Source organism: Bradyrhizobium sp. CCBAU 11386, from assembly GCF_028128955.1.
Lineage (GTDB): Bacteria > Pseudomonadota > Alphaproteobacteria > Rhizobiales > Xanthobacteraceae > Bradyrhizobium.
This window is the reverse complement of record NZ_LBKA01000014.1, coordinates 40,170-97,840: the sequence shown is the minus strand read 5'-3', so window position 1 is coordinate 97,840 and position 57,671 is coordinate 40,170. Positions and strand designations below refer to the sequence as shown.

General features: G+C 58.3%; 48 protein-coding genes and 14 pseudogenes. 48 read left to right on the top strand and 14 right to left on the bottom strand.

Annotated elements, in window-relative coordinates; all coding sequences use genetic code 11:
* Positions 1 to 58: 58 nt before the first annotated feature.
* From XI09_RS04180 to XI09_RS04120, 14 genes and pseudogenes are all read left to right on the top strand, one after another.
* Positions 59 to 403, top strand: a pseudogene (locus XI09_RS04180) (IS5 family transposase); the annotation flags it as partial.
* Between the two features lie 341 nt (positions 404 to 744).
* Positions 745 to 924 carry a hypothetical protein gene (locus XI09_RS04175; RefSeq protein ID WP_271565756.1) on the top strand — a complete coding sequence of 60 codons (180 nt, stop codon included), beginning with the start codon at positions 745 to 747 and terminating at the stop codon, positions 922 to 924.
* A gap of 310 nt (positions 925 to 1,234) precedes the next feature.
* Positions 1,235 to 1,648: pseudogene (locus XI09_RS45685) on the top strand (hypothetical protein).
* The gene (locus XI09_RS04170) at positions 1,645 to 2,187 is read left to right on the top strand and encodes a hypothetical protein (RefSeq protein WP_333939028.1); all 543 of its coding nucleotides are present in this window, start codon (positions 1,645 to 1,647) and stop codon (positions 2,185 to 2,187) included. Before XI09_RS45685 ends, XI09_RS04170 begins: the two are co-directional and overlap by 4 nt.
* A gap of 16 nt (positions 2,188 to 2,203) precedes the next feature.
* Positions 2,204 to 2,638: pseudogene (locus XI09_RS04165) on the top strand (SOS response-associated peptidase); the annotation flags it as partial.
* A gap of 544 nt (positions 2,639 to 3,182) precedes the next feature.
* The gene (locus tag XI09_RS04160; RefSeq protein WP_271565754.1) at positions 3,183 to 3,488 is read left to right on the top strand and encodes a hypothetical protein; all 306 of its coding nucleotides are present in this window, start codon (positions 3,183 to 3,185) and stop codon (positions 3,486 to 3,488) included.
* Positions 3,489 to 3,554: 66 nt separating this feature from the next.
* Positions 3,555 to 3,674, top strand: a pseudogene (locus XI09_RS04155) (DUF1419 domain-containing protein); the annotation flags it as partial.
* A 416-nt stretch (positions 3,675 to 4,090) separates the two neighbouring features.
* Positions 4,091 to 5,578 (top strand): pentapeptide repeat-containing protein, encoded by a 1,488-nt coding sequence (locus XI09_RS04150; RefSeq protein ID WP_271565753.1) that lies wholly within the window; start codon positions 4,091 to 4,093, stop codon positions 5,576 to 5,578.
* A 29-nt stretch (positions 5,579 to 5,607) separates the two neighbouring features.
* On the top strand, positions 5,608 to 6,711 hold the full coding sequence (locus XI09_RS04145) for a class I SAM-dependent methyltransferase (RefSeq protein WP_271565752.1): 1,104 nt from the start codon (positions 5,608 to 5,610) through the stop codon (positions 6,709 to 6,711).
* A gap of 100 nt (positions 6,712 to 6,811) precedes the next feature.
* Entirely contained in the window at positions 6,812 to 7,660 is an 849-nt protein-coding gene (locus XI09_RS04140) for a pantoate--beta-alanine ligase (protein WP_271565751.1), read from the top strand.
* 94 nt (positions 7,661 to 7,754) lie between these two features.
* Positions 7,755 to 8,021 (top strand): annotated as a pseudogene (locus tag XI09_RS04135) (YggS family pyridoxal phosphate-dependent enzyme); the annotation flags it as partial.
* Positions 8,022 to 8,458: 437 nt separating this feature from the next.
* On the top strand, positions 8,459 to 8,776 hold the full coding sequence (locus tag XI09_RS04130; protein ID WP_271565750.1) for a hypothetical protein: 318 nt from the start codon (positions 8,459 to 8,461) through the stop codon (positions 8,774 to 8,776).
* Positions 8,777 to 8,851: 75 nt separating this feature from the next.
* Entirely contained in the window at positions 8,852 to 9,187 is a 336-nt protein-coding gene (locus XI09_RS04125; RefSeq protein ID WP_271565749.1) for a gamma-butyrobetaine hydroxylase-like domain-containing protein, read from the top strand.
* Positions 9,163 to 9,329, top strand: a pseudogene (locus XI09_RS04120) (FAD-binding protein); the annotation flags it as partial. The gene XI09_RS04125 and the pseudogene XI09_RS04120, both read left to right, overlap by 25 nt.
* On the opposite strand, the pseudogene XI09_RS04115 reads toward XI09_RS04120, so the two are convergent.
* From XI09_RS04115 to XI09_RS04100, 4 genes and pseudogenes are all read right to left on the bottom strand, one after another.
* Positions 9,327 to 9,789 (bottom strand): annotated as a pseudogene (locus XI09_RS04115) (IS481 family transposase); the annotation flags it as partial. The pseudogenes XI09_RS04120 and XI09_RS04115 sit on opposite strands and share 3 nt — an antisense overlap.
* Positions 9,790 to 10,162: 373 nt before the next feature.
* A pseudogene (locus XI09_RS04110) lies at positions 10,163 to 10,471 on the bottom strand (HigA family addiction module antitoxin).
* A pseudogene (locus XI09_RS04105) lies at positions 10,465 to 10,638 on the bottom strand (type II toxin-antitoxin system RelE/ParE family toxin); the annotation flags it as partial. The pseudogenes XI09_RS04110 and XI09_RS04105, both read right to left, overlap by 7 nt.
* Positions 10,639 to 11,285: 647 nt before the next feature.
* Entirely contained in the window at positions 11,286 to 12,200 is a 915-nt protein-coding gene (locus XI09_RS04100; RefSeq protein ID WP_097669462.1) for a LysR substrate-binding domain-containing protein, read from the bottom strand.
* A 197-nt stretch (positions 12,201 to 12,397) separates the two neighbouring features.
* On the opposite strand from XI09_RS04100, the gene XI09_RS04095 reads away from it, so the two are divergent.
* The 8 genes from XI09_RS04095 to XI09_RS04060 all read left to right on the top strand — a co-directional run bounded on the left by XI09_RS04095 (position 12,398) and on the right by XI09_RS04060 (position 20,093).
* On the top strand, positions 12,398 to 13,162 hold the full coding sequence (locus tag XI09_RS04095; RefSeq protein WP_271565747.1) for an ABC transporter ATP-binding protein: 765 nt from the start codon (positions 12,398 to 12,400) through the stop codon (positions 13,160 to 13,162).
* An 86-nt stretch (positions 13,163 to 13,248) separates the two neighbouring features.
* On the top strand, positions 13,249 to 13,896 hold the full coding sequence (locus XI09_RS04090; protein WP_271565746.1) for a branched-chain amino acid ABC transporter ATP-binding protein: 648 nt from the start codon (positions 13,249 to 13,251) through the stop codon (positions 13,894 to 13,896).
* Positions 13,897 to 13,900: 4 nt separating this feature from the next.
* A complete protein-coding gene (locus XI09_RS04085) occupies positions 13,901 to 14,764 on the top strand; it encodes a branched-chain amino acid ABC transporter permease (protein WP_271565745.1) in 864 nt (287 codons plus the stop codon).
* Positions 14,761 to 15,801 carry a branched-chain amino acid ABC transporter permease gene (locus XI09_RS04080; protein WP_097669465.1) on the top strand — a complete coding sequence of 347 codons (1,041 nt, stop codon included), beginning with the start codon at positions 14,761 to 14,763 and terminating at the stop codon, positions 15,799 to 15,801. The genes XI09_RS04085 and XI09_RS04080 overlap by 4 nt, the downstream gene beginning before the upstream one ends.
* Before the next feature lie 86 nt (positions 15,802 to 15,887).
* Positions 15,888 to 17,033, top strand: a complete 1,146-nt coding sequence (locus tag XI09_RS04075; protein WP_442869525.1) for an ABC transporter substrate-binding protein — start codon at positions 15,888 to 15,890, stop codon at positions 17,031 to 17,033.
* A gap of 61 nt (positions 17,034 to 17,094) precedes the next feature.
* The gene (locus XI09_RS04070; protein WP_333939027.1) at positions 17,095 to 18,423 is read left to right on the top strand and encodes an LLM class flavin-dependent oxidoreductase; all 1,329 of its coding nucleotides are present in this window, start codon (positions 17,095 to 17,097) and stop codon (positions 18,421 to 18,423) included.
* A gap of 36 nt (positions 18,424 to 18,459) precedes the next feature.
* Complete coding sequence (locus tag XI09_RS04065) at positions 18,460 to 18,960, top strand: flavin reductase family protein (protein WP_097669468.1); 501 nt, start codon at positions 18,460 to 18,462, stop codon at positions 18,958 to 18,960.
* On the top strand, positions 18,957 to 20,093 hold the full coding sequence (locus XI09_RS04060) for a mandelate racemase/muconate lactonizing enzyme family protein (protein WP_097669469.1): 1,137 nt from the start codon (positions 18,957 to 18,959) through the stop codon (positions 20,091 to 20,093). The genes XI09_RS04065 and XI09_RS04060 overlap by 4 nt, the downstream gene beginning before the upstream one ends.
* A 344-nt stretch (positions 20,094 to 20,437) precedes the next feature.
* On the opposite strand, the gene greA is transcribed toward XI09_RS04060, so the two are convergent.
* Positions 20,438 to 20,920 carry a transcription elongation factor GreA gene (gene greA, locus XI09_RS04055; protein ID WP_271565744.1) on the bottom strand — a complete coding sequence of 161 codons (483 nt, stop codon included), beginning with the start codon at positions 20,918 to 20,920 and terminating at the stop codon, positions 20,438 to 20,440.
* A 462-nt stretch (positions 20,921 to 21,382) separates the two neighbouring features.
* Positions 21,383 to 22,093: a GntR family transcriptional regulator gene (locus tag XI09_RS04050; RefSeq protein WP_179880039.1), complete on the bottom strand. Its 711-nt coding sequence runs from the start codon at positions 22,091 to 22,093 to the stop codon at positions 21,383 to 21,385.
* Between the two features lie 287 nt (positions 22,094 to 22,380).
* Here XI09_RS04050 and XI09_RS04045 point away from each other — a divergent pair, with 287 nt between their 5' ends.
* From XI09_RS04045 to XI09_RS04000, 10 genes and pseudogenes are all read left to right on the top strand, one after another.
* Positions 22,381 to 22,929: a TRAP transporter small permease gene (locus XI09_RS04045; RefSeq protein WP_097669471.1), complete on the top strand. Its 549-nt coding sequence runs from the start codon at positions 22,381 to 22,383 to the stop codon at positions 22,927 to 22,929.
* Positions 22,926 to 24,212, top strand: coding sequence for a TRAP transporter large permease (locus tag XI09_RS04040; protein ID WP_271553604.1), 1,287 nt, complete (start codon positions 22,926 to 22,928; stop codon positions 24,210 to 24,212). The genes XI09_RS04045 and XI09_RS04040 overlap by 4 nt, the downstream gene beginning before the upstream one ends.
* 26 nt (positions 24,213 to 24,238) lie before the next feature.
* On the top strand, positions 24,239 to 25,387 hold the full coding sequence (locus tag XI09_RS04035; protein ID WP_179880040.1) for a mandelate racemase/muconate lactonizing enzyme family protein: 1,149 nt from the start codon (positions 24,239 to 24,241) through the stop codon (positions 25,385 to 25,387).
* 42 nt (positions 25,388 to 25,429) lie between these two features.
* Positions 25,430 to 26,407, top strand: coding sequence for a TRAP transporter substrate-binding protein (locus XI09_RS04030; RefSeq protein WP_271565743.1), 978 nt, complete (start codon positions 25,430 to 25,432; stop codon positions 26,405 to 26,407).
* Between the two features lie 556 nt (positions 26,408 to 26,963).
* Complete coding sequence (locus XI09_RS04025; RefSeq protein ID WP_271565742.1) at positions 26,964 to 28,316, top strand: NtaA/DmoA family FMN-dependent monooxygenase; 1,353 nt, start codon at positions 26,964 to 26,966, stop codon at positions 28,314 to 28,316.
* Between the two features lie 208 nt (positions 28,317 to 28,524).
* Positions 28,525 to 28,836, top strand: coding sequence for an ABC transporter substrate-binding protein (locus XI09_RS45680; protein ID WP_333939029.1), 312 nt, complete (start codon positions 28,525 to 28,527; stop codon positions 28,834 to 28,836).
* Between the two features lie 8 nt (positions 28,837 to 28,844).
* A pseudogene (locus XI09_RS04015) lies at positions 28,845 to 29,306 on the top strand (ABC transporter substrate-binding protein); the annotation flags it as partial.
* Positions 29,302 to 30,414 carry an LLM class flavin-dependent oxidoreductase gene (locus tag XI09_RS04010; protein ID WP_271565741.1) on the top strand — a complete coding sequence of 371 codons (1,113 nt, stop codon included), beginning with the start codon at positions 29,302 to 29,304 and terminating at the stop codon, positions 30,412 to 30,414. The pseudogene XI09_RS04015 and the gene XI09_RS04010, both read left to right, overlap by 5 nt.
* A 1-nt stretch (position 30,415) precedes the next feature.
* Positions 30,416 to 30,613, top strand: coding sequence for a hypothetical protein (locus XI09_RS04005; RefSeq protein ID WP_271565740.1), 198 nt, complete (start codon positions 30,416 to 30,418; stop codon positions 30,611 to 30,613).
* Between the two features lie 804 nt (positions 30,614 to 31,417).
* The gene (locus XI09_RS04000; RefSeq protein ID WP_271565739.1) at positions 31,418 to 31,714 is read left to right on the top strand and encodes a hypothetical protein; all 297 of its coding nucleotides are present in this window, start codon (positions 31,418 to 31,420) and stop codon (positions 31,712 to 31,714) included.
* 163 nt (positions 31,715 to 31,877) lie between these two features.
* On the opposite strand, the gene XI09_RS03995 is transcribed toward XI09_RS04000, so the two are convergent.
* Positions 31,878 to 33,836, bottom strand: a complete 1,959-nt coding sequence (locus XI09_RS03995; protein WP_271565738.1) for a putative bifunctional diguanylate cyclase/phosphodiesterase — start codon at positions 33,834 to 33,836, stop codon at positions 31,878 to 31,880.
* Between the two features lie 1,103 nt (positions 33,837 to 34,939).
* Between XI09_RS03995 and XI09_RS03990 the strand changes: the two genes are divergently transcribed.
* On the top strand, positions 34,940 to 35,245 hold the full coding sequence (locus XI09_RS03990; protein WP_097669479.1) for a hypothetical protein: 306 nt from the start codon (positions 34,940 to 34,942) through the stop codon (positions 35,243 to 35,245).
* 315 nt (positions 35,246 to 35,560) lie between these two features.
* Here XI09_RS03990 and XI09_RS03985 read toward each other — a convergent pair whose 3' ends face one another.
* Together XI09_RS03985 and XI09_RS03980 are read right to left on the bottom strand one after the other, a co-directional pair.
* Positions 35,561 to 35,731 carry a hypothetical protein gene (locus XI09_RS03985; RefSeq protein WP_179880042.1) on the bottom strand — a complete coding sequence of 57 codons (171 nt, stop codon included), beginning with the start codon at positions 35,729 to 35,731 and terminating at the stop codon, positions 35,561 to 35,563.
* 39 nt (positions 35,732 to 35,770) lie between these two features.
* Positions 35,771 to 36,049 (bottom strand): transposase, encoded by a 279-nt coding sequence (locus tag XI09_RS03980; RefSeq protein WP_097669480.1) that lies wholly within the window; start codon positions 36,047 to 36,049, stop codon positions 35,771 to 35,773.
* 206 nt (positions 36,050 to 36,255) lie between these two features.
* Here XI09_RS03980 and XI09_RS03975 point away from each other — a divergent pair.
* From XI09_RS03975 to XI09_RS03935, 8 genes and pseudogenes are all read left to right on the top strand, one after another.
* Positions 36,256 to 36,822 (top strand): annotated as a pseudogene (locus tag XI09_RS03975) (IS110 family transposase); the annotation flags it as partial.
* Between the two features lie 282 nt (positions 36,823 to 37,104).
* Complete coding sequence (locus XI09_RS03970; protein WP_271565736.1) at positions 37,105 to 37,632, top strand: hypothetical protein; 528 nt, start codon at positions 37,105 to 37,107, stop codon at positions 37,630 to 37,632.
* Between the two features lie 462 nt (positions 37,633 to 38,094).
* A complete protein-coding gene (locus tag XI09_RS03965; RefSeq protein ID WP_097669482.1) occupies positions 38,095 to 38,682 on the top strand; it encodes a hypothetical protein in 588 nt (195 codons plus the stop codon).
* 838 nt (positions 38,683 to 39,520) lie between these two features.
* Positions 39,521 to 39,829 (top strand): hypothetical protein, encoded by a 309-nt coding sequence (locus tag XI09_RS03960; RefSeq protein ID WP_246740496.1) that lies wholly within the window; start codon positions 39,521 to 39,523, stop codon positions 39,827 to 39,829.
* Positions 39,830 to 40,854: 1,025 nt separating this feature from the next.
* Complete coding sequence (locus XI09_RS45965; RefSeq protein ID WP_430649841.1) at positions 40,855 to 41,085, top strand: zincin-like metallopeptidase domain-containing protein; 231 nt, start codon at positions 40,855 to 40,857, stop codon at positions 41,083 to 41,085.
* Positions 41,086 to 41,781: 696 nt separating this feature from the next.
* Positions 41,782 to 42,233: pseudogene (locus XI09_RS03945) on the top strand (HipA N-terminal domain-containing protein).
* Positions 42,234 to 42,315: 82 nt separating this feature from the next.
* Positions 42,316 to 42,453, top strand: a complete 138-nt coding sequence (locus XI09_RS45960) for a hypothetical protein (protein WP_271565734.1) — start codon at positions 42,316 to 42,318, stop codon at positions 42,451 to 42,453.
* 188 nt (positions 42,454 to 42,641) lie between these two features.
* On the top strand, positions 42,642 to 43,229 hold the full coding sequence (locus XI09_RS03935) for a HipA domain-containing protein (RefSeq protein ID WP_271565733.1): 588 nt from the start codon (positions 42,642 to 42,644) through the stop codon (positions 43,227 to 43,229).
* Here XI09_RS03935 and XI09_RS03930 read toward each other — a convergent pair.
* A pseudogene (locus XI09_RS03930) lies at positions 43,207 to 43,786 on the bottom strand (helix-turn-helix domain-containing protein); the annotation flags it as partial. The gene XI09_RS03935 and the pseudogene XI09_RS03930 sit on opposite strands and share 23 nt — an antisense overlap.
* Positions 43,787 to 44,113: 327 nt before the next feature.
* Here XI09_RS03930 and XI09_RS03925 point away from each other — a divergent pair.
* The 7 genes from XI09_RS03925 to XI09_RS03895 all read left to right on the top strand — a co-directional run bounded on the left by XI09_RS03925 (position 44,114) and on the right by XI09_RS03895 (position 55,380).
* Positions 44,114 to 45,628, top strand: coding sequence for a lysine N(6)-hydroxylase/L-ornithine N(5)-oxygenase family protein (locus XI09_RS03925; protein ID WP_271565732.1), 1,515 nt, complete (start codon positions 44,114 to 44,116; stop codon positions 45,626 to 45,628).
* Positions 45,625 to 46,905, top strand: coding sequence for an MFS transporter (locus XI09_RS03920; protein WP_271565731.1), 1,281 nt, complete (start codon positions 45,625 to 45,627; stop codon positions 46,903 to 46,905). Before XI09_RS03925 ends, XI09_RS03920 begins: the two co-directional genes overlap by 4 nt.
* Entirely contained in the window at positions 46,895 to 47,674 is a 780-nt protein-coding gene (locus XI09_RS03915) for a phytanoyl-CoA dioxygenase family protein (RefSeq protein WP_271553616.1), read from the top strand. Before XI09_RS03920 ends, XI09_RS03915 begins: the two co-directional genes overlap by 11 nt.
* A 25-nt stretch (positions 47,675 to 47,699) precedes the next feature.
* Positions 47,700 to 48,029 carry a cupin domain-containing protein gene (locus tag XI09_RS03910; RefSeq protein ID WP_097669493.1) on the top strand — a complete coding sequence of 110 codons (330 nt, stop codon included), beginning with the start codon at positions 47,700 to 47,702 and terminating at the stop codon, positions 48,027 to 48,029.
* A 1-nt stretch (position 48,030) separates the two neighbouring features.
* A complete protein-coding gene (locus tag XI09_RS03905; protein ID WP_097669488.1) occupies positions 48,031 to 49,608 on the top strand; it encodes a class I tRNA ligase family protein in 1,578 nt (525 codons plus the stop codon).
* Positions 49,609 to 49,627: 19 nt separating this feature from the next.
* Positions 49,628 to 50,761, top strand: a complete 1,134-nt coding sequence (locus tag XI09_RS03900; RefSeq protein WP_271565730.1) for an aminotransferase-like domain-containing protein — start codon at positions 49,628 to 49,630, stop codon at positions 50,759 to 50,761.
* 1,736 nt (positions 50,762 to 52,497) lie between these two features.
* Positions 52,498 to 55,380, top strand: a complete 2,883-nt coding sequence (locus XI09_RS03895) for a Ulp1 family isopeptidase (RefSeq protein ID WP_271565729.1) — start codon at positions 52,498 to 52,500, stop codon at positions 55,378 to 55,380.
* A gap of 183 nt (positions 55,381 to 55,563) precedes the next feature.
* Here the strand turns inward: XI09_RS03895 and XI09_RS03890 are convergent.
* The 4 genes and pseudogenes from XI09_RS03890 to XI09_RS45950 all read right to left on the bottom strand — a co-directional run.
* Positions 55,564 to 55,978: pseudogene (locus tag XI09_RS03890) on the bottom strand (transposase domain-containing protein); the annotation flags it as partial.
* Between the two features lie 492 nt (positions 55,979 to 56,470).
* Positions 56,471 to 56,890: an SET domain-containing protein gene (locus XI09_RS03885; RefSeq protein ID WP_271565728.1), complete on the bottom strand. Its 420-nt coding sequence runs from the start codon at positions 56,888 to 56,890 to the stop codon at positions 56,471 to 56,473.
* A gap of 190 nt (positions 56,891 to 57,080) precedes the next feature.
* A complete protein-coding gene (locus tag XI09_RS45955) occupies positions 57,081 to 57,263 on the bottom strand; it encodes a hypothetical protein (protein WP_442869521.1) in 183 nt (60 codons plus the stop codon).
* A gap of 48 nt (positions 57,264 to 57,311) precedes the next feature.
* Positions 57,312 to 57,653: a helix-turn-helix domain-containing protein gene (locus XI09_RS45950; protein WP_442869524.1), complete on the bottom strand. Its 342-nt coding sequence runs from the start codon at positions 57,651 to 57,653 to the stop codon at positions 57,312 to 57,314.
* Between the last annotated feature and the right edge of the window lie 18 nt (positions 57,654 to 57,671).

Genomic DNA, 57,671 nt, shown 5'->3' with positions numbered 1-57,671 from the left:
AAACGAAGCAGCCCCTTCCAACCAAGCACGTGGTCCCAAAATCAGGGTCCATTTCAGTCCGGTGCGGTTCACCCTTACCGCAGGTCAGAAGGGCGATGCACCGCAAGCCGCCGCCTTGATCGAGGGATTGCCTGCCGAGGTCGTCATGGCCGATACCGCCTACGACGCCGATCACTTGCGCCAAGCTATCGCCGCCAAGGGGGCGCTCGCCGTCATCCCCAACAACCCGTCACGCGCGCTCAAACACCCACTCGACAAGCACCTCTATGCCCAGCGCCATCTTGTTGAATGCTGCTTCTCAAAGCTCAAGCAGTTCCGACGTGTCGCAACCCGCTTCGAAAAAACGGCCCGGAATTACCGGGCCGTCGTCACTCTCGCAGCCATTGTCCTATGGATGCGCTAGTGTCCACACCACCTAAAGCGAATTCAGCATACGAAACCCGAAAAACGGAAATTGCAAATATCCAGACATCCCACGGTCGCGCGTACCCCGCGTTTGGCCCGGCCCCGGGGGACCCGGCTTGATTTGTCGCCGTCGAGCATCGAGCACGAGAGGCGCCATCACGTCAGTGCGCCATTCACGAACATCGAGCGCGCCAGCTTAACGGCGGTAGCGCGGCTGATCCGACTAACGCTCGTTCATCAACATGGACTGTTCACTTAGGTACGGACCTTTACTCAGTGCATGGCGTCTATGCGCGCGCGAAAGACGACCCATGTTAGAAAACAGTGCACACCGTCAGCATGACCGATCCGTCCAATCCCCACGCCCAGACTGCCGTGCAGCTCTTGGTCTGGGCCCTGGAAGAAATCGAAAAAGCCGGCAACATGGAAGCCGCACAACACGCGCGAAGCGCATTGGACGCGATCCGAAAGAGCATCCAGCTGGACAATTTGGTCCCGCGCAGCATCACTGAACCCTGACGCAGGCCCGCTGCATACCCCAGGTCTTCAAACGTCTCGATCACCTCTTCGGCTCTTTGGCCGGACCGGACGTTCACGGCGTGCGCCGCTGCTGAAGGTCCAGAGCCGGTAGGCTTCGTCCTCGTAGGGATCATCACCTGTCGGCGGCGGAATAAGCTTCACCCGCCGCCCTCAGGACGAGGGCAATGTCGGACACCGCCTATCAAGGTGCCACCCAGGGACGTTGCGTCGCCTCCGTTGTGCCGGGCGCGTTATCCACCGCAAGCTGTAGCGGCTTGCCTTGGCCGTCTTGGCCGGGCGATCCTATGCCATGGGGAGCAAATCACGAGAGACCATCTACGGCGCATCCGTCCGCGCGGTGGCAGAACGGGCGGCAGAGGCGCGCAAGCAGGCAGACCGCCTAACATGCGAGGCGTGGAATAAGCGGATGCTCTGCTTTCGGGGACCGGCGCAGCCATCGCCCACCCTGGGCGATGCCCTCAATGCGGGTTACCTCTATCTCGAAGTCCGATGTCTCGGTTGCGACACCAATCAGACCGTCGCCTGGACATCGTGCGGCGACCGAAGTGAACGCCGGTTCACGAGCCTGGAGCGCTACATGCGGTGCAAGGACTGCTCGGAGGTTCGTGGCCCTCCGTACAAGCGCAGCCATCTGGTGGCGCTGCGATCAACAAAGATTTCAGCGAGCGATCCACCATCGACTTGGTGGCCGGGAGAACGATGAACGTGCCATCGTCCGTACCGTTTATTTTGGGAGTTTTGCTCACTACCGCAGTTGCGTCAGTCATCGCGCTTTTCGTCTCGCGCGATGCAGCACAAACTTGGGATATTTTAAAGCTCGCCTTGCAGGGTATCGGAGCTTTGATATTCGCGCGCTACGGTGTCGTCTGGGCATTTGAAACATTTAAGTCTCAGAAGCGATGGGAGAGAGACGCGGCCACTTTCTCCAACGTACTTGCGGCTCTTCGCGAAATGGAACGAGCAAATGAAATATTGTGGGATGATGCCATCCACGCGAAAGACTACACCGATGAATACGTAAACGACGCGAAGGAGCGGTGGCGTGTTGCGAAAAAGAAATTCGAGGAGGCTGCGACAGGTTCTGTTTTTCTTCCCGATGCGATTTCCACCATCGTACTGCAACTCGAAGCGGACCTTGCGAACGCGCCAATGCCTGACACGTATCAAGAACACATCGATAACCGTGGATACCTCGTGTCTCAAGCATTGAAAAATTTAGAACGCAAGAAACGTTTGCTTTAGGCGCGGCCGAAATTCCATGTGCAACCTTTATTCAATCACCACCAACCAAGCCGCCATCGCTGCGCTATTCCGCGTCGTCAACCGCTATGTCGGCAACCTCGGGCCGATGCCGGGCGTGTTTCCTGATTATCCGGCGCCGGTGATCCGCAACACCGATACGGGCACCGAGATGACCCTGATGCGGTGGGGCATGCCGCCGGGCGGGCCGCCGGTCACCAACATCCGCAACACGTCGTCGCCGCACTGGCGCGGCTGGCTCAAGCCGCAGAACCGCTGCCTTGTCCCGGCCAACAGCTTCGCCGAGTACGCGCCGGAGCCAAACCCCAAGACCAAGAAAAAGGATGTGGTCTGGTTCGCGCTGAACGATGACCGGCCGCTATTCGCCTTTGCGGGCATCTGGACGACCTTCAACGGTGATCGGGGCACGAAGTCCAAACCGGTGCCAGGGCCGTGGCCTTGTCGTCGGACAGGAACGGGCCGTTCAGCACCTCGATGCAAATCCGGCCGTCCCTGGATCGGCTCAAAGGCACGGGCGTAGTCCATCAAGCGCCGGGCGGCCTTTTCGGGATCGGCGTAACTGCGGTCTTCGGTCAGCTTTTTCTTGCTGCGGTTCGATCTTCCTTGTCTGGCCCTCTCATGACGATCATCAGCACGTCATCCGGCAACGGTCGCTGGGCTACGTTCACTCGTCCCTCTTACGTTTGCGCGCCAGGCATAGCGACTAGGCCTTCCAGCCCTTGGTGTGGCACCGCCTGGCCGATTCTGTCATGCCAATTCGGCGCGATCTCGCTCCGGCCGCACCGCAGACCTTGCAGACAAAGCGCCAGCCGACCCGGGACCATGGCCGGTGTTGGGGCAGGGTGTCGAGCGGGAAGTCGACCGTTCGCCTGCAGCCATGGCACTGGATGTTGCAGGTGACATGCCCCTCGGCGAGCCATTCGGCCGGGCTGCGGGGCGGGTAGTGGCCGGACCAGCGAGTGTAGCGACGTCGGGGCATGCCCGATCAAAGCGGCCCGAATCCCAAAGGCTCTGAGGCTTGCTATGGAAGAGCACAGATAAATCTGCCTTTCGTTCACGCTTTAACGCTCCAGCGACCCAATGAAATCAATGCGTTGGCCTTCTGTTGCGATATCGTCAAGTCAGAGTTCGCCGAAGCCGCTTACCGCATCGGACAGGCCGACGCATCGACCGGCCTCGTCTACGTCAAGGGTGAATTACTCGATCCGTCACGGATCACGCACGAAGATATGTCCGGGGCCGATCGGAGAGGCGGCCGCGGGGGAGGGGTCAGGAAGGGCTGAAGACGATGGCGAAATCGGAAGGATGAGCCGCGCTTCCAGCCCGACGAGGCTGAAAGGAGCCCGCTCATGACCCTCTCACCGATCCGCAAGGTCTATCAGGGCATCGCCGACCGTCGGCAGATGTTCCGCATGTTCGATCGCCACGCGCAGCGGCCGAACCGCTCCGAGAACGACGACAGCGTTCTGCGCCTATTGTTCACTTTCTGACAGCGACACAAATCCTGTCATTTGCAAAAAAAATTGTCTCAGTGGCCCCATTTCGATCTTTTCCAGACTGTTCAGGACGTTCAACAGGAGCGAGGCAGTTGGCACGGCCATTGCTATTAAGAACTCGGTCGGGGACTCAGATGCGCTCCGTGGCCTCACTGAGACAAATTGCATGTTGTGTAGAGGGTAGCCTCGTCAAGTCGGCCAAAGCGATCAGATCACGGATAACCGCTGCTTGAAGTGGAGTGGCCAAAGACTGCTTCTGCTTCGCTCTTCCGCACCATTTGACCGGCTCGTTGTCGTGCTAACGAACAAGTTCAAGACCTCATCAGAAGCCGTCGATCAATAAGAGCTAAGAAATCCGCTCTTAATCAGGACGCATAGAAAGGTCGACAATGTCGCAAGCTATCGAAGGCAATCGCGACGTCAGCGTGCGGGAAGAAGCTGCGGCTGCGCTCTTTCCAAGAGCTAACTCCTCTTCAGACGGTGACTTTCTCCGCTACTGCTGCCGAGCCAGCGATCGGTCGTCCGCATTAGCGGCGATTAAGACGAGAACCGAGGAGGCGATCAAGAAGACAGGGGTCGGCTTACAGCTATCCTCCGAAAACTTGAATGGTCTCGATCTATCAGGAGTCTCGTTGCGACGATGTATTCTGAATCGCGCGCAACTCCACGGTGCGAAGTTGGATGGAGCCGATCTGTCCGAGTCCAATCTTATCTGCCCAGGCCTAGAGAAGACGAGCTTCCGTAGCGTCAATCTCGACTTTGCGTATATGCATGCAATTGCCGCGCAAGTGTGCAATTTCGACGGTGCAAGCTTGTGCAATGTTATCGATGCAACTGGAAGCCTCTTTCACGGCTGCAGCATGAGAAGAGCGCGTTTCGACAACGCATTATTGAGTGGCGTTCTCTTCTACCAGTGCGATGCGGATCATGCTGTCTTCGATGGCGCCGAACTGCAAGGAACAAGCATCAATGAATGCTTCCTCCCTCATGCTTCTTTTCGATTTGCTAAGTTGAACCAGGTGACGTTGACGAAAGCGCATCTGGCTGGATGCTCTTTCTTCCAGTCAAGGGGAGAGTGCCTATCGATTATGCGCCCCACGTCAGTCAATGACCTCGTTCTAGAGAGCGCCCATCTTCCTTATCTGAGGTTCTCCAAAGTAGCCGGACATATTCTTGCAAAAGGACTAAGCGCTCCGTTTGCTGAGTTCAGCCTTTCAAATCTGTCAAAGGCGGAGCTCGAACAGGCAGACTTAACGGAGGCCCGACTTCTATCCGTCAACTTAGACAGCGCTAACCTCGTAGGCGCGGTGTTGAACGGCGCGTCTATTCGCTCTTGTCAGCTTGATAAAGCCGACCTGTCTCGTGTGTCAGCGGAAGCGATTTCCATCGCCGAGAGTACATTGCGATCCGCAAAGTTCAACGGATTTCGTGCCCGCTGCGCATTTATACGCGACTGCGACATGGCAAATTCAGACTTTTCACAGGCTTATCTCTACCGATCGATGATTACCGGTGATCCCCCGCAATCAATGGCGTTGAATCATGTTAATCTCGAGGGGGCCAATCTCGTCCAGTCGTATATAGCGGCAGGAATGAGCGACAGCAACCTGGAGGCGACGCGTGCCGCATACGTGCGGATGAATCAATCGTCTCTCATTAATGCGAACTTGAGTGGGATGTCACCGTTCCAGGCAAGCTTCGTAAAGACGGACTTTTCGGGCGCAAAAGTCACGACATTTGAACCCCCCTTTTTTGCAGACCGATGTCCCGGGCTCGATGGTGCATTGAAGAGAGCTGGAAAGCAGCAGAATGGACCCTCAGAGTATTTGGCTGAGTTCTCATCGTTGATGAGACGTGGCCGAAAGGGATCGACTTGATCCGACTAAGACCAACCGAGAGAAAAACGATGTCGCAGTTGATTGAACTGAAAGAAGAACAGCAAGATGCGTCATGGGCTGCGACTGAACGGTCAGGCACGTTGTCGCTAATTTCCGCCTTCAACCTGTGTTATGCTGTCGATGCTGCCCGTCGCGTCGGTCTTACGTCATATCTCGTTGAGCACCAGTCGATCGAGATAACTATTGACCCAGGCTGCCAGTTAGGTGATCCGCATCTGCTTTCGCACCTCCTCCAATATTTCGCGATACATGGTCTACTGGTCGCGTCCAATGAAGGCTATAAGCTCACAAGCAGAGGAAAGGAACTGTTCTCGAACGTTAGTCTCGCGCAGATTGGCTTCTACGTAGAAGCGTACGGCCCAGTGGTATCTCGGCTAGATGCTCTCATCACACGAAAGGCAACGTATGGGCTCGACGTGCTGCGAGATGGCGGCGCCCTAGGAGAGCATTGTGCCACACTGTTCGGTGAGTACCATACCGACACCGTCCTCCGAGCCTTGACCGAAATCGATGCCACAACGATTCTAGATGTTGGCTGCGGCGCTGGCCAATTCCTGATAGACGCGTGCCTTCGCTCTCCTCGGCTGAAGGGCATTGGCTTGGATATCTCTGCGCCTGCGATTAAGCGCGCGCAGGAGGCGGCAGCGGACTTGAAAGTGGCCGATCGAATTCAGTTCCTTGTAGGCGACGCATTTGACATCGATAGTTGGCCTGCTGAATGCACCTCAGCAGATGTCCTGACGGCAGTTGGCGTGTTACACGAACATTTCCGCGATGGTCGGGATGCCGTTATCTCAATTCTGAACGAATACAATAAGCTGTTTGCAAAAGGACTTAAGGCCTTCATCCTGGGGGAACCGGAGCTCCGCTACGATCTAGTGAAGAATGATGCCGATCTTTATCTTGTGCATATCTTTACAGCCCAGGGGTTTCCGCACGATCGCGAAAGCTGGCTTCACGTAATCGGACAATCTGAACTGTCCTGCTCGAAAGTATTTTGCCGACCTAACGCGGGTCCTCGTTTCAACTTCTTTCAGCTTATACCGAGTGACTCCGCTACAATCGGTCGGAGGTTGAAGGACAATCGAGCTCCACATCAAGAACGATTCTAGCAGATCGTGGGCAACAATGCACAGTTGTCATTGTCAAGCGACCTGTGCGTTAACAGAGCGAGCAAGCAATATGCATCTATCTTCTCTGCCAGATGGCAAGATGTTCATCACGGACTTGGTGAGACGAGGAAAAAGCATTGGCGCAGTGCCAACCATGGGCGCATTGCATGCGGGGCACGCAGAACTAATTAGGAGGGCCGCAATCGAGAACGACGTGGCGATTGTAACTGTCTACCCGAACAAGATCCAGTTTAAGCCGGGCGTCAACTATGATTTCAACTTAGAGGAAGATATTGCGTTTGCACTACGTGCTGGTGCGTCTGCCGTGATTTCGTCAAATGACACCGAGATGTTTCCGTCAGGATATCGAACATTTGTATCTCAAGGCGATTATCAAATTCGTTTGGACGGCCCTCACGGGTTCTTAAAAGAAGCGGTCACTGGATGCATCCGTTGGATCTGTTATACGCGACCAACTCGCAGCTATTTTGGTTTGAAGGATATCGGGCAGGCGCTACTCGTCAGGCGAGCCGTCGCAGACCTGCTTCTTGATTGCGAAGTACGACTCGTGCCGACGGTGAGATCCAAAAATGGAGTGCCAATTTCATCGAGGTTGCGACGCTTCAACCATTCTGAGCTTGATGAGCTGTCGTGCCTCTACACGGCGCTAAACCATCTGAGGAAAGAGATCGCCCGAGGAGCGTCTTGCGTCAAAGATCTGATAGAATCGGCAAGGTCACTGATCACCCTCCGGCAGTTTGAACTGGAGTTTCTTCGAATTGTTGGCGCTGACAGCTTTGAAGATCAAGACAAGATTGAGCTCCCCTTCATAATTATCGGAGCGGTGCGGGCTCATGGCCTCAGGGTCTTTGACAACATCTTTGTTCCAGATCGCGCAACACTCTTGGATGGTCCTCCAGACGTCTGGGTCGATCTGCCCGAACGATGAGAGTTTGACGACTATGCACAATCTAGGGACAGACCAGATCGACCCCGCGAATTCATGAAAAAAGCTCTTGGTACATGCCCATGGGTAATCATAGCTAGCTCCGGATGGCGCCGATGACTTTATAGCGCGCTGCAGAAGCGAGTACGGACTGCCGATCTCCGGCTTGATGTGCATGCCACCCCTCAATGAGGAGCCGCAGATGCATTTCCGCGTCACTGCCGAAGTGGCTGCGCGGAATCATCTGAAGCTACTCTCCATGGGAATGAGTACAGATTTCGAAATTGCAATCCAGTATGGGGCGACGCATGTGCGCGTAGGTTCTGGCATCTTTGGTCGAAGAGCAGGTCACGTTTCGAGTTAAGACGGGGCAACACACGTCAGTTCGTAGAGCGAGCCGCTCCAAGCATCCTGAGTGCAGGCCTCCAATTACAAGGGTATGGATGTCCGGCCGACGCAATCGGGATGGCGCTACCGATCACCCAGTACTTTTCGGACTTCAGTGTGACCCCGCTGATGCCAATACACAACTCTGACCGCGCGCTCACTCGCGCATGGATGGATGTCGTCCCAATCGCGAGGGAACTTCAAGAGCGTAAGTACACCGATCGTCTCAAAGGCAGACCTAGCGTTCGTCATCGGTGCTCGCAGAGCCGCGATTCTCCGATCGGTTGCCGTGCGGTCGAAGGCCTTCAGTATCTGGCGTCGCGCTGGCGCGGGCCTTCGCGACCACACAACTTGGCCTTGCGAGCGTCATGGCAGAACAGTCGTCCCATTCTGCCCACCCCCGGGACCTGGAATTTGGCACAATCGACGCCGTCGGGAGGGCTCCACTCCACCCGTTACGCCGCTTACGCGCGCGCTGCCGCTCATCATCGCCGGCTTGTGGCGGCGGAACTCGCCGGCGCGGCGTTCGGGGTCGACTATCTCATCCAGATGGCGCAACAGGTGTTTCGGGTCGATCAGATGTTCGTCGGCTTGATCGTGCTCGGCGCGATGGGGTTCACGGCCGACCTCCTGTTCGAACGCAGCGTACGTCGGCTGCTGCCCTGGTACGGCGCCGAGAGTTCCGAGCGGAAGGGCGAATCAGTCGAGCAGGGCCGGTCGATCGCGCACTGACGCAAGGCGAAAGCAATTCATTGCGGGCGGCAGCCGCCCAGGCCGGCGTAAGAGCTCGAGCAACGAGAATGGGAGGTGAACGTGCAACCAATCCAGGTCGAACTGGGCGACAATTCAACGGCGCTGGCCTTGACCTCGCCGGACTGCGGAACCCTGGTGCTCGGCGCGGAGACGCTGCGCCGCGCGAGCCGTGCGGCCAGCGAAATCCGCCGGCAGGTCGACGGCATCGAGCTGATGATTGCGCCGGGCTTTCATGTCGCGGGCTTCGAGCCGATCGGGAATTACGCATTGAGGCTGTTGTTCTCCGACGGGCACGATACCGCGGCATCTATCCCTGGTCCTATCTGCGTGAACTCGCAGAACAGCAGCCAGCCTGAGGTCGCGAGATGGACGGAATCAATCGCGACCTGATGGAAGTTGCTTGCGACGTCCTGGTGATCGGCGGGGGACGGCGGGGCCGATGGCGGCGTACAAGGCCAAGCGGAAGAATCCCGCCGCGCGCGTCGTCTTGCTGGCAAAGGCTAACGTCAAGCGCTCGGGCGCAATTGCGATGGTAGCGTTCGAGGGTCGCTTCCGTGATCGTGCGGTTCAATGCGCACGACCTGTCCATTGGTCCAGGGATGCTTGATCGTGGTCAGCCGATGTTCGATCCCGTTCTCTTGGCATCGCATATCGAACATATGCGTCACGTACCTTGCCGTCGGGCCGTCCGCATAGCGCGGCGGGAAGGTGAACTGGATCCCATTATCAGTGAGCACCGTGTGGAGCGTGTAAGGGACAGCCGCCACCAGAGCTTCGAGGAAGGCCGAGGCTGAGGTCCTTCCGGCCCTCTTGACCAGTTGCACGAAGGCAAACTTGCTGGTGCGATTGATTGCGACGTAGAGGTAGAGCTTGCCTTCAGCGGTGTGGAGCTCAGCGATGTCGATGATGTGGAAATAGCCGATCGGATAGACCTTGAACGTCTTTTTCGAAGGTTTGTCGCCTTCGACCTCCGGCAATCGGTTGATGCCGTGGTGACGACGCGGAAAAAGTCTGGTTTCAGGTGCCAGAAGTTTGGCTGGAACGCGAACCCGTCGAAGCGGATGCCGTCGCTCTGAAATGATCGCGAAAGGTTTTGATCGTGCGTGAGTCTTTCACGCTGGACATTCTTCAAGAAAGTCGGGGCAATAGCGGTGTGCCGCCCGAACCAAACGTCTGAGACAGGTTGACTGCTCGACAAGCCGCCCAGCTACATTCATACCACCTTCAATCTCGCCTGCGCTTATCCTTCGAACGTGGAGGCCACACGTTCGAATCGTATTGGGTACGCCATACTACGCCAGCTCGCGCGATGGGGGCCTTTGGTGCCTTTTCTCGCGCCATTGAACTGACTGCAGTGCGGCTACGTCACGCAGCCGAACCAATAGGGCTGACGCGCCCGATACGTTCGCGGTTACGAGCAGAGTATATTGCGTCCCAGATATCGCTTCGACGTTGAACTTAAGCCGGAAAACTGGACTGTTGCCAAACATGCGGGCAAGGATAAGCGGTCGGGGCCGTGACTGCCCCTGCGGTCGTTGTCCAATTCGTTGATCTGCTTGCGCGCTGCACGCCCATGGCCTTTGCCAACGCCGTCTGCGTAAGGCCCATCGGCTCCATGAATTCCTGAACCAGAAGTTCTCCGACGGTTGCCGACTTGCGCTTCGTCATCAACATGGAAAACCGCAGCGATAGTTGTGATTATCGAGATTGACTTCCGATGCGTCACCGCGGCTGCCATCCCATCGAGAGATGAGCCGCCATTGGCTGTTGATGCGGATCGAGTGAAATCTCTGCAGCTTGCCGCGCAGCTTCTCGAAGTGGTTGCTGGACTGCAGGAGGAGGTGTGGAGCATCATTCTGAGCGAGCACCTCCTATCAGAGGTGCGTTTCACAGCGTAAGGCAAAAAAGAGACGATCTATAACCATTCGCTCTGTAGCTCTCCCCTCTACTCGCCTGATCCGGCTCGCGAGATCAGTTTTCAGCATTTCAAACACTCTATCTGTAATTGCCGGGTTCATATTCGTCTGTGCATTGCTTCTTCTCCTGACAAGGAGACCGGATGCCTTTGCCTTGAACTTCGGTGCCTCAATTCAGGTCGATCTCATCTCTCCCGCAGCGTGTAAAACAAATCGTCCCAATAGCCTCAGGAGCGGCGGGACATTTCTTTCGTCCATAGGCAGAAGCGTGGAAAACGCGCGTCGTGAGCTGATCCCGTTACGGGCGCGATCGCATTCATTCTTTGCACTTGAGGATGTAGCTGCTGCATCGGAACCAACTCTCTGGACCTGAGCGGTCGTATGACCTGCGAACCGTTCAGTGCCCGCAAGGCAACTTGATCATGAAGCTATCGTCGGCGTATCGGCTCAGAGACTACAATTCCAGAGGATATTTGCGACCCATCAGGGCTCGGTCGAGCGAAGAGACTGCCAAGCGGCATCGCGAGCTCGCGGAGGGCGCTGCGGCGAAAAGCAGCTCATGCGCTCGCAACCTAAGCTTCGGCCGGCGCGATCCTCACGACGTCTTGCGACGTCGGAGCCAAGCCCCCGACATATCGCTCGATGTGCGTGGCCAGATGGTCCGCAGCCGGAAACGCGCCGACCTGGCGCCGCCAGAGAACGAGATCGACCGATGGAAGGGGCGGCATGCCGTCGCGCTCGCTCAATCGACGCAGCCCAGTTACCTTGACCGATTCCGCGAACACGGTGACCGCCGCGTCTGCGAGCGCCATGGCTTCCATGCCCGCGATGCTTTCAGACACGCATGCAATGCGCCAGGCGCGGCCGGCATTGTTGAGCGCATCGAGTGCGTAGTCCCTGTAGAGGTTTCCTTCGGGCAGGAGCGCCAGCGGCACGGTTTTCTCCCTAAAGGCGGTTCCCGAACTCGACCCGAGCCAGACCAGCGGTTCAGTTCGCAAGAGCGTGATGGACGCGACGCTGGGATGCACGTTAGGCATGCGCGTTGCGAGCGCGATGTCGATTCGTCCGGCCGAAATCTCCTCGGCCAATTGCGCACTGAGCGCGCAGCGGACCGTAACCTCGATTCCAGGATAGGCGCCCTTGAAGCTTGCGAGGGTCTGCGGAAGCAGGGAGGCTGCATACAGGTCCGGACATCCGAGCGTAACGCGGCCCGCGATTTCTTCGCTCGCCAGCCGCGAACGTGCGTCGTCATGCATCTTCAACATCTGCCGCGCGTACGGCAGCAACATCTCGCCATGACGCGTCAGGCGCAGATGGCGCAGACCGCTCTCGAACAAGGGATGGCCGACGGCATCGCTCAACCGGTTGAGTTGGAGACTGATCGCCGGTTGGGTCCTGTTGAGTCGCCGCGCGACGCGCGTCACGCTCTGCTCTTCGAGCAGCATGACGAACGTCCGCAGCAGGTTGATCTCGAGCACCCCGGTCATGGACGAAGGATAAATAAAACTTTGCTTCTCGCAAAGCACAATAAATTTGCTTGGCGGGAAGGACCAAAATAGCGTTTCCCAGAAGAGCGAAATTTATAGCCTCACCCGGCAAAAGCAAATGTGCTTAAGTTTTGAGCAGCGCATCGAACCTACTAACCTGGCCGCCAAAGGCCGGTTTTGTGGAAGCTGTTAGGCCGATGCAGGACCTGCTCAGCATCAGCCACGTCAGCAAGCACTTCGGCGGCGTCGCGGCGCTCAATGACTGCTCGCTCTCGTTTGCGGCAGGACGAGTGACGGGCATCATCGGGCCGAACGGTGCGGGCAAGACGACGCTGCTGAATATCGTCAGCGGACTAGTGAGGTCCGATCGCGGCTCGATCGATTTCGACGGACGCGACATCTCGTCACTCGCCATGCACCAGATCGCCGCGATCGGACTGGTCAGAACTTTCCAGATCGCCCGAGAGCTCGACGGCCTGACCGTGCTTGAGAATCTATTGCTGTCAGCCCCGCATCAAAAAGGCGAAGGCGCCACCGCGGCGCTGTTCATGCCAGGTGCCGTCAAGCGGCAGGAGCGGGACGTCGCGGCCAAGGCGCGCAGGATCCTTGAGCGCCTCAGCCTGTGGCATCTTGCCGATCAATCGGCCTCGGCCTTATCAGGGGGCCAAAAGAAGCTCCTGGAGCTCGCGCGGGTGCTTCTGCTCGACCCGAAGCTCATCCTGCTTGACGAGCCGGCCGCAGGCGTCGCGCCGCCTCTGCTCAAGGTAATCATCGGCGTCATCCGCGACCTGAACGAGGATGGCATCTCATTCGGCATCGTTGAGCACGACATGCACCTCATAGGCGAGCTCTGCCACGACGTTCACGTGCTGGCCGAAGGCGCAACACTGTTGTCCGGATCGTTTGCTGAGGTCACGTTGGACAAGCGCGTGATTGACGCCTATTTGGGGTTGCCGCTGTGAATGGACAGCTTCCCATCGCTGCTCTGTCGGTCCGTTCGCTTCACTCGGGCTATGAGGGTGGCGGCGACATCGTCCGAGGCATCAGCTTGGATCTTTACTCGCAGACCATCGTTGCCGTGATCGGTCCGAACGGCTCCGGCAAGTCGTCGTTCGTGAAGACGCTCGCCGGCCTGCTCCGCTCGCGCGATGGTTCGATCGAGGTGAGGGGACGCGCAGTGACCGACCTCTCGCCGGCCAAGCGCGTGAAGGCCGGCCTTGCCTATGTGCCGCAGGAGGGAAATGTATTCCGAAACCTGACGATCCGCGAAAACCTGAAGCTCGCCACGGAATTCCTGCGCGGCCGCAACGGTGTGGGGCCGGCACAGGAAGAGCAAGTTCTGTCATTGTTTCCGGAGATCGCACAAAGGCCGAAGCTTTTGGCGGGAAACCTGTCCGGCGGTCAACGGCAGATGCTCGCATTTGCTTGCGCGCTTCTGTCCAATCCCGAAGTTCTGCTGCTCGATGAGCCGACGGCCGGCCTTTCGCCCAAATTCGTTGCCGAGACGATGCAGGCGGTCGCGCGTGTGCGCGAAGCTGGCGTGACCATTCTGCTTGTCGAGCAGAACGTTGCGGCGGCACTGCGCATCGCGGACGAGGTCATGGTGCTTGTCGCCGGTCGCAACAGCTACAAGGCGTCGTCCTCCGTCGTATCCGGCGCTGATCTTGCCGATCTTTTCTTCGGAAAGAGCAGGTAGACTCATGATCGGCCAGTTGGTCGTCAACGGTTTGGCCACGGGCCTGTTGCTGGCATTGCCTTCGCTTGCCCTTACGCTCGTGTTCGGCATCCTGAAGTGTCCAAATTTTGCGGTTGGCGCGACATTGACGCTGGGCGCCTATGCTGCATGGGTTGGCAACACTCTTTTCCATCTGCCTCTGGTTGCCGCGGGCGCTGCCGCTGCTCTGATCGTAGCCGGTGTCTCGGTGCTGTGCGACGTGCTCGTCTTCAAGCATCTGCGCGACCGCGGCGCGATCGCTCTCCTGGTCGCTTCGATGGGGATTTCGCTCGTGCTCGAAAACATCTGCAGGTTCACCTTCGGAAATACACCCCATAACTTTGCCGTCGAGATTGCCCGGCCCATCCGATGGCACGGCCTGCGCATCAATCACGAGCAGCTCGTCACCGCAGCAACCGTGCTCGTCTGCGTCGCGCTTACACAACTTCTGCTCTATGCCTCCCCGCTTGGCCGCGCCATGCGCGCTACGGCCGACAACCCTACGCTTGCGGCGGTCCGCGGCATTGAGCGCGAAACGATCATCCGCATCACCTGGGCCTTGTCTGGCGCGCTGCTTGCCGTTTCGGGCGTTCTTGCAGGCCTTGATCGCACAGTAGATCCGCTGCTTGGCTGGAATTACCAGATTCCGGTGTTTGCCGCGGCGATCCTGGGTGGGCTCGGAAGTCCGCTAGGCGCCGTGGTCGGGGCGCTGTTGATTGGGCTTGCCGAAGAACTTTCCACACTTGTGCTGCCTGTCAACGACCGGCAGGTGGTGAGCTTCGCCATCATTCTCGTGCTGCTGTTGATCCGCACGCAAGGCCTGTTCGGCAGGCGGGCAGCTGCGAAATGATCGCTTATCTCTCCACACTCGTCGTACTCGTTTCCATCGGCGTGCTCGTAGGGCTAGCGCTCAACTTTCAGTGGGGTGTGTCGGGCCTCGTCAATTTCGGGGTGGTCGGTTTCGTTGCGCTCGGCGCCTACGCCACAGCCTTGCTCGCCCCGCACATCGGATGGCTGGGGGCGATGATCTGCGGCGGGCTTCTGAGCGCCACAGCGAGCACGGTCCTGGCCTTCTTGTCGGTCCGCTTGGCCGACGATTATCTTGCCGTCGTCACCCTCGGATTTGGCGAGGTCGTCGGAATTCTCTTGCTCAACGAGGATTGGCTGACCGGCGGAGCGCTCGGGATCGCGAATATTCCCCGGCCACTCTCCTCGCTGGTGCCGGCCGCCCAATATGATGGCGTCCTGCTGTGTTTTGCGCTCGCGCTGGTCGCCCTGATCTTCATAGGTCTCGAAATCCTCGTCCGCTCGCCGTTCGGCCGTGCGCTGCGGGCCGTCCGCGACGATCCGGTCGTTGCCAGCGCGCTTGGCAAACCGGTATTGCTATTGCGGATCAAGGCTTTTGCGATCGGCGGCGCGATCATGGGTATGGCAGGCGCGCTGCACGCGTTTTACCTGACCTACATCGACCCCAGCCAGTTCACCTCGATCATCACCGCCTATGCTTTTATGGCGGTGATCCTCGGCGGACGCGGCTCGAATATCGGGCTCGTGGTGGGAGCGGGGACCATCATGACGCTGCTTGAGGCGACACGTTTTTTGAAGGATCTCTTCGCGGTCATTGATGGCGCTCAGCTCGCGGCACTGCGTCTCGGTCTGGTCGGCCTCGGAATCATTCTGCTCTTGATCTTGAGGCCGCAAGGGCTGTTCGCTGAACCGCGCCGGCGCGTCAGGGATCTATTTCCGGACCGCGATGCGTCTGCTGATGAATCTCACCTCGCCATTTCTGCACGATCGCTGCAACCGCTCAAGCCGCCGCCCATCAGCGCTCGCGCGATCCCAAGACGCAAAACGCATGAATCCGAAATTTCGAGTGGGGAGCAATGATGATGACAATTTCGGCAACGCCGTTCACCCGCCGTCAGGTGACGGGCTTACTGGGTCTTTCACTAGCGGGTCTGGGCATCCGGCCTTTGTTCGCAGAGGGAGCCGCAGAGATCCCGATCGGAATGGTCCTGCCGTTCACGGGCGCGACTGGGCCCTATGGACCGGACATGAAGAAGGCGGCCGATCTCATCGTCAAGACGATCAATGATGCCGGCGGAGTTCTCGGCGGCCGCAAGTTTCACCTCTATATCGAGGACTCCGAGAGCAGCGCTACGGCGAGCGTCACCGCCACCCACAAGCTGCTCGATGTCAACAAGGTTGAGCTCGTAGGTGGGCTCTGGGGAAGTCCGGAAGCGCTGGCGGCAAAACCGCTGATTCTCGCCGCCAACAAGGTCGAGATGGTGTCGTCAGCGGCGGATGCCATCACCGACGGCGACAACAAGGGCCTCGTCTACCGCTTCCAGGCCAAGAGCTCGCAATGGGGACCGGCCGGCGCGAAAGTGATGACAGGCCTCAACCTCAAGAAGGTCACCATCATGGCGCAGCAGAATCCGTTCGTCGTCGCGATGATCGATTCCTTCAAGGGCGAAATGGCGCGGCGTGGCGGCACCGTCACCGACGTCATCATGTACAACCCCAACCAGGCCTCATATCGCGCCGAAGTCGAGAAGGCCTTCGGCTCCGAGCCCGATGGCGTGTTTTGCGCCTCGTTACTTACGGATTTCGTCGCGATCGCAAAGGAAGTCTATCGCGGAGGATATCAGGCAAAGATCGTTGGTCTCGGCACGGGTGCAGACGCTGATGGCGCTTTTCTCAGAAGCGTTCCTCCGGAAGTGGCAGAAGGCATCCACCATCTCCAGCCAGGACCGCCGCTAGATTCCGTGGCCTACAAGAAGTTCGTGAAGGAGATGGGCGCCCCCGACGGAACCGTGTTCCTGTTCGCGGGCAATACGCATGACCAGGTCTGCGTCACAGCCCTCGCGATGGAGCATGCCAAATCGTCGCGCGCCGAGGTCTGGGCCAAATCGATTCCTGAAGTCTGCAACCCGCCAGGCGAGGAAGTCGATGACATCGTCCGCGCGCTGGAGATGGTGCGTGCAGGCAAGAAGATCAACTTTGTCGGCGCTGGTGCAACCGTAGACTTCAATGAACGTGGCGATCAGCTCAATCGATCCTTTGTCCATCAAGTTATTCGCAACGGCAGGAACCAGATCGTTGACATCGTAAGCTGAACCAGTCGGCCAGCCTTAAACCAAATCGGAGCGAAGATCGCGCTTCGACGGAGGAACTCGTATGTCAAAAATGCGCACCATGCACCTTTGCGGCATCCTGATCGCAGGCCCGGTCGTTCACAGCCACGCGGTCTGGAGAAATCCGAAGCATCCGACCAATTTCCTCAATCTCGCCCACTATGTCGAGATTGCGAAGCTGCTGGAACGAGGCAAGTTCGACTTCCTGTTCTTTGCCGACCGGCTCGCGATCGCGGATCGTTATGGAGCGAGCCACCGTACCGGCATCCGCCACGGCGATCAGGATGCGACTCGGATGGATCCGATCCCGCTCCTGGGTGCGCTCTCGGCCGTCACCACGCACCTCGGTCTCGGCGCAACGCGCTCGACCACCTATGACGCGCCCTACAACATTGCGCGCGAGTTCTCGACGCTCGACCATATCTCGGCGGGCCGAGTTGCCTGGAATGTTGTGACCTCGATGAATGATGGCGAAGCCCTGAATTTCGGCAACGTTCTTCATCTCGGTCACGACGAGCGCTATGATCGAGCCGATGAATTCATGGAGGTCGCCTTAGGCCTTTGGGATAGCTGGGATGCGGATGCGCTTGTGCTCGATCGAGAGAATGGAATCTATGCCGATCCGGATAAGGTTCACTATCTCAACTACCACGGCCGCTGGTTTCAGTCCCGTGGCCCACTGAACATTCCGCGCAGTCCGCAAGGGCGGCCGGTCATCATTCAGGCCGGATCGTCGGGGCGCGGCAAGGCCTTCGCTGCGCGCTGGTCGGACGTGATCTTCGCCTTGCAGCCGACGCTCGAGCGCATGCGAGCATTCAAGAAGGACGTGACGGAGGCGCTCGCGTCCGCAAGCCGGCCAGCCGACTCCAGCAAAGTTCTCATGGCGATGATGCCGTTTATCGGCGAAAGCCGCCTTGAGGCGGAAGAGAAGCGCGACAGTCATGACGCGCTGATTGATCCGCTGGTCGGCCTCTCGACGCTCGCCGCGCATGCCAACAGCGATTTCTCTGAGCTGCCGCTGGATGCGAGCGTTGATAAGGTCCGATCATCGTCTGGCAGCCAGGGCAATCTTGCAGCTCTTAAGAGCATTGCGGCGGGGCAATCCATCACCATCGCGGATGCGGGTCGGATCTACGGGCGAGGCGTGATGTGCCCGCGGTTTGTCGGGACGGCCACGGATGTCGCCGAGCAGATGGCCGATATCGTGGCGTCTGGCGCGGCAGACGGATTTGTCGTCTCTCCTGCATTCCTGCCGGACACGTTTGAGGATTTCGTCAAGGAGGTCGTACCGATTCTGCAGCAGAAGGGTGTGTTTCGGCGTGATTACGAGGGCGCCACGCTGCGCCAGCATCTTGGTATTGCGGCCGCTTAGGCGCGAGTGTCACCGATCGAACGAGGGCATACAATAATGGCCGGGACGTCACTGCAGCAGGAAAGCGTTGACGCAGCGACATTCAAAGCCGTCATGAGACGACTTGCTTCCAGCGTCACCATCGTGACCAGCCGGCATGCCGGGACTCTCAATGGAATGACTGCAACGGCCGTGAGCAGCGTCAGCGCCGAACCACCATTGGTGCTGGCGGTTGCCAACAGGGCGAACCATTCCTATCCGCTCATTCGTGGCGGCGGTAGCTTTGCGCTGAACATCTTACGCGACGACCAGGCCGATATCGCCGACTACTTCGCGCGCCAGGGCGATAAGACCTTCGACGATCTTTGGCATGTTTCCGGCGTCACAGGATGCCCCGTGCTGAAGAGCTGTGCGGCTTCGATAGAATGCATCGTCGAATCTGCCTTTGACTGCGGCAGCCACACCATCTTCGTCGGCCGGGTGGTGAATACTGCGGTGCGGCAGGCAACACCGCTCATCTATTTTGACGGCCATTTCGCAAGGATTGCCAGCGCATGACATCTCCCGGAGCGAAGATCACGCGAGCGTATGCCCATCGAACGCAAATGCCCCTTAAAGAGCCGTTCGTCATTGCCTCGCAAGCCATCGTCAATTGCGAGCACGTGCTGTGCTGCGTTGAGACGGATGTCGGCGTGAACGGCATCGGCTCGGTTGCGACTATCCCAGCGTTCATGGGCGAGACGGGCGCCACGATCGCGGCCGCCCTCGACCATTTGCTTCCGATGGTGGTCGGCGCGAGTCCCTTTGAAGTCGACAAACTCATTCAGCATCTCGACAAGGAGCTGCCCGGCAACAACTCCGCCAAGGCTGCGATCGATCTCGCCTGCCATGATGCCATGGGGAAGATCGCGGGCCTGCCGCTGCACCGGCTTCTGGGGGGGGCCTATCGTACGCGCGTTCCTGTTGCCTGGATCATTGGATTAAAGGGTGTCAGTGAGACCGTCGAGGAAGCCGTTGCAAGGTACCGGATGGGATTCAAGGTTCTTAAGATCAAGATCGGGCACGACGATGCCGATGATCGCGAGAAAATCCGCCTGATTCGCCACGAGCTCGGCGACGAGGTGATCATTCGGGCGGACGCCAATTGTGCCTATACTTTCGACCGTGGATTGAGAGTTCTCGGCAGAATGGAGCAATTTGGTCTCGAGCTGATCGAACAGCCGTGCCGGCAGACCGATATCGGTGGCATGGCGAAGCTCCGCCAGGCATTGCGAACGCCGATCCTGGCCGACGAATCGGTCATGTCCCCCGAGGATGCGATGCGGATTGTGGCGGAGCGTGCGGCGGATATCATCAACATCAAAGTTGGCAAGGTAGGCGGCATCTGCAAGGCCCGCCGCATCGCGGCGATCGCGGACGCCGCCGGGCTGCCCATCGTCATGAGCGGAAACCTTGAATTGGGACCCGGCATCGCCGCCTCATGTCACGTCGCCGCTGTGTTGCAGAACGCGACCTATGCGACGGATATCTTTGTCGGAGGCCACAAACATTCTTCTGATCTGATACGAGAAGACTGGGATGAGGACGGTATGACGATCCGCGTGCCCGATGCGACAGGACTTGGCGTCACGCTTCGATCCGAATTCGCGCCCGAGAGCTGGCAATGGAAGATAGGTGCGTTCTCGACATGAACTCTGCCATGTTGGTCGCCGCAGCTTTGAGCACTTGCGACCGGCCAACGAATGCTGGGGCCAATTTTCCCGGGACCTGATCGACCCGCTTCGGAACGAAGACGAGTGACACTCGAGCTCGTAGATCGTGCGTCTCGGGGTAATCGGCGGACAGGGCCTGTAGCGCTATCTCGTTCGCCGGCTGTCCGCACATTCCTTGAGGCGACGCCGACAGCTCCTCGCGGCCGCTACCGCCTCCGGCCGCCAGCCGGCGAAACCCGTCGTTGGGCTCGCGGAAAGCGAACGATGATGCGTCCCGTGGCCGAAGGGATGGAAGCGGTGATGCAGGATACGACAGGTGGTGTTTAGGCTATTGTGAGAATCTCAAGCTCTTGACTACCCGAACCTACGACATCTCCCACGGCCTTCCCCCTCAGGGACTGAGCTACAGGCGATACAAACGAAATAGAACCGGTCTTAGGATCTGCCTCGTCCTCTCCAACGATACGATATTGCTGCACACGGCCGTCGCCGCGACGAAAAGTCACTGTGCTTCCAAATGCGACTGCATAGGTTGAAGCAGGATCGGGAACAAGCTGGGCCGTCCGGATCCTTTCGGCAAAATAGCGAGCATCTCGCAAAGGGACCGCCGTCTGCCGTCGTCGTTCGTTGACGTCTTCGATCTGCTGCGCCAGCTCATATGCCTCACGTGCCTCGCGAAGCTGACGCTCCAGGGCTTTCAGTCCCACTTCAGTCACGAAGTTGGGGTGAGATGAAATGGGACGATCCGGAAGGAGCGTCTCGGATGCGGTCTCCGCACTCTCTTCCTTCGTAAAAGCTACGCTCAACCCGGGACTCCATCGATATCGTGGCAATTCGCCAAGCGAATTTAGGTGCGCGTTGTGGCTATTTCACGGACCAGCACTTCTCGCCGGATCATCAAGCACGGCGCACAAGGAGGTCGGGCACAGCAAAAGGTGGTAGGATATCGGCGGCTCACTCCCGAAGCGCTTGCGTAGCGTCCAGCCCTGTTGGGTCGATCACCGACATAATGATCATTTCGAAGCAAGGGGCCACTTTGCTGAGCCCAATGCAGCGAGACTCCGGTTTGCCCGGCGTAAATGTTTTTTCTTTGGGCAGGCTCCCAGAATCTTGTTCCTGTTTTTTATCGTCTGTGGTCCATCTAAAGCGAGCTGAACGAGGCAAGAACTCCATGTTGCAGCGCTCGTGGCCGAGCGACTCGCTCCGGCACAATCCGCGCTCTCGCCACCTGACATAAGCCGAATGAGGGCAGTCGCCGCGCGCCCGCGTCAATGATCTCGCGGCTGTTGATGGCCTGCCTCTTCCTGCCGTGCAGATTTGAGAAAGTCGACAAGCTCCCTGGCACTGCGGGAGAATAGATCCTTGAAGGCTTGCTCGGCCGCGTCACCGTCTCCGGCCAGGATCGGCTCCACCAATCGCAAGTGCCGGTCGAGCAGGCCTCCTTCCGCTCCAACAATCTGATTCGACGATGCGATATAGAGCCTCAACTGGTTGGTGATCAGGCTGTAGTGGTGGATGAGACGCCGATTGCCAGACAGACTCACGACCGTCCGATGCAGTTCGAGGTCGACGGACGCCAAATCTTTCTGCTCTTGGCGCGCCGCATCTTCAAGAGCGTGAAAAGCGGCTAGCAGGATTTCGCGTCCAGCATCGTCAATTCGTTCGGCGGCAAGGCGCCCGGCCAGGCCTTCGAGGCTGGACCGCAGCGTTGCAAGCTCCCACACATCGTGGGCGGTCAACGTGGTGACCTCCCAACGCGCGTAGGGCTGCTGCACCACCAGCCCCTCAGCGACAAGTCGTTGCAGGGCTGTTCGCACCGTGCCGCGGGAGAGAGCGAACTGCTCGGCGAGCTGAACTTCGGTGAGACGTGCGCCTGCCGGGATCCGGCCGGAAATCACGGCTTCGCGCAGGCTGTCTGCCGCTATCCGGTCGAGACTTTGCTTTTTGGCGGGCTCTAGCTCGGCGATGCCGGGCAGCATTTTCATCCCCTACCGCTGGATTCTTTGAAATAGACAAGCTCCACTGTTTATAGACAATGATCAATGATAAATTGTCAACAATCAACTGGAATGCTGCAATTGAGCTGGTCGGTCTATTTTGTTCGTATTTTCAGCCGGTTATCTGGAAGTCGACGGTCGCGACCGTCGTATGACCGCTCTTCATCATTGCGGACGTTGCAAGGGTCCGGCGGCCTTTCCGGCCATTCTCGCCCCGAGAGCCAGCTTGAGAGCCGGATCCTGGCCGCAAACGGCTTGAGGAGTGGATCTTGACCAAATGGGACGCCTTCGGTGTCAGGCGGGCGCTTCTGGCGATCGATGCGGCAATCTGGTCCATCAATCGTTGGTTGATGATCCTTGCTCTCGCGAGCATGGCGGTTCTCGTCTTCGTCGGGGTCCTGCTGCGATATTTGACCAGCGGCACGTTGGTCTGGGCTGATGAGCTTAGTCGCTATCTGATGGTGTGGCTGGCCTTCCTGGGCATCGGCCCGCTGCTGCGTGTCGGTGGGCATGTGGCAACGGATACGCTCATGGCCGATGCTGCGCCTTCAATCCAGCGTGTGCTCCGGCTCGTCGTTGTCCTTGTGACCTTCGTGTCCTCGGTCTGGCTTACCCTTGCGGGATGGGACTATGTCGGGCGCTCCTGGCTTCAGGTCACGCCGGTGCTAGGCGTTCCCTTCGCCTATGTTGCGCTCGCGGCTCCCGTGTCGTTCACGCTGACCCTCTGGCACCTTTCGATGCTCGCTGCGCGTTTTATCGCGCACGGAACGTTTGAGGAGAGGAGTGATCTCTCGGCGCAAGACACACCGACCTCATGATCACAGTCATACTCTTTGCGTCCTTGATCGCGTTCATTGTGCTTGGGGTTCCGATCGGCATAGCCCTTGCGGCTGCGGCCTTGACCGCCGCCACCTCGGCGCATCTGACACCGATCATCGTTGTGCAGAAGATGGTGGCCGGCCTCGATTCGTTTCCGCTCATGGCGATCCCGTTCTTTCTGCTGGCGGCGGAACTCATGACGGCGGGTTCGCTTGCAGACGTTCTTTTCCGATTTGCTTCACTGTTGGTCGGGCACAAGCGGGGCGGTCTGGCGCACACGACGATCATCACGCTCGGTCTGTTCTCGGGCATAAGCGGTTCAGCAGTGGCCGATGCCGCCGGTCCAGGGGCATTGCTCATTCGCATGATGGTGCGCTCCGGTTACCCAAGCCCCTATGCTGCGGCAATAACTGCTTCGGCTTCTCTGTTGGGCCCGATCATTCCTCCTTCGATCTTGATGATCATCTATGCGCTGCAGGTCGATACCGTGTCGGTCTCAAGGTTGTTCGCTGCGGGCGTGCTTCCGGGCTTGCTCATTGCAGGCGCCCTCATCGGATACAATGCCTATGTGAGCCGAGAGCGCAACTTTCGTGCTGAGGACGCGAGGCCCTCTTTGAGGCAGACGCTGCATATCATCGTGCGCGCGATCCCCGCGCTGCTCATGCCAGCCCTCATCGTGGTCGGAATCAATTCAGGCGCGTTCACGCCCACGGAGGCCTCGATCATTGCAGTGTTCTATGGACTCGTCTGTGGAATGTTCGTCTATCGCACGCTCACCTGGTCCATGCTTCCCGGCATTCTCGCGCGCTCATCTTTCATGACCGCTGCGGCGCTTCTCATCATTTCGGCTTCAATAGCGGTCTCCTGGCTCCTGACTTTCGCTCAGGCGCCGCAAACCCTGATCCACTGGATCGGCTCTCTGAATCTTTCGCCACTCGGCTTCTTGCTTGCCATCAACGTATTTCTTGTCGCCTTTGGCATCTTCATCGAGCCCTTGCCAGGCATTCTGGTTCTGGCCCCAATTCTCGCACCTATGGCAGCCTCGCTCGGCATCGATCCCACCCATTTTGCCATGGTGATGATCGTGAATCTGAACCTCGGCACGATTACGCCGCCAGTTGCCAGCCTTCTCGGCGTGACCAGTCTGGTGGCGAAAGTGCCGACGTCGCAGATCAATCGCGAGATCTACCCGATCATCGTTCTTCAACTCGCCGTTCTCGCTGTAATCACTCTCATTCCAGCAATCAGCCTCTCTTTGCCCGACGCACTCGGGACGAGGTGAGGGCAATCATGAATGGAGCGGGTTCCTTGACCGTTATTCAAAAGCCTGAAATCAACGCTGAACCGACATCTCGAGCGGGTCGAATTGTAAAGGCGGAGTGCATATTGGTTGCACTGCCGCTTCAGGCCGACGCCAAGCCAGTATGGGCGTTCAGCAGCGCGCCCAAGAACACTTTCGATACCTTGTTCGTGAGGCTCGAGACGGATACCGGGCTTGTCGGCTGGGGCGAGGCCTTCTCGCGCACGGAGGATCTCTCGCTCAAAAGCCTGATCGAGACGCGGATCCTTCCGCTGGTGATCGGGGAGGATGCCCGTCAGATCGCAGCCATCAAGCATAAGCTTGAATTTGGTCTGCACAATTTTGGGCGCGTCGGGCCCACGATGTATGGGATCTCGGCGGTCGATATCGCCTTGTGGGACATTGCTGCAAAAGCCGCCGGCCTGCCTTTGGTCGATCTGCTTGGGGGCCCTGTGGCGGGTGAAGTCGAGGTCTATGCCAGCCTCCTGCGCTACGACAGCGAGGAGGGCGTCGCCGCCGCCGTCCGGGCCGCCGTTGCCGAAGGCTATCGCTATATCAAGCTGCACGAGACGACCTATCCGGAGATTGCGGCCGCGTGCGCGGCGGCGGCAGGCCAAGCCGCCGTCATGCTTGACGTGAACTGTCCCTGGTCGGTCACGGAGGCGCTGGAAATGGATGCACGGCTTGCCCCACTCAATCTGTTCTGGTTCGAGGAGCCCGTCTGGCCGCCCGAAAACTTTCGCGGCCTTGCTCGCATACGAGCCGAGAAGCGCCATCGGATCGCGGCAGGTGAGAACGCAGGCTCGCTACACGATTTTGTCGCCATGGTAGACGCGGGTGCCATTGACATCGCGCAGCCCGACGTCGCCAAGACCGGTGGCGTCACCGAGCTGTTGAAAATTGCGGCCTTCTGCGAGGCGAGCGCGATCCAATTTGTGCCCCACTGCGCCTTGTTCGGGCCTGGGCTGCTTGCCACCATTCACATCAATGCGTCCCGGCAACCCGTACCACTACTCGAACGGCTTTACTGTCAGTTTGACGCGGACCTCTATCGCGGAGCAACATCACCGGTCGCCGGCAAGCTTGCCGTCCCGCGCACGCCTGGTCTTGGTTTTGAACCCGACCCCGATGTGATCGATCGCTATCGTGTCGGTTGACAAGCAGTTTCACCTAAGGAATGAGCGTACGATCGGGAGTGCATGATGAAGTCGTGGTTGACGAAATATCTGCTGGTTAGCGTGCAGGTCTTCTCGTTGGCGGGGCCTGCCTTAGCGCAGACGACGCTGAAATATGCTTTCGTCAATCCGATGAACAGCCATTTCGGCGCGGCTGCGACGGCCTTCAAGGAAAGCGTCGAAGCTGACTCCCAGCGCCGGATCAAGATTGATATTTTTCCCGGCGGAACACTCGGTGGCGAGCGCGAAATTGTCGAAAGCCTTCAGCTCGGCACGGTCGACCTCGCCATGACGAGCACCTCGGTTGTAGGCAATTTCGTTCCAGAGCTCTTGGTGTTTGACGTCCCATTCCTGTTTCGGGACGCCTCTCACGCGAGGCACGTGGTGGACGGTCCAATCGGACAACAAATCCTCGCAAAGTTCCCGGCAAAAGGTCTCCTGGGACTCGGCTATGGTGAGAACGGCTTCCGCCATTTGACGAATAACAAGCGTGAAGTCAGAGAGCCGTCTCAAATCGCAGGCCTCACCATCAGGACGATGGAAAATCCCATCCATCTCGCCGCATTCAGCCAGCTCGGTGCACGCCCCACGCCGATCCCATGGGCAGAGCTCTACACCGCACTTCAAGGCGGCGTTGTGGACGGAGAAGAAAACCCGCTATCGAATATTCTCACCGCGAAGCTGTTTCAGGTGCAGAAATATCTCAGCTTAACCGGCCACGTCTATGCCCCGACGGTGATTACGATCGCTCCGTCGACCTGGAGCAAGCTGAGCGCCCCCGACAAGAAGATCATAAAGGACGCAGCCGCCAAGGCCATCGTTGCCCAAAGGCAGAAGGTCGAGGAATTGGAGAGCGATGGCGTGAAAGAGCTGACGAAAGCAGGCATGGTCGTCAACGACGTCGATAAGCCGAGATTCCTCGAGGTGCTCAAGCCCGCTTATGTCAAGTTTTCGCAGCAGTTCGGCGAGAAGACGCTCGAAGCGATCCGAGAGACCAAGTAGGACACGGGGCTCTCGATAGGGACCTGCGGCGCTCCGGCCCGTAGTGTTTTTCGTGAAGGCACCTGACAACGAATAGGGCGCTTGCGAGAGGGACGATGTGTAAAGAGCAGACGTTCTTTACGTTGATCTAGCCGAGCGACCGCTTCAGCCTATCAGTCGTTGGGCTTCTTGATGCGTACGTGCTTGCGCTGGAAGCACGAGCGCGACAGTCGACCACTCTAAGAGTGTTGATCGTCCAGCGAAAGGGTCTTCATGTCCCCTTCCCTTTAAGGGCAGCGGCCGATCCAAAAGCGAACGTTGAACTCACAGGCGATTGCCAAATCGACTAACGGAATCCTGCGCAAGGGCATCGAGCCTTGCGCAATCGCTGCGTGAACGAGAGCGTGAAGCGATCTTCGTAGAAGGCAATACCAAGTCGCGCGATGACTTTGAAATACGCAACTCTTGCGATTGTGTGCTGCTCACAGCTAGCTTTGTATTCGCTCCCTCGTAACTCACTTCGATACTGAAGCGAGGACGCCTTCGCTCCGCGTTCCTCGCCGCATTGGGAAATTTCATGTCTCCCACAACCCGCACGCTCCATCTTGGCCTCAATCTTCTCGGCGCGGGCGGTCACGCCGCTTCATGGCGTTGGCCGGGCACCGATCCGAGCGCCTTCTTCGATATAGAGCATTACGTTCGCGCCGCAAAAGTTGCTGAGCGCGGCCTGCTGGACGCCGTATTTCTCGCGGACGTGCCCGCGATTTCGCTAGATATTGCGCGCCAGCCGCCAGTCCATGGGCTGGAGCCTACGCTGATCCTGACCGTGATCGCGCGCGAAACAAGGCATATCGGCGTGATCGGAAGCGCCTCGACAACCTACAATGAGCCGTACAATCTGGCGCGCCGTTTTCAATCGCTCGATGTCATCAGCGGCGGCCGGGCTGGTTGGAATGCGGTCACGACATCGAGCCCGGCGACGGTTGCTAACTTTGGCGGCCCGCAGCTCGGGCGCGAGGAACGCTACAGGCGTGCCGAGGATTTCGTTGAAGCCGTTCTGGCGCTGTGGCTCAGCTGGGGAGACGGGACCGTCGTCGCCGATCAGGCATCTGGCATCTACGCGAATCCCGCCCATTTCAGGTTGCTTGATCCCAGCAAAAATGCCTTCGCAATTCGTGGTCCACTCACGCACCCGGGCTCTCCGCAGGGCCATCCGGTTATCTTTCAGGCCGGAGGCTCGGACCCCGGTTTGCGCCTTGCTGCCCGTAGCGCCGACGTGGTCTTTGCCGCCGCCGGCGACCTCGCGGCGGCACGGCGCGAAACGGAGCGCCTGCGAGCCCTCTCGCATCAATTCGGCCGACGCGCGGCTCCGCTCGTACTGCCTGGGCTTGTTACCTTCATCGGGGGTACGGAAGAGGCGGCTCAGCGCCGCAAGAAACAGATCGATGCGCTGGTCGATTTGAAAACCGCGATGGTCACCTTGGCGCAGCGGATGAACGCGCCGGTCGAAAAGCTCGACCTCGACAAGTCCATTCCCGAGGAGCTGCTACCGGATCCTCAGACCGTGCCGTTTTCGGTCGGTCATCACCGCACCATCGAAACTCTGGCGCGTGAAGGCCGCACGGTTCGCGAGATCATCGCTAGCGTTCAAGGCGTTGGTCATCGCGTGCTCGCAGGCGCACCGGAACAGATCGCCGATTCGATCGAAGAATGGTTCCGCACAGGCGCGGTCGATGGCTTCAACATCATGCCAGACGTGCTGGAAGATGGCGTCCCTGCCTTTGTCGAACATGTCGTTCCGATCCTGCAGCGGCGGGGGCTGTTCCGCACCGAATATCGCGGCGAGACGCTGCGCGAGCATCTTGGGATCCCGATCACGAACGAGCCAGCAGAAAAGAATCGCGACCGCCTGATCGGTTTGATGCCTTGATTTTCAAATTCAGCATCTGGAGCTTGGATATGACTCTTTCGAACGCACACTCGTTGGAACTTCCCACCACTCGGCTGAAAAGTCACAGTATGCAAAAGGCGATCGCCGTCCTGCTCGCGGCTTCAAGCCTGTCGCTGATCGCTGGGTCGACTGGCGCTTCTGCACAAGACGCTTCGCCTGACAATGTGAAGCGGGGAGGCATCATTCGATACGGACATTTCGAGGACCCCCCTGCCTGTACGGCGGGTGGCTGCAGCAATGGTACCTTCAGCGGCAATTCAGCGATAATCTGGTTGCACGCAGCAGTGACGGAAAAATCCTTCCCTGGCTCGCCACATCATGGGCAATCTCGGACGACAAGAAAGTCTACACCTTCGAGATCAAACCAAATGTGAAATTTACCGACGGCACAACCCTTGATGCGCTGGCCATCGCCGATAAGATCAACGGGTGGCTCAGCAATAACCCAGATCTTCGTAATCCCACTGCCGCTCCTTACCTCAGCCGTAGCTTTGAGTAGCAGCAGCTATAGCCCCGCTGACGCTGCGCATAACGCTGAAGACTCCGTTTCAGCCGCTGCTCAATGTCCTCGCCCAATCCTCGCAAGGCACCTTGTCGCCAACAGCACTCAAGCGTGGCCTTGCTGCGAATTGCGAAAACCCGGTCGGATCGGGACCGTTCATCGTTGAGAAGTGGTATCACGGGCGAGAGGTCATACTCCGCCGCAACCCCAACTACAATTCGGCGCCGGCCACGGCGAAGCATCAGGGTCCGGCTTATGTTGATGGGATCGACTGGAAGTTTCTTCCCGATCAGACGGTCCGATATGGCTCGCTGCTCACGGGTGAGACAGATGCCGCTTACGACATTCCGGCTGTCGCCTGGAGGGACGCCAATTCCCGATTCGATGTGTTGCGCCACATTACCGGCGGCACCCCCTTGCGACTGGCGTTGTATACGGCGCGCCCGCCATTCGATGACGTGCTTGTCCGCCAAGCCTTCGCTTATTCGACCGACCGAAAGGCCGCCATCGAAACGTCCTTCGTGGGCGCTCTGCCATTTGAAGGCATGCTCGACATCGTGGGAGTTCGACTACAACGCAGCGCTCGCGCTTCGAGCCGAGGAACTGGGCTTCGATCTGGTATTCGGCTTGTCGGAATGGGTTCGTGCAGGCGGCTATGGCGGCAAGATCCGGTTTCGAGAAGATTCGATCGACCCGTTCATGACCGTCACGGCGCTCGCGGCCCTCACCAAACGATTGCTGTTGCTCTCGACCATCCACATCCTCTACGGCCCGTGGCACCCGATGCATCTGGCACGTTTCGCGGCCACCGCCGATCACATCTCGAAGGGACGCTTCGGCATAAATGTCGTGACCGGGTTCTCTCCAGCAGAGCCGCTCATGTTCGGCATGCGCCGCCAGGAGCATGACCTTCGCTACGAGATGGCGGATGAGTTCATGTCCATTGCGAAGCGGCTTTGGCAATCGGAGCATAACTTCACATATGAAGGTCAATTCTGGCGTCTTGAGGACGCGTTCGTGCGTCCCAAGCCCCGCTACGGGCGGCCCATTCTTGTGAGCGCAACCGGATCACCAGCAGGATTTTCCTATGCAGCGCGGCACTCGGATCTCGCTTTCATCACCAGTCCTGCCGGCGCCAACGTCGAGCGTGCAGTCGAGGCGCTGCCAGCTCATACGGCCAAACTCAAGGCTGAGGCGCTAAGTTTGGGCCGCAACATTCGCACCATTATCAATCCGATGATCGTTTGCCGGGAGACGGAAGCAGAGGCGAGGGCTTACTACGACGAGATCATCCGCGTGGCGGACACGGAAGCCGCCGCCGGGTACGCCAACCACTTCAAGAGTGGCGACAGCAAGGCTTGGAACAATCATGTGCCGCACGAGCGCATACTCGGCGGAAACGTGCACCTGATTGGCAGCCCAGAGCAGGTTGCGGACTGGTTCATCGCCCTGAACAAGGCGGGTTGCGACGGGATGCAGATTTCGTTCTATGATTTTCGCGAAGATCTCGAATTTTTCGGCGAAGCTGTGCTACCGCTGTTGCAGCAAGCCGGGGTCCGGGGACAAGTCTCCTGACATGCACAGTCAAGCACATCCGTGTTTCCTGCTGGAGAAGACGTGGCGGCTCGAAGGCCTGCCGCCCGGCAAAGCTCCGATTCGTGCGCTGCACGTCGGTGATCCCAGTTCTGGCGATGCAGAAAAAGTCTGGTTTGAGGGACCTCGATTTTGGCTCGAGCGCGATCCTGTCGGAGAGGATGCCGTCGTTCAGATGTGACCAAATGAAAGTTTTTGATCGTAGAAGACTGTCTCAGCATTCAAGAAATTCACTCTAACGAGCGGTTTCTCCATGAATAGCGTCTGAGACGAGCCCACTGTTCAGATGCCTCACCCAAGCAATGATGACGCGGCTGATTTTGGAGCCTCTCCACGCGAAAAACCCCGGCACGAAAGCCGCCGCTCGTGATGCCACGGCGTACATCCGGCCGCGACGATCAGGTACCAGTTAGCATAAGGTTCTTGAATAAAATGAGACCTTCGCGGCGTCCGTAGTTGAACGTCGGCGCGGATCATCCGCCGCCAACCGTCGATGGTAACGGGTCGGTCTTGCGAGGCAGGCTAAAATTCTGCGATGCGGTCTCGTTTCGCGATGAATTACTGTTCGTTGAGCGGTAGGCAGGCATTTCTATCTATCGGGCAAAAGGTCTTCCGCGAAACAAAAAGTCTTTCGCGAAAGGTGAACGAAGATTCGACGGTCCGTCCTAATGAAGACCCAGGATATTGCCTCGCAGAAGATACTTATAGTCCTCCTCGGTCATCCATTTGGCGCTGTGTCGTGTCTAGTCCCAGATTTGGTATCACGTGATACTCAAAAAGCACCATCTACGTCTGTTGCCTCCGAATAGCGATCGCGCGTCGCGCCAGCCGCAGCGACGTCTATCTGGTTTGGATGCGGGATCCTTCATGCTCGGTTTTGATATAGCCAAGTCGCAACATGCCCGGCCTTGGAACTAGGACCTAGTCCGGCGCCGACCTAATATGCTTTGATACGTAGGATGGAAATGAGACGCGTGGTGCTTCAATGTACGTGGTCATTCGCAAGTACACCAATGTTCGTTCGGTTGCGGATGCCGCCCGCCGCGCGAAAAGCGGCGTCGGTCAAATCCTAAGGGAATCGCATGGATTCAAGTCGTACTATGTCCTGGACGGAGGTGAAGGCGTCGGTGTTGCAGTGATGATATTCGAGGATCGCGAAAGCGCCAATGAAGCGAACAAAAAGGTCATGGAGTTCTTTCAAGCGAGTCTGCATGATCTCCATCTTGGAGACCCCGAAATCGTCGCCGGCGAGATACTGGTGAATATCCAATCCGATCAGTAGCGCGCCCCTTTCCATAGCGCAAGCGCCACGGCGCGGACTTGGATGCCGTAGGGTGATATCGCAAGTCGGTCACATACCTATCTTGTCATTGATTCCGCTAGCGATGCCAGCGCCTCACGCGGCGTCGCGCGGCATGATGGTCGGTCGGTTTGCACAAGGCGTTTCAAGCGGCAGGCGTCGACCATTGCTTATTTTCGAGCAGGGCGAAGATGCGGTCGGCTGATACCGGCCGACCGATGAGATATCCTTGGACTTCATCACAGCTGGTTTGGCGCAAACACCCGAGCTGCTCGGTGGTCTCGACGCCTTCCGCGACCACGCCAATGTGCAGATCCTGCGCCAGCGTGATTATTGATTTTACGATCGCCGCGCTATCCGGCCGTGTCAGCATGTCGCGTATAAAGGACTGATCGATTTTGATGCGGGTGTAAGGCAATTTTAGCAAATAGGTCAGCGACGAAAATCCTGTTCCGAAATCGTCGAGCGCCACCGTCACCCCCAGTTGCAGGAGTGAATTCAAGATCGATGATGCCGGCCCGTACTTTGAAATCAGCATCGACTCCGTTATTTCGATTTCAAGGCGGCTAGGGGCAACTCCGGCCTCCGCCAGGGCCTGCACGATTGTTTGCAGGATGCTGGTGTTATGGAATTGAGCTGCAGAGAAATTCACGGCGACCCTGAGATCAGAGGGCCAGTTCGACAGCGTCGAGCAGGCGCGTCGGACCACCCACTCACCGATCGGGTGGATCAAGCCGGTTTCTTCGGCAATTGGAATGAACTCAGCCGGCGAAATGACTCCACGGACAGGATGTTGCCAGCGCAGCAAGGCCTCAAATCCGGTTACTCGGTTCTCGCGAATATCAAGGAACGGTTGGTAGACGAGAAAAAGCTCGTCTTTCCCGATCGCCTCCTCCAGATCCCGTTGCAGCGCCCTGCGATCGCGCGCTGATTTGTCGTCGCTGGCCTCAAAGAAGCGAACCGTTCCGGGCCCCGCTTTTTTGGCGCGATAGAGCGCAAGGTCGACATTTTTTAGGAGCTCATTAGGCGTATTGCCGTCGCGCGGGGCCAACACGATTCCGACGCTCGTCGCGCCCGCGATCTCGCGTCTTTCGATCAGGAATGGTTCGCCGAAAGCGCCAACGAAGCGCTCGGCGATTTCCAACGCGTCTTCTACTTTGGCCAGATTGGTCACGATCAGCGCAAATTCGTCCCCGCCGATCCGCGCGACGGTATCGGTCTCACGCGCGCATCGTTGCAGTCTCGCCGCGGCCTGAACGAGGAACTCATCTCCTGCGGGGTGGCCGAATTTGTCGTTCACTTCCTTAAAGCGATCGAGATCAAGGAGAAAAACCGCGAATTCCTCGCCCGAGCGAGCCAACCGGTTGAGGGCAGCTTCGAGGCTTTCGTTGAAGGCGAAACGGTTCGGCAAGTGGGTCAGGGGATCCCGCCGGACCCTCCGTTCGGCTTCCAATTGAGCAATGGTGCGTTTCGTGAATTCGAAAGAATGGGCGAAAACGCCGCGCAGAAGTACGAAGCCATACGCCACAACAAGGATAGCGACGAGCAGATAGACGAAATCGCCATTTCTGCCGAGGCAGATTGCCGTACCCACAAAAATCGGAGCCGTGAATGCAACCGCCGCCACCGGAATCGTAGCGAAGGCGAATGCTCCGCCCGCGAGCATCCCGGAGCAAAGACATGTGATCACGAGTTGGCCGCCATTCGAGGCGTCGGCGAAGAAAGCTACCGGAACGACCGCCCAGGCGGTTCCAAGAACGAGCGCATTTCGCACCAGCCGATGCATGGCCTGTCGGGAGACGAACTGCGGCTTCGTAATCCGTCGTGATAAACGCGCCTTCAAGCCTATCGATAACGCGCCGCAAACCACGGCAGCTGCCCAGATCAGGGCATAGTTTCTGTTGGGCGAGTGCCAGAGGGCAATTGCAAGCACCGTCGCATTGCAGGCGTTGGCCAGCATTATGCCCAGGGAGTAACCGAGCACGAGGGAGATCTGCTCCGCGCGAATGTGCCCTGCGACCGCTTCGTCTGTCGCAGGGCCGCCGAAAGCCGCCAGGTCCCCCGCGAATAGCTTCGAGACATACGAGCTCAGATATGTCCTCATCTGGGGCCCCCGCAGGACTGACTGGCTCTAACGTTGCGGCCAGTGCTGGAAGGTCGCGGCAAACATTTGAGAAAAGATAAATTCTTGAAGTTCGCCACGTCCGGCGCGGCATGGGGTGGCCGAACTCATTATTTAGCGGTGGCTAAGGCAGGGCCGGGCGCTGGGCTGACCTCCCGTGTCCTTACCGCAAACGCGGGGCACAGTTCTGTACATTGCGTACTGACCTATGCCTGTAATCGATCGCCGAATTCGGCTAACCTGCCATGATGACAGCTTGTGCGCTAACCTGAATTAAACGGTGGGGCGGTATGAGATCGACAGAAGATGAGACACGCGAACGCATCGTAAGCTACGGCCGCCTGCGCCGACGACTTTCTCTATCGATGAGATCGGTAGGATGACGCAGCTTGTGCCGATCGTGGATGCCCGACATCTCGCCGCTTTCCTGCGCCATATCCGATAGAACGAAGCAATGCTGCGGGCTCACCTCAAGAAACGCGCGATGCGAACGCAAGGCCAGGTCTAATGTCGCCCAGGCCAATAGAGGTGATGTGTGGGCACGACGATCTCCGCATCCCTCCAGCCGGTGTCCCCTTCCCGAGACCTAGTACGAGCCCTGGCGGCAGAAGGCGCTTGAGGCGGTGGCCGGTTGTTCTCTCGTCGAGCCAAGGCGGGACTGCTGCCCTCGCTCCTACGTAGCAATCGTGGATGTTTCATGCGCAATCGTGACCTTGGCTCCGACAGCTTCCTGGCACTGACCGCGGTCGGTCTGGTGGTGCTCTGCTCGAGCCTGCTCGCCTTTGCGTTCACTTAAAGCGAACGCGCTCGCTGCGTTTCGCGCCTTGACCAAGCTAAGTGCTTGGCGGATAGCAAGCCCAGCAGCACGGACACTAAACGCCGATTGCCGTCCGCCGCGGTAAGGCCGATCACGGTGTTTCGAGACCAGGCCCTCAGAGGTCTGGCCCGCGTTGGGATCAATTTTAAGGACATCGTCGAGGTTAACACTAACTCCGCATTGTCGGCGCGGCGGACAACGCCATTCTTGTTAGAGCGATCCAGATGATGGATTGCAGTGCGGCTCGCACTCAAACTGGAAGTGAAATGTGACGATTATCCTGGCCCTGCTAGGGAGCGCAATCATCGGACTGGGGACGGGCCTGTTCTTTCGGGTCTGGGCCATCGTGCTAGTGTCTCCGGCAATCGCGGTCCTCGCCGCGATCGTATTTCAGGCCTCCGGCTTTGGCTTCTTCGCTGGCGTGTCCGTCGTCATCGGATGCCTCTTCGTCGGCCAGATCGGCTACCTGCTGGCAGCGTTCTGCCTGCATAAGGGAGACATCTCAGTTCAGGACGAAGCCGACGGCGACCCAAGCGAACACCGCCATCAGGATGTCCACGACAAGCACCAGTAGCGCAAGGCCTGTCCAGGACGGCAGCTTTCGGCGCAGCCGTAGGGTTTTTCGCCGTGTCAGCAGACGGCCCAGTAAGAACGGAGGTGCGTACCTGACAGCGATGCCGGCCGCACTTTTTTGAAACACCATGGATCTCATTGCGGCACACCTTTCAATGCTAATGGTCGGTTTACCGTTTCATCAGCAAGAGCAGTGCCAGTGCGGAGCATGCGCGGCAGCGGCGGGGCGGCGGCGCGGAATGACAGCGTTGGAAGTGTGTCATGGAACCTGCGTGTCAACGTGGCACGGGCGGCCTCCGTAGGGCATGTGGCGCTTTCACCGGAAGCGCTTGCGGTTTTGACGCCGAATATCCAGATGCGCCACGTCATCGGGCATAATCTTCGCGTCGCGGATGCAGCTTTCGCTGAGCACGCCGCTGATGCTCGCCTTGGCGAGACCGTGCCGCTTGTCGGTGATGACATCCTGCAATTCGCGGAAATCGGCCAAATGGTGGTAAACGGCATAGACGCGTGGCTGGCGACCGGTTCACCACCGCCCGTCGAAAATTCGACGATCCGCCGGTACAAACGGCGGATCGTCTGCCATCGGCGTCGGCAATCGGCGTGCTTGCCGGCGGCAGGTGAACACTTGTTGTGGGGTCAGCCCGTGTCGCCGGGCAATCTCGGAAACGACCGCGCCTGATACCAGCGTCTCCTCGACGATCCGGGCCTTGTCGTCTTTCGAGAACCAACTACGGCGTCCCGTCTCCGTGATCACTTCCAGCCGGCGCGCCGTCACGTCCGCCTTAAGCATATGGTCAAGCATAGACACAAGCCGATCCCTTTAAAGAGATCGTGAAACTCGCATACCCCATGTGCCGCGAGAAGGTGGGAGCGGAACGGCCTTACCTCAGATAAGGCAATACGGGGTCAATATCTTGCAGACGATCACGTAATTGCGGTCGGCGCCCGCGGCTCAAAAAGGTCCGCTATCTTCAAGCCTTCCCGCAATCTTACGAATCGGAGGGGGCCATGAAGCAATATGTTGGGCTGGATGTCTCGCAAAAAGAAACGTCAGTATGTGTGGTCGACGAAGTGGGTCAGATCTTGTTCGAAGGAAAGGCAAAGTCCGACCCCGGGGCACTCGCGGCATTGCTTCGCAAGCGGGCGCCACAAGCGGAGCGCGTCGGATTTGAGACTGGGGCGATGGCGAGCTGGCTATGGCATGAACTTCGTAGGGTCGATCTCCCAGTGGTTTGCATCGACGCGCGGCATGCCCACGCGGCTTTGTCCGTACGCATGAACAAGAGCGATCAGAATGATGCTCGAGGTCTGGCCGAACTGGTGCGGGTTGGTTGGTATCGAGAAGTCAAGGTCAAGAGCGAGGAAAGTCAGAAGATCCGCGCGATACTCGTCGCGAGATCCCGGCTCGTGTCCATGCGCCGAGACATCGAGAATCAGGTCCGGAGTTTGATCAAAGAATACGGCTTGCTGTTCCCACGCGCGATCGGCCAGCAGTTCCGCAACCAGGTCAGCGAGCTATTGGGCGATAGTCATCCACTCCTTTGCGTGATATCGCCGCTCCTGTTGATCCATGAGGGCGATGTCCCGCTGGGACGGTGTTGAGGCGACCTCGTTCATTCGGCTGGTGGCGGCTCGACCGTACTCCGCTGCAAACGTTGAGGCGTCCGACCCGGACATCATCATGAGGCGCTGCGCGACCTCGGAAAGGACCGTGACCCCAGTGAAGACATCAACCAGCCCGGGCGATCCAATGCCTGGCCGGCAAAGTACGCATCAGCCGCGCTCGCGCCGTCTCCGCAACCCTGACCAGCTCCGACAGCGCGAGCGCTACCGTCGTGCCGTCGGAAAGTTCAAAAGGTGATTGACAACAATCCGCAATTAAAGGGCCGAATGACAATCAAACCCGGCAGCTGGTGCAGCCATCCGAAAGAATTGGCCAACTTTGTTCTTGGTTACGAGGGTAACCCGTTCGGAAACCAGGTGGGGACGGACGACGGTTGGCTGTTTCGTCCACGAGGAATGTATCAACTAGTGGGACGCGAGCAATATCAGGAAGTGCAGAATCAAATGCAAGAGATCGGAGAACTGGTCGGGCTGGATCTCCTCACGCTTCCCGACGCACTGCGCGATGCGAAGATCTCAGCCAAGGTCGCTTTCGCTCACTTTCGGCCTCATCCCTATCAGAACCGAACGCTGTTTGAGTTGCTCAAGGATCCGTCGAAGGACTGGATCGCCGTACGCGCGTTGCAAACCGACATGGAGCATGGCCCAACCGATAGGCAGCGTGTCAATGCAAGAAGCCAGATGTTTTTCGGCTGCATTGAAGAGGCGTTACATCCGATGCAACTCAAGACATTGCAGAGCAAATTTTACGACAGCGAGTAAGCATCCTGATCCCCGGTCGCGCGCCGCGTGCAGGGGCGCGGCTATGGCGGCCATTCTGGCTAGCGGCCCCGAGCGTAAGCTCGAAGCGTAAGCCTGACGACTGATCGCGGGCAGAGATCGAAATGCACATGTTCGGTGCAAGACTGGGTCTGACCGCGGTCCGCCGGGACCTCCAAACCAGCTTTACCGCCAGGTGAACGCAATCCACGACGCAGGCCTGCGCGCGAGGTCAGGCGGAATGAAACTTGGCTCGGAGATGATCGGATCAGACGTGGCAGATGCGGCCGCGGTTTGTCTTCTTTTTCGAGCTTTGTCAGCTTCTCGAAAGCCAGTCTCTTTAACACTCGAACTTGGCCTCTCGATGACGAAGCCGCCCATGTCTGAATTCGTGACGAACTTCAGCTCATTCCCTGCGGGAGATCTTCAAGAGGCCTTTGTTCTCATAACACAAAGGAGAGCTTTATGGATCCGAACCCGATTGACAATGCGCGTTCACCAGAATCGCCAACGGCGCACGTCTGGACACAGGAAGATCATGATTTGTTCAGTCAGATCATGAATGAAGCTGGACCATCATCACCTGCCGCACCTGAGGAAGCGATAGATGTCTCATTTGCCGTTCCCCAAAGATTTTCCCACGGTTCGCAAAGCGCCCCTGACGAGATGGTTGAGAGGCTGTTCCACCGCGGTCTCTTGCCGGACTCGGACCAGCCGACGATGACTTATGAAATCCTAGGTCACCGCTACACGGCCGGTTTGGATCCGTTCAATCGCGTTCGTCTTGTTCATAACCCTGCGGAGGACCAAGTGGTTGGGGCCGGCCGGGCGGGGGTACCGGACTTCGGAGCGTTCTTCTCGGAGAACCGGCGCTTCGGAACGCCGCTAGCACAGCAATGGGCTACATTTGCCCTAATGGACAAGCTGCGCGAAGAAGGTTTCATGCCGACCGCAGATAACTCCACCACAATCCTACTTAACGGACGGGCCTACAAAGCCGAATTAGCCGAAGGAGGGTTCGTTAGGCTTACACGGGAGCCAACCCGGCTGTGAACCGATCGCGCCGGGCTGGAGGCCTGCGATCACTTCGGGTGGCCTTACCTGGAGAGACATTCGCCACCTAACAGTGGATTGTTCGCGCCGCAGTGGGTACGCATCCTCGGACCCACTGGCAGCCCACGAGAAGCACGATCATCCTGGCCATTTCGTCTGCGTGGCGCCGGCCTGTCATCCGGCATGCCATATTGCCCCCGTATTGCCTCATCTGAGGATGTTACTTTCGCTTGATCGATGTAGCTCCGGCGATCGGCCAGTCCGAGATTGCACCATAGCGCGCAGGATCGGAAGGAACTGGAGACGTCGCGGAATGCCCATGACACGCGGCCAGCGCCGCAGCTTTAGCCGTGTGGGATGATCGTCTCGGCTGCTTTGCCTCTGAGTAGCTCTGCACGATGGTGTGGTGCGGGCCGAACTGTTCGGGGCGTTGCCTAGCGAGGCGACCGAGAATTGCATGCGCGGTCAGACGGGGCTCGGCCGCAGGCCAGCGCTCGATGTCGGCTGGGTCCGCGCAAATTTGGGTAGCGAAACCGGTGACCTGGAGGGGTTACTCGGAAACGGCGTAGGACCTGCCGATGCGAGCCTAGATAGTCTTGGCGGACGCACGAGGTATTCTCAAGGAGCTGGCAGCAAAGGTCGCGTAGCCGCCACGAGGGTCGCAAATGGCTTTGCATAGCAGTGCGATCGCGTGAGCGTATTGATCGGATGGGAATCCTATCAATTGGCACTACCAGATCTGGGCGTTTTGCAAGCAGTACCTTCGCCGTAGGATTACGGCAAAGACCGCATGCATATAGGTGTGCGCAAACAGCTTCGAAACGCGGAAAAGAACGGCATGTCGAACATCAATCTCAGCTCCCGATCCATTGCAGGTGCACGTGCCGGACAGCGAGCCATCATCGCCCTAAAAGTCATCAAATGGAGGGCGCTGGCCCCGAGACGTCGAGGTTTCCAGATGACACGCGGAATGAAGCCGATGTCGCGGATGGTCGCAGCAACAAGGCGCGCGCTCGCCATGTACGATCTCGACCGGTGCTGCGCAATCTGGTGGCTCTATCGTCTCCATTTCGGATTCACCGGCGACGTGATGTTGGGGCTCGCCGCGGTCACGGTTGCCCAGGAGAGATCCCGCTGCGGAATTTAGGAATCGTGGCGTCGAGCGCATACCGGGCTCGGCCAGCAATCTGCCGCAGGTTACTCGTTTGCACAAAAGCGTGGCCCAACGCCAATCGCCTCAAGTCTGCCCCAGCCAACAACGCCGCAATCACATCGAGTCCCGGCGACCTGAGCGGGGGGCGGTACTAAGGTGCCCGCAAACGCGACCAGCAGGCCGCGAAGAGCGAACTTGCGCTCGCGCTTAACATCACAAGCTGAAATTGATCGGCGGATGATGTTCCCCACCCCATCTTCGCCCCCGCTCGTTCCCGATCCAAGGGAGCAATTTACGTGAGGCAACGGCTCAGCATCCGGTAACAATTAGGGCGAGGAAATGCGCTTCCCAGCCAGATTGTCGCGCTATAATCCGCAGGATTCCCCGGTTGAAGGCTTACTGGAATGCCACAAATGCACCCCGACAATCGACCGATACGCGCAGTGCGACGAACATGGCAGTACAATATGCACGGCAGAGGGATGGGCGGGGCGCACAGCACCGAATTCGCAATTTGACGCCACAGGAGACCTGCCCTCTAGCGGGGCGAAGTATCTACGATGGTATGGTCCGCAACCGACAATGTCTCACTGATCAGCGCCTGAGCCGTCCGGGTGATCCTGAAGTCGTGACGACTGACAGCACAGAGAGCATGTCTGAGTGGTTGCAGGAGTTTTCGTGGCGGATTAAGCGAGTGTTGATAGCCCACACATTATTGACCGACTGCGCAAAGGCCTGTCAGCTTGCGGTAAGCTATCACAGATACAGAGCCCTTGGGATTAACGGGATGTGACAGGGACAGCGTTATCGCTCCAGACCGATCAGCGCCGAGTCACTCTTCCGCTAGTCTCAACGGCAGTGCGGATGTGGTAGGGACTAGTTGGCCTGGTTTCAGCCCCCGGGTCGGTTAGCACCGAGCCGCGCCCGCACTGTTTTACATCTTGCCCCGACCAATCCCGCTAGCTATCTCGACAAGCTTCGCAGGTACTCTGGCGAAGGTCGGTACACCACCTGAAAAGGTGAGGGCCACGTACTTCCATTTCTGCCGCAGCCCGCGCAATGAGTGGCGTTGGACACTACATGCCGCCACGAGAGCCGCCTGGAACCGCGAGTTCGGCCGCTGGCGCTTCGGCGTTGAAGGCTATGCCATGGAAGAGTTGGTCGCGGAGCTTGGCGCGGCCTTCCTGTCCGCCGATCTCGGCCTAACACCGGAGGTGAGGGAGGATCACGCCTCCTATATCGCCTCTTGAATAAAGGTGCTGAAGAACGGACGCGCGATCTTCTCGACCTCGTCCAATGCCCAACGGACGGCGGACTTCCTACATGGGTTTCAGGCCAAAAATTCCGCCGCGGCCTGAGCCGCGGCGGCAATCATCAATCTGGACCTCGTCATTTTTGCTCCAAATAGCTTGGGTCTCCAACGGACTCTGGACGAAGTTGTTGACTGGGCGTCATCCTACTTACAGCGGAGCGGATTTTTCGCACGGGTTCAGATAGATAATTCGCTGCGGCTGCAAGCATTTTGATTGAGGATGCATGGGTTTGAAGCGCGAGGTCCGGTCTCAATCGCGGCGACCGTACCGACCGTGCGAGCTCAACGACCCTGCTCACGCCTTGCATACCACGAAGTCCGTAGATGCTGCGCGACGCTCGTACCCCCCACCATGGGTTGCGAGTCCGGCTTGTGTGCGAATGGCTCGAGGCCGAGCCCGATGACTTCAAGTCCTTTCCAACCGACGTAGACCGCAACCGGTCGGCGTCAGCCGTCAATGGGTGATTAACGTCGAGCATGGTCATCCCCGCGCAGAGCTGGCTCTTGTACTCCGTGCTCTCGACGTTCTCGGCATCCCGGTGGACGCCAACAGTGGAGGGCCGACCAGCCGCGGGTCTACCTCCGCAGTTGATATCAACGCCATCGTCAACAAAGCCAAGAAAGGCAAGACATAATGGCCGAGCTCATTGCACTCTTGGGTGGCACCGAAGTCGGTCGCGTCCGCAGCGACTCGCGCGGCCGGCTGACCTTCGTTTATGACAATGCATGGCGCAACGCGGAAGGGGCCTATCCCCTGTCGCTTTCGCCGCCGAGGAGCACGGTCCAGCCACTGTTCAGTCCTTCTTGTGGGGGCTGCTTCCTGACAACGAGCAGGTGCTCGAGCGCTGGGCCAAGAAATTTCAGGTATCGGCGCGCAACGTGTTTGCCCTCATCTCTAACATCGGTGAGGATTGCGCCGGGGTCATCCAGTTCGTCACGCCTGATCGATTGGAGGCTCTGAAAACAGGCAAAGATGACGAGATCGAATGGCTGGATAAGCCGGAAATAGCAAATCGGCCTCGAGTCTTGCGCGAGGATCACGCTGCCTGGCGTCTGCCCCGCGACACGGGTCAATTCAGTCTTTAGGCGCCCAGCCGAAAACCGCGCTTGTCTCCTCAAAGACAACAAATGGGGCATTCCATCCGGGCGCATACCAACCACCTACATTTTGAAACCACCGACGGGCCATTTCGATGGTCACGCCGAGAATGAGCATATCTGCCTGCAGCTCGCACGCGAACTCGGGCTGCCACCCGCTGAAACCAAGGTGATGCGCTTCGAACAGGAAATAGCGATCGTGGTTTGAACGCTAGATCGGCAGGTCAGCGGGAACGACATTATCCGCGTTCATCAGGAAGATATCTGTCAGGCCATGGGCATCCCGCCGACCAAGAAATACCAGAACGAGGGCGGACCAACGCCTGCCGATGTGGTCGAGCTCTTGCGTACCTACTCGACAGACCGCGAGGCTGACCTGAGACGTTCGTCAGCGCTTTGGTCTTCAACTGGCTCATTGGAGGCTCTGATGCTCACGCCAAGAACTATTCATTGCTTCTGGCCAGCGGTCCTCTCGTGCGTCTCGCCCCCCTTTACGACATCGCCAGCATTCTTCCTTACGACAACGTCGATCAGCGCAAGATCAAACTCGCCATGAAAGTCGGGGGTGAATACAAGCTCGACCAAATTGGCTTGCGTCAGTGGCAAAAATTTTCACGCGAGCTGCGTGTTGATGCTGACGTGCTCATCGCTACGCTGATCTCCATGGCCGGGCAGATCCATGACCTGGTGGCGGACATTCGCACGCGAGCGCAAAAGGAGGGATTGGAGAACGCTGTCATCGAGCGATTGGCAACGGCTTTGGGTGTGGGAGCCAAGGATTGCGAACACGTTCTGAAGGGGCCTAGGATACGGATCATCCATCAATTGAAGGGAGTCGAACGCAACCACGAGCTCGTTCATTCTGATATCGGCGCGCTCGCCGAACGGCTGCCTGACAAGCCCGTTGCCGCGTCCCCTTATGCTCGTCCCGAGTTACGGATTGCAAGCGCTCGGCCGGCGCTCAACTTTGCAGGTCGAAACTAGCGAGCCGCTGCCGGTCTAGAATCATGAGCTCGCGTTGAGTATTGCCGACGAAAGCAAAAACGCCATCATTATGTAATTGCGACACTGCGCGTGAGACGGTCTCGATGGTCAAGCCTAGGTGATCCGCGATGTCTCGGCGAGACATTGGCAGTGACATAACATCAGCAGTCGTGAGCCGCGCATCCATCTCATGCAAGGAAGCGGCAACGCGCTCCAGAGCAGTATTGCGTCCAAGCAGCAGCATTTGGTTTTCCGCGTGCTGCAATTTAGCCATGGTCATGCTGAGCAAGGTGCGTCAGACAACTGCGTCAGTGTGGGCGATTGCATCAAGAGTGTGCCTCTTGATCAGCCGAACAGTGCTCTGCGTAACGGCTTCCGTAGCAAAATCGGTGTGCCCCACTGTTCTCGAATCCGAAAATGTCACCTGGTAAATGAAACGCGCCAATCTGGCGTCGCCCATCGGACAGCAGTTTGTAGGCCGGTACCGCTCCTTTCATGACATGATAGACGCATTCCGCGGGTTCACTCTCGATGTAGATCGTCCGACCCTTCTTGTAACGCTGACGATGTGAGGAAGATCGTGGTGATTTGAGCATTGTCGGCATAGATGAGCATTCACGGTGTGTTGGTTTCTCAGCCATGGATCCGCACGCTTCATATTCCATATGGGTATGTCAGATTGCCGCCTTAATGTCGTAAATCCGACAGGGGCTGCCGGAGCAACTCCGCACGAAACGCTGTACGTGGGCATGTTCTTCTCGTCCAACAAGGCGCGGTCGAGATTTTGTGGGTGGCACGGCGGTTGCTAATGAGCAGAGAGATCACCGGATGAGGTGGGTGAAGATGGTCGCAGGCGGATTTTAGGGTTCACACGGATGAGACTGTTGCCGGTTTCAACAGACGTCTTGCAAGACGCGGCTATTGCGGATGCGTCATTCACCACGCCTCCCGCGGCTACAGGCCAAGCCGCTGCCCCATCCCAAGTCACACAAACGTGCTTCGGTAATGAAGCGAAGGACCCGGACAGAATTTACACGAGCGCCAAGGACAAGAACTTACACGAGCTCAAAGAGACTTCTGTGGAAATGCTGGATGTCATCGGAATTGGGATCGGCCCATTTAACCTCAGTCTTGCAGCGCTTATTGAACCTACTCCGCTCCGCGCACTTTTCCTGGAGAAGCGAGACGCACTTTTCTGGCATCCAGGCCTTGCACTGCCGAACAGTCGCCTTCAGGTGTCGCCGCTCAAGGATTGCGTGACCCTAGTCGATCCTACTAGCCCATACTCATTCCTCAACTATTTGGCACTGCATGGTCGGCTCTACAGCTTTGTCAACAAGCGAAATGCTTCAACGTCCCGGCAGGAGTTCATTGAGTATTACCGGTGGGTCGCAGGGCGACTCAATACGCTCCGCTTCTCGGAGGACGTCACGGATGTTGTTCCGTTTAGGGACGGCTACCGCATCAGCACGAATACAACCACATACTTGGCGCGCGCTGTTGTTGTGGGCGTTGGCGTAGAGCCCAAGATTCCTCCCTGCGCCAGATCTTTGCTATGTGACACTGTCTACCATGCAGCCGACTATCTCGAGCGGCAGCTTCCGCATGCAGCCGAGCATGTGCTCGTTGTGGGAGGTGGTCAGAGCGGGGCTGAGATTATTGAGGACATGCTTACTCGTTCTGTGCCCACCCAAATCACGTGGGCAACGTCGCGTTCAAACTTGTTTTCCATCGACGACAACAGCTTTGTGAATGAGGCTTACACACCCTCCTATAGCCGTCGCTTTCACGCTCTACCGCTTCAGCAGCGCCGGGACATAGTCGAGGGTGAGGTGCTTACGAGCGATGGTATTTCTGTCGATTTGTGCAATCGCCTATATGAAATGCTGTACGAACGCAGCGTGGATGGCACGCTGGCCGACCGTTTTCGTGTGTTGTCCAGCGTAGTCGTGAAAGACATCGCGTCCCACAAAAAGCGCTGGCGAGTCGATCTAGATGAGATCGCAACGCAGCGAAATAGCTGCATCCTCGTCGATCGTATAGTGCTTGCTACAGGTTTCCAGCCACGTACGCCGCCCTTCTTGGAGGCCCTCCTCGAGGGTGCGTGTATGGAAGATGGCCTGCCCGTACTCGGCCCGGACTACGCAGTCCGCTTCGGTCGGCACATGCCAGGACCAATTTATCTACAAAATCAAAGCCGCGTGCAGCACGGATTGCAGAGTGCCAATCTATCTTTGGTGGCGTACCGCAACAGCCAAATTATTAACAGCCTTCTCGGCCGACCGTTCTATTTGAATACATCCGACAGGCAGATGATTGAGGTTTGTTCAGACACGTCTGAACGAGACGACGGTGTGGTTGCGATGCGATCGACCCGACAGGTATTGGGTAGCACATGAACGGCGGCTCGACCTCACCGCTGCGGGGCCGGATTGCGCATGGAACGGCCAACGCTGCCGACCAGCTTTCAGGCACGCTCGACTACCGCGCCTTTGTACCATTTTTGATTGCCTCCATCGTCATTGCCGCAGCTTACGGCACTAGCTTTCTATTGCCGGACTACATGCATGCGCTCGAAACGGATAGTCGAGCCGCGGGTCTTATTATTTCCAGCGGCATGGCTACTACTCTCGTTTCCTGTTGCTTGGCTGGGTGGCTGGCAAAGCGGATAGGCCTATTACCCACGTTGACTGCCGCATCGCTGTTTATGGCGGTAGCCATGCTGACCTTTGCCGGCGCTGCCCTCGATACGCGAGCGGCGTACGTTGGAGGACTAATGGTGGGCGCTGCTTGGTCAGTGTTCTACATTCTGGCACCGCTGCAGATCATTCGACATCTACGGCCCTCAGCACGTATTCAGTATTTGACGGTCTTATCCGGATCACAAATGGCTGGGCTCGGCCTAGCGGCTCCACTTGGTCACTTGCTCGCAAAATACACTGGTTCGCTGGCCACGATTTATGCGGTGCTTGCGATTGCGTGCGTGACCGCCGCCGCCTGCGTGGACCTTACAAGACGCGCGATGTCGAGGCTATCGGCACTGGCTATGCCGGATATCGCGATTACACTTGCCGCGACTATGACACTGCTTCAGAAGTGCACAGCGCTCCCGATCGCCATGATTGCGATTTCAGGCTGCACGTTCGCGGGGCTGTCCACATATCAGAGCGCGTATTCCGCATCACGTCACTTGAATTCCGATCTGTTCTTTCTCGTTTTTACTGCTACGAGCGTGGCACTACGCTTCTCAGTCGCTCACTTCATGGGCAGCCTGCCGTTACGCCGACTGGCGCTCACGCTCATCCTACTGATCGCTGCGTCTCTGGTGCTGTTCCTTCTCAACGGTGGCAGCACCTCACTCTATATTGCGGCCACAGTGCTCTTTGCCGCCGGCTATGGGTTAAATTATTCAACCTTAAACACGATAGCCGTCAATCTCGCCGGCGAGCACGGCGTCTCCGTGCCCACTACCTCGCAGATCTTTACCCTCGCATACTTCTTCGGGATCTTCGGCTTTCCCATGGTCGGAGGGCAGTTGGTCCGTGGATTCGGCCTTGACGTGATGTTGCTGAGCCTATTGAGCGCGACCGCTCTGAATGCGGTGCTAGCAACCCGCCTCGGGCAAAGCACAACTGATCCGCCTCATCTTAGGAAGGAGCTCACACATGCTGACTGAGGCACAACAATCGAAATGGCATAAGGATGGATACCTTCGATTGGAAAGGTTCTTCGATCCAGCCACGCGCGACAAGATTTCTCGTTACGTTGAGGAAGTTGCACGTTGGGATGTAAGCTCCGATAAGTGGATGTTGTGGTTCGAGAAGACGAGTGACAGCCGGAAGATTATCTCGAAGGCCGAGAACTTCCTAGACTACCATGCCCCTCTACGGGAGGGGCTCCTGGCCGATGGCCGCATTCGTATAGCGGTCGAGACACTCTTGAATGAGAAGACACGGATGTTGAAGGAACTTCTGATCTTCAAGTATCCGGACAGCGGCGGATACCGCCCTCATCAGGACATCTACCATGTGCCGCACAAGATACCCGACCGCATGGTGCACGCAATTGCATCCATCGCCGTGGACGACTCCGACCCGGGTAACGGTGGGCTCTTCTTCACGCCAGCTCGCCATAAGGAAGGAATGTTTCCGATGGATGCCGGCGGCGTGATTCACCCGGAGATCGCCGAGACCTTCACATGGGAGCCGGTGCAATTGAAAGCTGGTGATGTTTTCATTTTCGACGATTATGCGCCCCATTACTCCTTGCCAAACAAGAGCGATCGGTCGCGTCGTGCGATTCACCTGGTATTCCAGCGCGCATCCACTGGGGGTCCGACACGCACCGAATACAACTGCATGAAGCGCGCCTACAACCCTCCAGAGGAAGCGGTGGCCGATCTTGAAAACCTAAAGCTTCCCAATGGCATATTCTATCGCGACTGATAGCCAACGTCTGAGGAAGACCATCGTGTACACGGCGCAGCTTGATCATTCTCTGATGAGATCCGAATACGGAGTTCTGGTCTGGCGCCTTTTGGAGCATCTCCCGGAGGGTCTCAGCCCAGCATTTGGCGCTTCAGTCGTGGAGCTCGCTCCAGGCGATGCGGTCGACCCGCACGATCATCAGGAGCACGAGCTGTGGCTGCTGATCTCTGGTCGCGGAGAGTTCGAAGTCGACGGCCAGGTCCGTAATGTTAGCGAAGCGACCTTGTGTTACATGTCGCCACATCAGACGCACACTATCCGCAATATCAGCCAAGACAGCACTCTCAAGTTTATCTCGATCTGGTGGGATTGACGTGCGCACTTATTTTGTCTGTCCTGCGCCGCCTTGCCCTAACGGCAAACTACATCTGGGCCACATCGGCGGCGTGTATTTACTTGCTGATATCTTCGTCCGCTTCCAGCGCATGACCGGCCATCGGGCCTACTACATCACCGGCTCAGACGAGCACGGCACACATACGCTCGAAACGGCACGAAAGCTCGGCCGATCCTTTAGCGAGGTCGCAGAACAATACGTTCACCAGATCTTAGAGTGTTTGCGTGCCGTGCAAATTACGCCTGATGTGTTCGTGCGCACATCTAGCGAGATTCACAAGGAAAATGCGCTAGCGATATTCCGCGAGCTGCAAGTGGCCGGCTACGTCCACGTAAGGCAGGGCGTGCAACTGTATTGCGAACATTGCGATGAGCTCGTTGCGGACTCGCTCGCAACTGGCCGTTGCCCGGCCTGCTCATCGCCCTGCGACAGCAATCTGTGTGAGAACTGCGGGCTGGCTGTTCAGCACGACACAATCCGTGACGCACGACACGTCACCTGCGGCCGCAATCTTGTGCTAAGAGCCATCAAGCAGGCCGTGTTCGACATGCCGCGTCTCGCTCGCCAACTGCACGAAGCCATTGGTGAAAGCGCGTGGCCCGAGCCGATACGCGCCAAGGCGCGCGCTTGGCTACACCGAGAGGTGCGCGGCTTGCCGATGACCCGCCATTTTAGGCACGGAGTTGAGGTACAACAGCCTGACTCTCTGATCGGCCAAACGCTGCTTACATGGTTTGAGGGCCTCTGGTGCTTCGACACCGGAATTCGCGAGCAATGCGCCCGCTTAGGTCTGGACGCAAACACGACGTTGCACGACCAGAACAGCGAGCTTCTCTTCTTCATGGGGCAAGATAATCGCTTCTACTACACGCTAGGTGTCGCCGGCGCTCTGCTCGCGCGCGGCTACCCAATTCCAAAAAATCACTCCGTCCAGGATTTCTACAAGCTGGAAGGCGAGAAGTTTTCCACCAGTCGTGATCATGCTCTTTGGGCTGATGAAGTGGCGCGCGAGGTGGGGCCAAACGTACTCCGTTATGCACTGGCGCGAGTGGCCAAGCCGTTTGGAACCGACGCAAACGATTTTGATCTCGACGGGCTCATCTCGGCAGCCTCACGCATTCGGGTCTGGGAAGATGCGTTACGGCGGTGTGCAGAAAGCGCACTCACGGTAGAGAGCACCGAACTCTCCCCGAATTTCCGCCGCTTCGCTGAAGATTACGCCGATGCGGTCACCGCACTGCGTTTCTGGGATGCGCTTGATATCATCGACAGGTACTTCGAGCTAGCTGGCTTTGCACATGCAGACGATTGGACATGGAATGCTGCGCAGATCTCGCTGTTCCTGAGCCTACTCTATCCCGTAGTACCTGAGCTAGCGATGGGCTACGGCCAGCACTACTTTGGCGGTGCGTGGCGGCCGTCCCTCGAGACATCAGCCGTAGCAGCCCAGCCAAAGGCGTCACTGGACTTTCCCCGTTTCAGCGCGCCAATACCTGCAAGCTTTGCCTCGGAGTACAATAAGCGCTTTCGCAGAGAACAGATTTGGCAATCATGAAGATCCGAATGACGAAGCTATGAATACGCGCATCTCAAAACGCAGCGCTGTCGCTCAGGGTTTCGCGCCGTTCAACTCCTCAAGTGCGACGAATGGGATCAATTTCGGCTATGGGCTGGCCGACCCGGTGATGTTTGCAGAACTGCCGTGGCCAGACGCGTTTGACGGACGTACAGGTGTGGCTCCCGCCGATCTGCCGCAGTATACGGATGCCGCGGGTTTGCCCGAACTTCGTACCAAGCTTGCACTGAGGTACGGTGTGCGGCATGACCAAATTATGCTTACGAGTGGAGCTTCACAGGCCTTACAGTTGCTTGCCGATGGCTGGATTGACCCCGGTGACGTGGTCCTGACGGAGGACCCCTCCTACTTGGGTGCACTGCGTACGTTTTCGATCGCGGGTGCAACCGTGGTCCAGCTAGGTCTGGCTGCAGAGGGAGTGGATCTGAACGAAGTGGAGGCAGTGCTGCAGACCAGTGCCCGGGTGAAGCTCTTCTACACGATGCCAGCATTTCATAATCCAACCGGGCACCAGATGTCGTGCGACCACGTGGCCAAATTGGCGGCACTGCTAGCCCGCAGTGGCGCTCTCTTGGTGCAGGACCTTGTCTATGCTGAGTTGCCCTATAACGGTCCAGTGCATTGGTTGGCGCCGGGCGACAACGTGATCAATGTCCATAGCATCTCAAAAGTTGCCGGACCGGGACTACGGGTAGGCTGGGTGCTTGCGGAGTCGGACATTATCAACAGGCTTGCGCACCTCAAACGCGACGGCGGCGTAAGTCCGGTTCTAAGCAATGTCGTTTTGGGATTATTGCAATCGAGCGCTCTTGACTCGCACATAACACGCTTGCGCGAGCACTACCGAGCGAAGCGAGACGGCGTACATAGGTTATTGCAGCGCAGCCGGATTTGCGAGCCGGAATATAGTGTACCAAGCGGGGGCTTCTCGTTCTGGGTACAGCTTGCCGCGGGTACGGATCCGGAGAGGTTTATTGAAGCTGCAAGCCGCGAGCACGACGTGCACCTTATAAATGGTCGGAACTATGGCCCACGAAGTGGCCGTCACGTGCGCCTGTGTTTCAGCTATCTTCCAATATCTCTCATTGAGCAGGGGCTGGAGCGCTTAGGTAATTTGCATGCTAAACTCTAGACGCGTGTGGTATGTTTCAGCAGAGTTTTCCCATCTGACGCGGGGTCGCAGGTCCAGCTCCAAGCGCCGACACTTCTGAAGAGAGCGGGCTTACGCGGACACACGAAGTCGCTGTCCTGCTTTGTTGTCCGCCGGCAAGGTCGCTTTGGTGCGCTCCAACCGACCCGCCCATCACTCGTCCGAAGCTCGAAGAAATGTTCGAGCTGTATAAGGGGAGCTTCGTTCCCACGCACTGGAGCAGAGTATACGGTTCCGATTTGCCGCATCTTTGCAAGCTACTTAAAGCTCATCGCCGCGAACCGCGAGCTGAGCTGCAAGCTCGTGAGCAGCCGGGTTCGCCGGCCGTGCAGTCCGCTCGGCAGTCCGGCTCGGCGCGGGAGCATCCCCCGACGCCTGGCTACCCTGAGCTCGGGAGCTTGGGCTCGTTGGCCAGCAGATGCAAGAACCAGCATCACCATCGACTGCCGGGTCCTGCGGCGGTCTTGAGCCTTTTGTTGATCTGAATACGCCCGCGCGTCTGAACTGCGCGACGATGCTGACTTTGGCCGGCGGATCCTGCCAGAGCTCGCTCAGACACCTACGCTGCTCTTTTAGTCTTTGGTCGACCTGAATGCGCTAACGCCGTCGGAGTTGCGCGACGATGCTGAGTTGCGCCAGCGCAGTCTGCCAGAGTCGCTAAGACATCTACGCTGAATCATTTGTTGATCCCGCCCTCGGCGTCCTCCGGCTGCTGCGATTTTTACGTCGCTCAGCAGGCGATCGGTCGTCACCGCGCTCACCTTCAAAACCGGCCCACCGCTCATCGGCAGAAAGCTTCAATCTGCCGTGCGTTCAAGTGCCGGGAGCGAGAACGGCTCGCGACGAGCCGCTTACTGCAGAGCCGGTCAGAGGCGTCCCATAGCACAATCAGTGCAGCGCGAATGGAAGCCCCATAGGTCCGGCTTGGACGCCGCGGCACGGCCGATCCCGATGCCCCGTCCACCGACAGTGGTCGGATCGCGTGCTTACGATGTCATCCCGTGACGGTGCAAAGCTCGTCCAGGATTCGTCCCTTCTCACGCCGCCCGCCCGCCCGGTGACGCTCGGCCAGGGCTGATGTGATCTCGCGCTTTGCGCGCATGCTGATCGTCCCCGCCGCAGCCGCCACCGAACTGATCCGGCAGCTCCGCCCCAGGCACGACTGGGAAGTTGTCCGGTAAGATTTTTAGTGAGGCAATGCGCCCCTCGGCGACACGAGGATTACTCTCGCCTTGGATAGCCGATGAGAGAGCGAATGAACGAGGAACGAATCGCGGAAGGCTCGTCGTGGATTTGCGAGAACGATCCGGATCAACTGTGGCTTGGTACCCGTGCGTGCACCTGCGGCGCCGCCGGTATGCCGTTTTGCACTAGTTGCTCGCTATCGAGCGGAGCGTCCCCCTGGGGCGATAGCGTGTGACTATCGTTTGGGGCACCGCGCAGTGCGTTGCGGCTAGGGACGCGCCCGACGACTAGGCGGGTCCCAACAACCCGAGCAATGACGAGTCGTCGGCTCCCATGCCGCCGCAAGACTTCATCGGCCGGGAGGAAGGCGGGTCCTGACACCCCATGAAGCTCCGCGACGATCGAGAGCCGCGGGGCCGTTTCGTTCTGCAGATGTCGCGATGCATTGCCTCACGAGCGACGGCCTCGTCAGCTTCTGGACAGCCTATCCATAATAGGATCAGCTCAATTGATTTCTTGGACGTGAGGCTAGCGTGGACCCGTACAATTCCGATCCATCCAATCCAACAGCTTGGTCCCAGGTGCAGCACGCCGTCTTGGAAAAGGACCAGGGGGGCCATGCCGGGCAAGAGGGCTTTGAGCAGCACTTGGCCGAGGCGCACCCGCCCGATCCGGGTCCTGTCTCCGGTGGCGGCCGCAGCGGCCGCAACTACCATCCCCATCTCTCTGCAGAACATCGGGACATTATCGACAAGGCGATTGCCCAATATGCGGCTCAGAAAAACCCACAACTGAAGACGGTTAAGCGCTATACGCAGGCGCTTCGCCGACTTGGAAATGATCTTGGCGCTCATCGCAAAACGATTGATCTTGGGGACCACCAGTCCCTGGTCCGTCACGTCAAGACTTACTTCCCGAACGACGAAGACATAAAGAAAGGGTTGGGTGTCCTTCGTGCGTATCATGATCCGAGCTATGTAGCTTCTGGCGGGCGGCCGCGCACGATCCCTTCAGCGGAAGACGCGCCCCTCTCAGAGCGGCTTAATGCCAGTGGCATGACGTCGGGCAGTGCTGCTCGTCATGATCGTAGTCTTCGCAGATTTTCTAACGCGCTTAATCTTGCGGGCTACTCGATATCCGGGCTAGACCACGCTGCGCGCATCGAATTCGCTCAAAAGTGGTTCCCGAACGACGAACTTTTATTGTTCGCATTAAGCAAGGTTCGCGATGCCGAGAACGTTTCCGGCGCGGGTGCATCGCAGGAGCCCAGCGGTTACGCTGTCCCGTCGCCCACATCGCATCTTTATCCCGATGACGCCCGCATCATTGATGGCCTGGAAAAGGCAGAGCTGAGCATGCTCAAACCCGAGGAGACTAGCCGGAAGAAAGATGTTCAAAATCTGGCCCGCAACCAACGAAGATTAGGCGCTTGGCTCCAAAGGGAGGGGCGCGGGAGCATAGTGAGCCGAATCACCGGCACCAGTGAGCAGCAAAAGTCGTTCAGCGACGATTACAAGGACTTTAAAAAATCCAATCGAAACGCGGACATGGGCTTTGATCGGCTTCGGAACTACCTATGGCTCGTCGAGGCGAACGCTGCGCTGGGCGTCTGCCCTGAACAGGCGGGTGGGGAGCCGCGGCGTGGCGAGTCGAACTCAACGTGGTCGCCGCCGGAAGCGGTGCCAGATGGGTCGTCGGCGATCTACCGAGGTCTCGACTCCTTCGTTGATCTGCCGTACACCTCGCAGGAAGTGAGAGACGATGCTCAATCAGCGCCGGTGGGTAGGGCTGCCGCCAGACCGCCGCTCTTCACCGGACCATCGGACGCTCCAGCTCAGTCGCCAGACATTTTCCGCGGTCTTCAGTCTTTCGTTGATCTGCCGTACACGCCGCAGCAGATGCGAGACGATGCTCAGTCGGCGCCGGTGAGTGGGGCTGCCGCCAAACCGCCGCTCTTCACCCGACCGTCGGACGCGCCAGCTCAGTCGTCAGACATCTACCGCGGTCTCAACTCTTTCGTTGATCTGCCGTACACGCCGCAGCAGATGCGAGACGATGCTCAGTCAGCGGCGGTGGGTGGGGCTGCCGCCAGACCGCCGGTCTTCACCGAACCATCAGACGTGCCAGCTCAGTCGTCAGACATCTACCGCGGTCTCAACTCTTTCGTTGATCTGCCGTACACACCGCAGCAGATGCGAGACGATGCTCAGTCAGCGCCGGTGGGTGGGGCTGCCGCCAGACCGCCGCTCTTCACCGGACCATCGGACGCTCCAGCTCAGTCGCCAGACATTTTCCGCGGTCTTCAGTCTTTCGTTGATCTGCCGTACACGCCGCAGCAGATGCGAGACGATGCTCAGTCGGCGCCGGTGGGTGGGGCTGCCGCCAGACCGCCGCTCTTCACGGAGCCATCAGACGCGCCAGCTCGGTCGTCAGACATCTACCGAGGTCTCGACTCTTTCGCTGATCTGCCGTACACACCGCAGCAGATGCGAGACGATGCTCAGTCAGCGCCGGTGCTCAGCCCTGCCGGTAAACCCGCGTTCTTCGTCGGGCGGTCGGGCGTACTTCAGGAGCCTGAGGACATCGGATACCGAGTCGACGAGGATTGGCAGGATGGCCCCCAGCCGGTGTCGGATTTCTTACTCGATGTCCTGAATAACATCGGGGTCCTGCCGGCCCAGTTCAGCGGCCCAACCCAGGGCTCCGTAAACGGTGAGACCTGCTCGATCACATTGGGGCCGCGAGGACGCCGCGGTCCGCAATTCATCCATCATCCTCGCCCGTCCCCTGTCCCGGGTGCTCAGATCGGCCCCTCGGCTACCGTTGCCCCTTCCAGCCACCGCAGCGGACCCGTGCTGGGGCCCACGCAGTGGCTGGGTGACGAGCATATCCAATGGGACTATGAGCTCCTGGCGCAGGAGTTGCAGCAGAACAATCCGGATCTCGCCGCCCGGACGCGGTTCGTGGATCCCCTGATAGCCCAAATGTTGCGATCTCCCTCCAAGGAGGTCGCCGAACGAGCATTAGGGTGGGTTCGCCATTATACAGCCGACTTCCTGTTCCTGCCGGTAAGCGATGCCAGCGATACGGATAGACATCAGCGCGGCAGTCACTGGTCGCTGCTGCTGGTTGATCGCCGCGATCGTGGTCGGCCGGTCGCCTATCACTATGACTCCACCCAGGGATACAATGACAGGCCCGCAGCGGAACTCGCAGGACGGCTCGACGCTAACCTGCAACAGGCCCCGATAAGACAACAGCAGAACGGTTATGACTGCGGCGTCTTTGTCGTGGACGGCACCCGGGAACTGGTTAGGCGATTGGCAGCAAGACGGCCGGACCTGAACCTCAACAATCTTGTCATCAGTCGGCAGGCACTGCGGGACCGACTAGGCGCTGATATCGGCTTCAACTGAACGGGGCGCGCGACCGAGTGAAATGCTGTTCTGGCCGATCGAAGATCCGCAATCGGTGTGTTCGCAGAGCATCATAGTGTCTCACGTGAGGAGCTGAGTACGCATACGACGAAGGACGACGAAGACCGCCTGATTGACGCATGCGCGTGGGCACAGCGAGCTCTATGATCGGTCGGGTGAAGGTCAGTGGCCTGCTGACCCGGCGGGCTTATCGGCCTGGCGAAGGAGCTTCCATTCCCAGGGCAGAAGTTCGTGCAGGCGCGACCCGGAAAGATCGGCGATCCGCGCCAGGACCTCGGCGAGCCAGGCCTTGGGATCAACGTCGTTGAGGCGACAGGTCGTGATCATCGTCAGCATGATGGCGGCACGGTCGGCGCCGCGCTGGCTACCAGCGAAGGTCTAGTTGCGCCTTCCCTGCCTCTCCATGCGCGCTCAGCGCATTGGTGAAGCAGATCTTGCCATCGTCGAGGAAGCGGGCGAAGTCGTCCCAGCGCCTGAGCATGTAGTTCATAGGCTTCAGGACGTCGGAGGAGCGCGAGAGGGTTTCGCGCTCGCGCAACAACCAGGCGTGCATGTCCTCGAGAATCGGCTTGTTCTTTCCTCCGCACTGCGCGCGGAAGTAAATCGAGGGGCAAAGATCGAGCCGCAAGCGATCTCATCAAGTGCGTTTGTGAACAGCACATCTGCGACTCTGAGACGTTAAGCAGCCCATTCAGCGCATGCTAAGAGACTGTGAGGCTCAGTTCCTGCGCCATCTCAGCAGCGATTGGGAATTGATCGAGCGTCGTCAGATTCTGAAGTAAGTGCGAGATCAGGGGCATCTGCGGAGATCTTGCCTAGGGTAGGCTCTACAGATGTTGTGAACTCCACGTCGCGGCTATACGTCATCGAAAACACGCTCCGGGACGTGGCCCACCGCACTTAGCGCGCCAGTGATGTCGAACAAGGCTGCGCTCGCAATGATCTTCAAGCTCGAGGAGGCTGCCGCAAAAAGCTGGGTCGGTCGATGGCCACAATTAGTTTCCGAAACTCTACCCGTAAATTTCGCCGACGAATCAATCGTCAGACCGCGAATTCAATCCACTGCCGCCTAGCCCGTTGGGGCATCAACATTCACCGATGGTTCTTCATTCCACGATAACTCACACGTCGGATCGAAAAACAAGTAATTGCAAGTCAGTTCTTCACCAGGTTGTACGTCACGCGCCGTTAGAACTCGGCAATGATCGTCTTGATATGTGTTTGGCTGACTGCTGTGGTTCATGAAGCGGGCATTGTCAGCATTGTACTCTATAATACCATCATTAGCCTTGTAGTCTCTTGGATAGGCATGCTTATCAAGTAGAGCTCGAAATGTTGGAGCTAGAGTTTCGTACTGCTCAGGCGTCACCGCGATGTCAACGATTGGGTTGTGAATCCAAATCAGCGAATCTTTGGGCAAAAGGGTAGCGGAGAAAAGTCCAATACCGCCAAACTGGTCTGGCTTTAAAACAGTTTCGACAATCAACATTGAAGAAGTCTCCCCTAACACTCAGCAAGCTAACTGACCTGAGCCGCGAAATCTCCTGCACAAATCGGTAGGGTCGTCTAATCGCGCCTCCGTCCCGATTTGGATTTGTTTGCATTTGTTGCGGCAGCGGCTGCTGCGGATCGCCTTGTACGGGGCCGCCGACTTGTCGGTGCTGGAAGGCGGCTGCAAGTCAGTGGGATTCCGAGCAAAGATCCGCGTCGATCAAGGCGGCGAGTTCCTGTCGCGCGATCGTGACCTGTAAGCCTACCAGCGTGGCGATACGCTTACTTTCTCGGCGGTCCGGCAAGCCGCCGAGAGCGGCTTCATCGAGGCCTTCAAGAGCCGCTTTCGCGCCGAATGCCTCAATGGCCACTGGTTCCTGTCCCGGATTGCCCAGGACAGAAGAGACATGGGCACATCGTTAGCGAGGGCCACGGCGTGGGCGGTCGGCAGTCGAACCCTGATTTTGCCGCACAATCACGCCGGCGCCACCAGCCCGCCAACGTGATGAGAGGCGCAAAACTCTAGTTCTGGCTGGTCCAAAGTTCGGTCTCGCTACAAGACCGGCACCGGCGCTGGCGAACAGCCGGGCCTCCAGCACAGCATCGGTGACGTCATCGGGCAACGGCCAGCTCAGCCCCGTCGCCTCGAACCGGCGGATCGTCAACCGCACCGTCGACGGGGCTGTCCCCACCCGCCGCGCGATCTCGCGGGTCGCCATTCCGGCCGATCTCAATCTGATCACATCGCGCACATGGCGCATCGCAAACCTCTCCGTCGG

Bases quoted from the DNA above. Each gene is read 5' to 3' on its own strand.
- XI09_RS04065 (WP_097669468.1), top strand. From the start codon at position 18,460: ATGGCCGGGACGTCACTGCAGCAGGAAAGCGTTGACGCAGCGACATTC.
- XI09_RS04140 (WP_271565751.1), top strand. From the start codon at position 6,812: ATGTTCATCACGGACTTGGTGAGACGAGGAAAAAGCATTGGCGCAGTG.
- XI09_RS04100 (WP_097669462.1), bottom strand. From the start codon at position 12,200: ATGACCGGGGTGCTCGAGATCAACCTGCTGCGGACGTTCGTCATGCTG.
- XI09_RS04060 (WP_097669469.1), top strand. From the start codon at position 18,957: ATGACATCTCCCGGAGCGAAGATCACGCGAGCGTATGCCCATCGAACG.
- XI09_RS04170 (WP_333939028.1), top strand. From the start codon at position 1,645: ATGAACGTGCCATCGTCCGTACCGTTTATTTTGGGAGTTTTGCTCACT.
- XI09_RS03915 (WP_271553616.1), top strand. From the start codon at position 46,895: ATGCTGACTGAGGCACAACAATCGAAATGGCATAAGGATGGATACCTT.
- XI09_RS03900 (WP_271565730.1), top strand. From the start codon at position 49,628: ATGAATACGCGCATCTCAAAACGCAGCGCTGTCGCTCAGGGTTTCGCG.
- XI09_RS04005 (WP_271565740.1), top strand. From the start codon at position 30,416: ATGCACAGTCAAGCACATCCGTGTTTCCTGCTGGAGAAGACGTGGCGG.
- XI09_RS04080 (WP_097669465.1), top strand. From the start codon at position 14,761: ATGATCGCTTATCTCTCCACACTCGTCGTACTCGTTTCCATCGGCGTG.
- XI09_RS03995 (WP_271565738.1), bottom strand. From the start codon at position 33,836: ATGAGGACATATCTGAGCTCGTATGTCTCGAAGCTATTCGCGGGGGAC.
- XI09_RS45950 (WP_442869524.1), bottom strand. From the start codon at position 57,653: ATGCGCCATGTGCGCGATGTGATCAGATTGAGATCGGCCGGAATGGCG.
- XI09_RS04150 (WP_271565753.1), top strand. From the start codon at position 4,091: ATGTCGCAAGCTATCGAAGGCAATCGCGACGTCAGCGTGCGGGAAGAA.
- XI09_RS04050 (WP_179880039.1), bottom strand. From the start codon at position 22,093: ATGCTGCCCGGCATCGCCGAGCTAGAGCCCGCCAAAAAGCAAAGTCTC.
- XI09_RS04145 (WP_271565752.1), top strand. From the start codon at position 5,608: ATGTCGCAGTTGATTGAACTGAAAGAAGAACAGCAAGATGCGTCATGG.
- XI09_RS04160 (WP_271565754.1), top strand. From the start codon at position 3,183: ATGCCCGATCAAAGCGGCCCGAATCCCAAAGGCTCTGAGGCTTGCTAT.
- XI09_RS03980 (WP_097669480.1), bottom strand. From the start codon at position 36,049: ATGCTTGACCATATGCTTAAGGCGGACGTGACGGCGCGCCGGCTGGAA.
- XI09_RS04000 (WP_271565739.1), top strand. From the start codon at position 31,418: ATGTACGTGGTCATTCGCAAGTACACCAATGTTCGTTCGGTTGCGGAT.
- XI09_RS04040 (WP_271553604.1), top strand. From the start codon at position 22,926: ATGATCACAGTCATACTCTTTGCGTCCTTGATCGCGTTCATTGTGCTT.
- XI09_RS03920 (WP_271565731.1), top strand. From the start codon at position 45,625: ATGAACGGCGGCTCGACCTCACCGCTGCGGGGCCGGATTGCGCATGGA.
- XI09_RS03885 (WP_271565728.1), bottom strand. From the start codon at position 56,890: ATGTTGATTGTCGAAACTGTTTTAAAGCCAGACCAGTTTGGCGGTATT.
- XI09_RS04095 (WP_271565747.1), top strand. From the start codon at position 12,398: ATGCAGGACCTGCTCAGCATCAGCCACGTCAGCAAGCACTTCGGCGGC.
- XI09_RS04175 (WP_271565756.1), top strand. From the start codon at position 745: ATGACCGATCCGTCCAATCCCCACGCCCAGACTGCCGTGCAGCTCTTG.
- XI09_RS04025 (WP_271565742.1), top strand. From the start codon at position 26,964: ATGTCTCCCACAACCCGCACGCTCCATCTTGGCCTCAATCTTCTCGGC.
- XI09_RS04070 (WP_333939027.1), top strand. From the start codon at position 17,095: ATGTCAAAAATGCGCACCATGCACCTTTGCGGCATCCTGATCGCAGGC.
- XI09_RS03965 (WP_097669482.1), top strand. From the start codon at position 38,095: ATGGATCCGAACCCGATTGACAATGCGCGTTCACCAGAATCGCCAACG.
- XI09_RS03960 (WP_246740496.1), top strand. From the start codon at position 39,521: ATGTCGAACATCAATCTCAGCTCCCGATCCATTGCAGGTGCACGTGCC.
- XI09_RS04030 (WP_271565743.1), top strand. From the start codon at position 25,430: ATGATGAAGTCGTGGTTGACGAAATATCTGCTGGTTAGCGTGCAGGTC.
- XI09_RS04085 (WP_271565745.1), top strand. From the start codon at position 13,901: ATGATCGGCCAGTTGGTCGTCAACGGTTTGGCCACGGGCCTGTTGCTG.